38 protein-coding genes are annotated in these 43,173 nt (G+C 41.3%); 1 reads left to right on the top strand and 37 read right to left on the bottom strand.

Annotation, left to right across the window (positions count from 1 at the left end; translation table 11 throughout):
- The 3 genes from BLW54_RS09140 to solA form a co-directional block, all read right to left on the bottom strand.
- A partial coding sequence (locus BLW54_RS09140; RefSeq protein WP_244153498.1) for a transposase occupies positions 1-282 on the bottom strand: 282 nt, incomplete at its 3' end.
- 529 nt (positions 283-811) lie between these two features.
- Complete coding sequence (locus tag BLW54_RS09135) at positions 812-2,461, bottom strand: FMN-binding glutamate synthase family protein (protein WP_051744093.1); 1,650 nt, start codon at positions 2,459-2,461, stop codon at positions 812-814.
- A 714-nt stretch (positions 2,462-3,175) separates the two neighbouring features.
- Positions 3,176-4,315 carry an N-methyl-L-tryptophan oxidase gene (gene solA / locus BLW54_RS09130; protein ID WP_074734099.1) on the bottom strand — a complete coding sequence of 380 codons (1,140 nt, stop codon included), beginning with the start codon at positions 4,313-4,315 and terminating at the stop codon, positions 3,176-3,178.
- A 119-nt stretch (positions 4,316-4,434) separates the two neighbouring features.
- On the opposite strand from solA, the gene BLW54_RS09125 reads away from it, so the two are divergent.
- Positions 4,435-5,154 (top strand): site-specific integrase, encoded by a 720-nt coding sequence (locus BLW54_RS09125; RefSeq protein ID WP_083391496.1) that lies wholly within the window; start codon positions 4,435-4,437, stop codon positions 5,152-5,154.
- A 78-nt stretch (positions 5,155-5,232) separates the two neighbouring features.
- Here the strand turns inward: BLW54_RS09125 and mutL are convergent, their stop codons facing one another.
- The 34 genes from mutL to BLW54_RS08955 form a co-directional block, all read right to left on the bottom strand.
- Entirely contained in the window at positions 5,233-7,095 is a 1,863-nt protein-coding gene (gene mutL / locus BLW54_RS09120) for a DNA mismatch repair endonuclease MutL (protein ID WP_074734094.1), read from the bottom strand.
- 13 nt (positions 7,096-7,108) lie between these two features.
- Positions 7,109-9,685 carry a DNA mismatch repair protein MutS gene (gene mutS / locus BLW54_RS09115; RefSeq protein WP_074734092.1) on the bottom strand — a complete coding sequence of 859 codons (2,577 nt, stop codon included), beginning with the start codon at positions 9,683-9,685 and terminating at the stop codon, positions 7,109-7,111.
- Positions 9,686-9,850: 165 nt separating this feature from the next.
- The gene (locus tag BLW54_RS09110) at positions 9,851-10,423 is read right to left on the bottom strand and encodes an outer spore coat protein CotE (protein ID WP_035505209.1); all 573 of its coding nucleotides are present in this window, start codon (positions 10,421-10,423) and stop codon (positions 9,851-9,853) included.
- Positions 10,424-10,592: 169 nt separating this feature from the next.
- Positions 10,593-11,018 (bottom strand): YlbF/YmcA family competence regulator, encoded by a 426-nt coding sequence (locus tag BLW54_RS09105; protein WP_035505210.1) that lies wholly within the window; start codon positions 11,016-11,018, stop codon positions 10,593-10,595.
- Positions 11,019-12,590 carry a tRNA (N6-isopentenyl adenosine(37)-C2)-methylthiotransferase MiaB gene (miaB, locus tag BLW54_RS09100; protein ID WP_035505212.1) on the bottom strand — a complete coding sequence of 524 codons (1,572 nt, stop codon included), beginning with the start codon at positions 12,588-12,590 and terminating at the stop codon, positions 11,019-11,021. It abuts the gene before it with no gap.
- 282 nt (positions 12,591-12,872) lie between these two features.
- A complete protein-coding gene (locus BLW54_RS09095) occupies positions 12,873-14,048 on the bottom strand; it encodes a glycine C-acetyltransferase (RefSeq protein WP_035505214.1) in 1,176 nt (391 codons plus the stop codon).
- A 17-nt stretch (positions 14,049-14,065) separates the two neighbouring features.
- A complete protein-coding gene (tdh, locus tag BLW54_RS09090; protein WP_208598917.1) occupies positions 14,066-15,106 on the bottom strand; it encodes an L-threonine 3-dehydrogenase in 1,041 nt (346 codons plus the stop codon).
- A 291-nt stretch (positions 15,107-15,397) separates the two neighbouring features.
- Positions 15,398-15,658 carry a stage V sporulation protein S gene (locus BLW54_RS09085; protein WP_008640081.1) on the bottom strand — a complete coding sequence of 87 codons (261 nt, stop codon included), beginning with the start codon at positions 15,656-15,658 and terminating at the stop codon, positions 15,398-15,400.
- A 108-nt stretch (positions 15,659-15,766) separates the two neighbouring features.
- Entirely contained in the window at positions 15,767-16,564 is a 798-nt protein-coding gene (gene ymdB, locus BLW54_RS09080; protein ID WP_035505217.1) for a 2',3'-cyclic-nucleotide 2'-phosphodiesterase, read from the bottom strand.
- Positions 16,565-16,654: 90 nt separating this feature from the next.
- Positions 16,655-18,217 carry a ribonuclease Y gene (gene rny / locus BLW54_RS09075; RefSeq protein WP_035505220.1) on the bottom strand — a complete coding sequence of 521 codons (1,563 nt, stop codon included), beginning with the start codon at positions 18,215-18,217 and terminating at the stop codon, positions 16,655-16,657.
- 424 nt (positions 18,218-18,641) lie between these two features.
- Positions 18,642-19,685, bottom strand: coding sequence for a recombinase RecA (recA, locus tag BLW54_RS09070; protein ID WP_035505221.1), 1,044 nt, complete (start codon positions 19,683-19,685; stop codon positions 18,642-18,644).
- Between the two features lie 163 nt (positions 19,686-19,848).
- On the bottom strand, positions 19,849-21,087 hold the full coding sequence (locus BLW54_RS09065) for a competence/damage-inducible protein A (RefSeq protein ID WP_074734090.1): 1,239 nt from the start codon (positions 21,085-21,087) through the stop codon (positions 19,849-19,851).
- Positions 21,084-21,662 carry a CDP-diacylglycerol--glycerol-3-phosphate 3-phosphatidyltransferase gene (gene pgsA, locus BLW54_RS09060; RefSeq protein ID WP_035505227.1) on the bottom strand — a complete coding sequence of 193 codons (579 nt, stop codon included), beginning with the start codon at positions 21,660-21,662 and terminating at the stop codon, positions 21,084-21,086. The genes BLW54_RS09065 and pgsA overlap by 4 nt, the downstream gene beginning before the upstream one ends.
- Before the next feature lie 118 nt (positions 21,663-21,780).
- A complete protein-coding gene (locus tag BLW54_RS09055) occupies positions 21,781-22,683 on the bottom strand; it encodes a helix-turn-helix domain-containing protein (protein ID WP_074734088.1) in 903 nt (300 codons plus the stop codon).
- 18 nt (positions 22,684-22,701) lie between these two features.
- The gene (locus BLW54_RS09050; protein WP_035505231.1) at positions 22,702-23,493 is read right to left on the bottom strand and encodes a DUF3388 domain-containing protein; all 792 of its coding nucleotides are present in this window, start codon (positions 23,491-23,493) and stop codon (positions 22,702-22,704) included.
- A gap of 207 nt (positions 23,494-23,700) precedes the next feature.
- Positions 23,701-23,961: a DUF3243 domain-containing protein gene (locus BLW54_RS09045; protein ID WP_035505233.1), complete on the bottom strand. Its 261-nt coding sequence runs from the start codon at positions 23,959-23,961 to the stop codon at positions 23,701-23,703.
- A 67-nt stretch (positions 23,962-24,028) separates the two neighbouring features.
- Positions 24,029-24,733, bottom strand: a complete 705-nt coding sequence (gene ymfI, locus BLW54_RS09040) for an elongation factor P 5-aminopentanone reductase (RefSeq protein WP_316245379.1) — start codon at positions 24,731-24,733, stop codon at positions 24,029-24,031.
- Positions 24,734-24,740: 7 nt separating this feature from the next.
- Positions 24,741-26,033, bottom strand: coding sequence for an EF-P 5-aminopentanol modification-associated protein YfmH (gene yfmH, locus BLW54_RS09035; protein WP_035505235.1), 1,293 nt, complete (start codon positions 26,031-26,033; stop codon positions 24,741-24,743).
- 3 nt (positions 26,034-26,036) lie between these two features.
- Positions 26,037-27,320, bottom strand: coding sequence for an EF-P 5-aminopentanol modification-associated protein YfmF (gene yfmF / locus BLW54_RS09030; RefSeq protein WP_035505236.1), 1,284 nt, complete (start codon positions 27,318-27,320; stop codon positions 26,037-26,039).
- Positions 27,321-27,461: 141 nt separating this feature from the next.
- Complete coding sequence (locus BLW54_RS09025; protein WP_167358795.1) at positions 27,462-28,421, bottom strand: ABC transporter permease; 960 nt, start codon at positions 28,419-28,421, stop codon at positions 27,462-27,464.
- Positions 28,422-29,468 carry an ABC transporter permease gene (locus tag BLW54_RS09020; protein WP_074734086.1) on the bottom strand — a complete coding sequence of 349 codons (1,047 nt, stop codon included), beginning with the start codon at positions 29,466-29,468 and terminating at the stop codon, positions 28,422-28,424.
- On the bottom strand, positions 29,468-30,994 hold the full coding sequence (locus tag BLW54_RS09015; RefSeq protein ID WP_074734084.1) for an ABC transporter ATP-binding protein: 1,527 nt from the start codon (positions 30,992-30,994) through the stop codon (positions 29,468-29,470). Before BLW54_RS09015 ends, BLW54_RS09020 begins: the two co-directional genes overlap by 1 nt.
- Before the next feature lie 126 nt (positions 30,995-31,120).
- Positions 31,121-32,239, bottom strand: coding sequence for a BMP family lipoprotein (locus BLW54_RS09010; RefSeq protein WP_439330195.1), 1,119 nt, complete (start codon positions 32,237-32,239; stop codon positions 31,121-31,123).
- Between the two features lie 99 nt (positions 32,240-32,338).
- Positions 32,339-33,064, bottom strand: a complete 726-nt coding sequence (locus BLW54_RS09005) for a GntR family transcriptional regulator (protein WP_074734082.1) — start codon at positions 33,062-33,064, stop codon at positions 32,339-32,341.
- A gap of 350 nt (positions 33,065-33,414) precedes the next feature.
- On the bottom strand, positions 33,415-35,721 hold the full coding sequence (locus BLW54_RS09000; protein ID WP_035505243.1) for an FtsK/SpoIIIE family DNA translocase: 2,307 nt from the start codon (positions 35,719-35,721) through the stop codon (positions 33,415-33,417).
- A 129-nt stretch (positions 35,722-35,850) separates the two neighbouring features.
- Positions 35,851-36,057: a YlzJ-like family protein gene (locus BLW54_RS08995; protein ID WP_035505245.1), complete on the bottom strand. Its 207-nt coding sequence runs from the start codon at positions 36,055-36,057 to the stop codon at positions 35,851-35,853.
- Positions 36,054-36,776, bottom strand: coding sequence for a ClpP family protease (locus BLW54_RS08990; protein WP_035505247.1), 723 nt, complete (start codon positions 36,774-36,776; stop codon positions 36,054-36,056). The genes BLW54_RS08995 and BLW54_RS08990 overlap by 4 nt, the downstream gene beginning before the upstream one ends.
- Before the next feature lie 236 nt (positions 36,777-37,012).
- Positions 37,013-37,885, bottom strand: a complete 873-nt coding sequence (dapA, locus tag BLW54_RS08985) for a 4-hydroxy-tetrahydrodipicolinate synthase (RefSeq protein WP_035505248.1) — start codon at positions 37,883-37,885, stop codon at positions 37,013-37,015.
- A complete protein-coding gene (dapG, locus tag BLW54_RS08980) occupies positions 37,882-39,123 on the bottom strand; it encodes an aspartate kinase (RefSeq protein ID WP_035505250.1) in 1,242 nt (413 codons plus the stop codon). Before dapG ends, dapA begins: the two co-directional genes overlap by 4 nt.
- A gap of 25 nt (positions 39,124-39,148) precedes the next feature.
- Positions 39,149-40,195 (bottom strand): aspartate-semialdehyde dehydrogenase, encoded by a 1,047-nt coding sequence (asd, locus tag BLW54_RS08975; protein ID WP_035505251.1) that lies wholly within the window; start codon positions 40,193-40,195, stop codon positions 39,149-39,151.
- Positions 40,196-40,298: 103 nt separating this feature from the next.
- The gene (locus BLW54_RS08970) at positions 40,299-40,898 is read right to left on the bottom strand and encodes a dipicolinate synthase subunit B (RefSeq protein WP_081867022.1); all 600 of its coding nucleotides are present in this window, start codon (positions 40,896-40,898) and stop codon (positions 40,299-40,301) included.
- Entirely contained in the window at positions 40,895-41,788 is an 894-nt protein-coding gene (dpaA, locus tag BLW54_RS08965) for a dipicolinic acid synthetase subunit A (RefSeq protein ID WP_035505255.1), read from the bottom strand. The genes BLW54_RS08970 and dpaA overlap by 4 nt, the downstream gene beginning before the upstream one ends.
- Positions 41,789-41,898: 110 nt before the next feature.
- Positions 41,899-42,132 carry a YlmC/YmxH family sporulation protein gene (locus tag BLW54_RS08960; RefSeq protein ID WP_035505257.1) on the bottom strand — a complete coding sequence of 78 codons (234 nt, stop codon included), beginning with the start codon at positions 42,130-42,132 and terminating at the stop codon, positions 41,899-41,901.
- Positions 42,133-42,149: 17 nt separating this feature from the next.
- Positions 42,150-43,070 carry a polysaccharide deacetylase family protein gene (locus tag BLW54_RS08955; RefSeq protein ID WP_035505259.1) on the bottom strand — a complete coding sequence of 307 codons (921 nt, stop codon included), beginning with the start codon at positions 43,068-43,070 and terminating at the stop codon, positions 42,150-42,152.
- Positions 43,071-43,173 lie beyond the last annotated feature (103 nt).

The following is a 43,173-nucleotide window of genomic DNA, read 5'->3' as shown; positions in this document are numbered from 1 at the left end:
CTTTCGTCCCATGATCAGCGCTGCTTGCTTTAAAATGTCGTTTTCCATGTTTAGTCGCTGGTTCTCTTTACGTAACTTGATGAGTTCTTTTTGTTCAGGTGTGCGATTATCTTCTTCTTTAAATGAACCGGATTGCCGATACTGACTGATCCATCGATCAAAAGAAGAAGAAGTCAATTCATACTCTTTAATAATTTCTTTTCTAGATTTACCATTCTCATAAAGCTGAACAATCTGTTTCTTAAATTCCTCCGTAAACGTACGACGGTTTCTTTTGGTCATGGTCCGCTCTCCTCGACTGAAATATTTAGTAAAGTGTACCGGACCTTAACGAAACTGTCCAATCAAGTGTAGCCTATCCAGGAGCTATGGCATAAGAGGTAAAAATAGTTATGCACAAATAATGCTTAATATTACTGACCATTTACTGTATTTCAAATAATCACCCTTTCTACAAAAAATCTAGCAGAATCCCCCCTTTTGCTAGATTTAATTATTTATCTTTATTTTCCCTTATAAAAGTTAGAAGCAATCAATAAAATTACCTAATTATAATTAATGGCATTGAAATTGCGGAAAAAGGCTAAGGTGCATCTTTAGTAATTTCAAATACTATACCGAACGCCCTTAAAAATAATCCAATAAAGGTATAATACTCTGCCAACTTTAATAGAAAAAAGCATGGCTTTTTCTTGGTTATAATTTGCATTTTCCGATCGAGCATTAAAAAAGACATTCCTCAGTTATTTCCATGGTGGGAAGCAGGCGACATTCACCCAGCAGGTGCGCCGGGAAGTTATGAGTGACCCAGCTAATCTTCACTTTGACTGGCTTTCTTAAGCCTGACCTCTGATGGGTCCAGAAGTGTTTTACGTTCTTCTACAATGGAATCATAAATTTCATCGAGGGACCATACTTTGCCCCGGGCATCATTGTAGATAATATGTTCCCGTTTAAAATGGACGGGAGAATCAAGGCCTGCGGCCGCAGCGACGCGGAATAAACCTTTGCGCATGGTAATGACGTAATTCGCCGTACTCCATTTCTTTTCATCAATGACAAGCCCTTTTTGCTTTTCAGGATCCGTTGTTGCGACACCAGCCGGACAAGCATTGGAAGAACACTGGAGAGCTTGAATACAGCCGACCGTAATCATGAAGGCACGGGCAATGTTAATCAGGTCAGCCCCCATCGCAAGAGCAATAGCAATTCTGTCAGGGGAAATAAGCTTGCCAGCTGCAATAATTTTCAGCTGGTCCCTGACACCGTATTTTTTTAACGCGTTGTCGAGTAATGGCAGCGCAGAGCGGATCGGCAAGCCGACACTGTCTGCAAGCTCCTGATAGGAAGCCCCTGTGCCGCCTTCTCCACCATCAACTGTGATAAAGTCAGGATTTCTCCCGGTATCCCGGATGCTTTTTGCCAGTTCTTCTGCTTCCTGCTTACTGCCGATGACAACCTTCATCCCTACTGGCAGTCCGGAATGTTCACGGATTTTGTCCATAAATTCAAATAACGACGGGAAATCACTGAACTCCTTGAAGCGGTTTGGACTATCAATCGATTTGAACGGCTCCACCTTCCGAATGCGCGCGATTTCCTCTGTCACCTTCTCTGCGTCAATATGGCCGCCCCGTGTTTTTGCGCCCTGGGCCAGTTTGATCTCAAAGGCTTTCACTTCGGGTATTTCACTTTTTTCCTTTAATGCTTCCCAGCTGAAATTTCCTTCTTTATCTCGGACACCAAATAGACCAGGCCCAATTTGCATGATGATATCAACGCCTCCCTTTAAGTGGTAATCAGAAAGCCCTCCTTCCCCGGTGTTCATCCAGGTTCCTTTAGCGATGCCAAGCCCTTTTGAAATAGCAGTTATCGCATGGTCTCCCAGGGAACCATAACTCATTGCAGACATGCCTATCTGGCCCCTTACAACAAATGGATTCCTCGCCCTTTCTCCGATTACTTTTGCATCATTCTCATCCAACAGGTAGACTGGGGATTCATCCTGTTCCAATTTTTCTATTTTATCCCCAAATAAAGGCTCCTTCAACAGTAAATAGCGATCTGTAGTTACCTTAGTGTCCCGGTCCATTTTCAGCTCTTCTGTCAGCTTCGGGAACATGGAATTGCGGATGTAATAACCTTCCTTTTCAAAATCCCGCTGCGATCCAAATCCGAACACATCCCGCTTATATTTTGCCTTATTCTCGATATGCTCATATTCATTCCGAGAAAAGGGTTTCCCTTCTCGGTCATTATTAAATAGATAGGACCGCAACTCCGGTCCGATCGACTGCAAAAAGTATCTCATCCGGCCGATTACCGGATAATTTCGTAAGACTGGGTATTTTTTTTGCGCCTGATCCACCCTGAAGAGATATATCCCCATTATAAGCAATAGCACTATAATTACTGTACAAGTCACAAAGCCAATGACTATCATGAAGTCCGCTATATTCATGAATTTTCCCTCCTTATAAATCTCTTTTTAGGATTTCCAGAAGAAGCGAATATCATCCATTAATATTAAATTTCAAAAGCATAAAAAGACCAGAGAATAATTCTCTGATCTCTTCCTACTTTCCTCTCACAAAAATATGGGACAGCCAACACCCCTCTATAAGCTCGCAATCCATTAGGTTTGAGTTTGGACATTTTCGGATTGTTTCGGATTAAAAATAGTCGTTGTTGACGAGTTTGGTCAACAATTCGTCAACAAAAAAGACCAACAGCTTAGAAGGCTGTTGGAGTCCGTATGATTAAACTTTAAGAGGATGGTTGTAATACCAGCAAATTAACGTATTTGGGGATTAAATCTGATGGATCCAAATAGAAATGGGGCAATAATAATGAAATCCTGCCCCATTTCTGCCCCAAAGGAATGTACTGTTAATCACCGAGTTTCTTCATTATATATTACCTATTAAAGGAGTGTCGGGTATTCATAAAATGTTGTCAAAGCTTATCAACAATCGCCCTCGTTTGTTTAAGACTAGAAAGCAAGATATCTTGGTACAGATTTTAACTTACACAATAGGCAATTCAACAGGTTTTGTTATTTAGGATTAACTTTCAAGTCTTCTCCTATAGCTTTAGTTGTTTCATAAATCCCCCCTTATCATACAAAAAAGCCATCCTTCAATTCCGGATGGCCTTCGTGATCTAATATGGAGACTCAGGTTACGTTCTCAATATAGCGTTCGGGATCCAGGTGATCAATGGAATGTGATGTCTTTCCATCTACTAATAGTTCTGTAACAACCTTCCCTATAACTGGAGCCATTTTAAATCCATGGCCTGAAAACCCACTTGCGACTAATACATTTTCGCTCATATTAGGTAGGAAGCCAACGACCGAATGATCATCAGGAGTGTAAGCATCCATATATACACTTGCCCGTACAGGGTCGGGGTTCAGATCAGGAATAAGCTCCTTAACGGCTTCGCCCACTTCTCTAATTTCCTCGACTTTAACATTTCTATTTAATTGCTCTGGATCTTTCACTAGCTCAGGAGTTTTTGTATTTGATGCTTTGACCATTGTACCATCCAATGTAGGAGCTCCAGTCAATCTGAAGTCGTTACGCATACGAGCAAAAACTGGGAATTTTTCAGGATAAAACTGCGTGATATCTTTTGCTGCAAACCAGGTTAACACCAAACGTCTTGCTTTAAATTGCTTGTTCAATTTCGGTAAGAAAGCACCAGACCAGGGCCCGGTTGTCAGTAATACTTTCCCTACTCTATAGGTTCGTTCACCGGTATGAATAGTAACGCCCAGCGAGTCGGGTTGGATCTCCTTCACTTCCGTATATCTTAATATGGAAGCCCCCATATCTTCAGCTTGACCAGCGGCTGAAGTCACCGCTAACTCTGGGCGCAAGAATCCCGCATTCTTATCCAGAATCATAATATCTTCAGGGAACAATCGATGTTGAGGATATCGTTCTTCCGCTTCTTTTCCTCGTAAAATCTCATGATCTAAATTGAAAGTATCGACGCAGTGAATGACATTTTGTATAGCTTGATCACTCTCATGTCCAATCATCAATCCTCCGTTCAAAGTCAGGAGGCGGTTATTCGTTTCTTCCTCCAGTTGCCTCCATAAAAGACGAGCTTCCCGCAACAGGGGTACATATTCTTTTCCTTCCATATAAGCTGTTCGGAATAGACGCGATTCGCCACCTGCCGCTGATCTGTCATTTCCAATTCCGTATTTTTCAAAACCTAAAACAGATACTCCTCTTTTAGCAAGCTGCCACATTGCCATGCTACCCATGGTTCCTACTCCGATAACGGCTACATCTGCATCCATATGAGCACCCTTTCTACTAAATTATTTATATTAACTGAAGATTCAGTTAATTTGATTTAATTGGGTCTGTTCCTGATCTTTTTTTCCACCTTTGAATAGATAGTTGAATACAATAAAGTTTGAGCTTTGCAGTTAAATGGCAATATATTAAGCAAAACCCTATGACTAATGTATCTCCCCCTTCAAGAAAGAAAAAAAGAGTGAACACTTGGTCAATAGAAGAATGTCAAAGGTTCCTTAGTTTTCACAAAAATCAAAACAAAATACATCGGTATATGCTTTATTACCTTGCTATTTATACTGGCATGCGACGAGGAGAAATCCTTGGTCTCCAATGGTCCGATATTGATTTTGAAAACCATGTTATTTCTATTACCAAATCCTTATATTATATAAGCGGCCAAGGAATTACTCAACAACATCCTAAAACTGATTCAGGTACGAGAACCATAGCACTGTCTGAATCAGTCATTACAGCATTGAGTCAATACCAAAAGGAGAAAAAAGCGCAACTGTGCCACGCTGGGATGGAGCTTACGTCATCTTGTTATGTAATTTCTGATTATGGGAGCTCTCCTATTAATCCTCAAACGGTTCATAAATTCTTTTTATATGATATAAATCAATGTGAAGTACCTCGAATTAGATTCCATAATCTCCGTCATACTCATGCAACAATTATGCTTCAATTAGGAGAACACGCTAAGATTGTTTCTGAAAGGTTGGGCCACGCAGATGTACAGACTACGTTAAACTTATATAGTCATGTTACTCCTAACATGCAAAAAGATTCAGCAATAAGATTTGATGAGGCGTTCAAAAACATCCATTTGCAATAAATGTGGTCAAATTGTGGTCAGTTATAAAAGAAATAAGCGCTAACTCCTATTAAATAAGGGGTTAGCGCTTTAAGTTTCTTACATGACCCGTTTAAACATCTTTTCCATTTCATACTCAGAAAAGAAAACGATAATGGGTCGACCATGCGGACAGGTAAAAGGATCTGTCGATTTTCTTAAGTCCTCAAGCAACTGGAACATATCGGACTGATTCAAATAATGATTGGCTTTGATAGAACGTTTGCAAGACATCAAGATAGCTGCTTCTTCTCTCAGTTTTAGAATGTCAATTCGCTCTTCATGGATTAGTTGGTGAATCATTTCATCAATAACTTCCTCTTCAAACCCTTTCGGAAACCATTGGGGATGACTGCGGACAATATAAGTGGTATCACCGAATGGTTCAAAGAAAAGCCCGACTTTCTCCAACTCTTCCTTATAATCCTCGATACGTAACGCTTCCGCTTTAGAGAATTCAAAAGTCATCGGTACTAACAGCTCCTGAACTTCATGATCCACTTCTGCTAATTTATCTCGAAAGAATTCATATTTAATTCTTTCTTGAGCTGCATGCTGATCGACAATATACATCCCCTCTTCATTCTGAGCAAGGATATAGGTGCCGTGCAACTGTCCAATGGGGTACATAGCTGGCACTCTTTTCCCCTTTGAAGTAGCAAGTGGGTTGTCCTGATTTTCTTCTAAAGAGGCTTCCTTCTGTACTATTGATTGATTTGAGTCAAAGTTCGGGCTGATCTCTTTCAAAAGGTCGTCTTGTTCTTTTATGAATCCATCAAAAGAAGAGGATTCATTTTCGTTTTTAACTAAATGATCCACGGTTTCTTCTCGTTTTTGGTGGGCGTCTTCTTTTCTAGTTTCATAGAAATCGAATGTTCCTTGGGAGGTTTTCTCTTTTTCTTTTCTTGGTTTAGGTTCCTTCACATCAGGGATGAGCGTTTGTTTACGAAACGTTTGTCTCACTGTTTCTTCAACTAGATCATACAGTTCCTTTTCTTTACTAAAACGTACTTCCATTTTAGATGGATGCACGTTTACATCGACTAAAATCGGGTCCATATCTATATTCAATACTACAATCGGACTTTTACCGATCGGCAGCAGCGTATGGTAACCTTGCAAAATGGCTTTATTCAAGGGAATACTTCGGATAAAGCGACCATTGATAATCGTCGATATATAGTGCCTTGATGCTCGATAAACTTCAGGTTTAGCTATATACCCATCCACTTTGAAATCAGCTGTCTCCATGTGAATGGGGATCATTTTTTTAGCCACATTCATCCCATAGATGTTAGCAATTGCTTGCAATAAATCCCCGCGGCCATTGGTTTTGAAAATTTGTTTTTCATTGTGCGTACAAAGAATTTGAACATCCGGGTGAGCTAATGACATCCGGTTGAGTACATCAGTCACATGCCCCAATTCAGTGTGAATGGTTTTCATATATTTAAGACGGGCTGGTGTATTGAAGAAAAGTTCCTCGACAGTTATATCCGTTCCTTTTCTTGCATCACTTTTTCCCCTTGACAACAGGTGCCCACCTTCTAATTCCATTTTGGTCCCTGCTTTTTCCCCGGTTGATGTTTGAATAGTTAACCGACTTACAGCAGAGATACTAGCAAGGGCTTCTCCACGGAAACCAAGCGTGCGCACATGGAAAAGATCATTCTCATCGGTGATTTTACTGGTGGCATGACGATGAAAAGCTCTTTCACAATCTTCTTCGTCCATCCCTGCCCCATCATCGATGATCCGAATGCGCTGCAAGCCAGCTTCGACCAAATCTACTTTCACCCAACTTGCACCAGCATCGATACTATTTTCGACCAGTTCTTTAACGACAGAGGCTGGCCGTTCGACAACTTCTCCGGCAGCTATTTTATTGGCTAAGTGGTCAGGCATCAGTCGGATACGCGCCATCTCTGTTCCTCCTTTAGGATTTTATCCGTTTTTGCATTTGGTACAATTCATTCATTGCATCCATAGGAGTCATCTCCATAAGATTCAATGACCCTAAATATTTTTCTATATTTGAATCGTTTGATTTTTTCTGTTTTTCCGGTTTAGGTTCCTCCACAAAAAGCGTAAGTTGTTCCTCTTGCTCATTGCTTGCGGAAACTTCTCCATTGACATGGACATTTTCCAGCTGGTCCAAAAGAGCAGTAGCTCGATGAATGAGTTCCTCTGGAAGATGGGCTAACTTTGCAACATGAATTCCATAACTTTCATCCGCCGGTCCATCTTTAATTTGGTGAAGAAAAACGACGTTTCCTTCATATTCTTCCGCACGCACGTGAACATTTTTTAATCGATTTAACTGTTCATCCAATGAAGTCAGCTCATGGTAATGGGTAGAGAATAGTGTTTTGGCTTTTACCTCATTATGAATATACTCCACAATGGCCTGAGCCAGAGCCATTCCATCATAGGTGCTCGTCCCTCTGCCAATTTCATCAAGAAGAATAAGGCTATTCTCTGTCGCATGAGTTAACGCATGATTCGCTTCCAGCATTTCAACCATAAACGTACTATGCCCTGAAACGAGGTCATCCGCAGCACCGATTCTTGTAAAGATTTGATCGAAAACAGGTAAACTTGCTGATTGGCAAGGTACAAACGAGCCCATCTGTCCAAGGATCGCAGTCAAGGCAAGTTGACGCATGTACGTACTCTTCCCGGACATATTGGGGCCCGTAATGAGAAGCACATCCGTTTCCTCATTCATATAAATATCATTGGGAACAAACGTCCCCTCCTGCATCACTTTTTCAACTACAGGGTGACGGCCTTGCTTAATGTCAACTACTCGTTGCTCGCGATATTCCGGACGGACATATTGATAAGCTTCCGCTACTTGTGCAAATCCCTGAAGCACATCAATCTGACTAATCTGTTCAGCAAGCTCTTGAAGACGCTTGACATAAGTTTTTACTTTCTCTCTCACTTGTAAAAACAGATCATATTCTAGTTCGACGCTCTTCTCTTGTGCTTCTAAAATCATCGTTTCTTTTTCTTTTAATTCTGGTGTGATAAATCGTTCTGCATTCGTCAACGTTTGTTTTCGCTCATACCGACCTTCAGGGAGATGTCTTAAGTTAGCTTTAGTCACTTCGATATAATACCCAAACACACGGTTATACCCAACCTTCAAAGATTTGATCCCTGTTTCAGACCGTTCCTTTTGTTCAAGTTCAGCAATCCATTTTTTGCCGTTCTTAGAAGCATCGCGATAATGGTCTAATTGATCGTTAAAACCATCCCGTATTAACCCTCCTTCTTTGACAGAGACAGGGGGGTCATCCGCAATGCTTTCCTCCAGGAGATGTTTTAGATCTTGAAGTGGATCCATCCGCTCATAAAGCTTTTCAATCGAAGGGTGTTCAAATTTAGAGAGTGTGGATAATATTTCTGGGATACGACTTAATGAATTCTTTAATTGAATCATATCTCTCGCATTCACATTTCCAAATGCCACTCGTCCTGCTAAACGTTCCAAGTCATAGACATTCGTCAATTCTTCTCTCAACGTTTCTCTTTCAAAAAATTGTTCTAGGAAACCTTCCACCTGATCATGCCTAGTCGCAATGTGATCGGCTGATAACAGCGGACGTTCCATCCATTTTTTGAGCATACGGGCACCCATGGATGTAATGGTTTTATCAATAACCGAAAGGAGGCTCCCTGACTTCCCTTTCTTTCTAAGGGTTTCTAATAGTTCCAGGTTCCTTTTGGAATACAAATCCAGAGTCATATACTGCTTCAATTCGATCACTTTAACTGGCTGCAAATGGTCAAGGGAACGTTTTTGGGTATGCTGAATGTAATTGAGAAGACGTCCAAACCCGGTTCGTAATTTGTCTTGATGTACGTCTTTTACAAGAGAATGAAATTCCCTGGATATTTCTGTCTCATCCTGATGGGAAACGGTGTAATCCAAGCGATCCTTCAACATTTGTTCATGCTCAGCATTAAATTCGCTGGACACGACGACTTCCTTAACGGGACGGCTGTACAACTCGCTCATCGCCGCATCAAATCCGCCTGGAATCAAAGCCACACTGTTTTCTCCTGTGGTTAAATCATTATAGCTAACGACAAAAGAACCGTCATTAAAAGAACTTAAGGAAGCTAAATAATTGTTTTCTTTCTCATCCAGCATACTTCCTTCCATGACCGTTCCTGGTGTAATTAATTGAACAACTTCTCTTTTAACGACACCCTTGGTCGTTTTCGGATCTTCGACTTGCTCACAGATGGCCACTTTGTAGCCTTTTTCAATCAACTGTTTTATGTAATTTTCAGCCGAATGGTAAGGAACTCCACACATCGGGATTCTCCCACTCGTCCCTCCATCTCTGCTGGTTAAGGTGATTTCCAATTCTTGCGAAGCTTTTAACGCATCTTCAAAAAACAATTCATAAAAATCGCCCAAACGAAAAAATAAAAAGGCATCTTTTTGGTCTGCTTTTATTTTTAAATATTGCTGCATCATAGGTGTATAGTGTGCCATAAGGTTAAACCTCCAAAACGTACATAAGATTCTTCCCTCATTATATCATAGGAGGCAAATCCTCTTAAAAATTAAACTTTCCATTTGGCTGAAAGACATATAGGTATACAAAAAAGAAAATGTGCAAAAAAAAGAAACCCTCGCTGAAACAGCAAGGATTAAGTATTAGTCTTTTTTATGATGCTCTTTGTCTGATGATGGAAGGAAGTCCGTTTCAATCGCAGAAAAATCGTCGGATGATAAATCATAATCGTAATCATCATCGTTGTCACAACCATGAGGATCGACTTTTACACATAACTTCGTTTCCCCGATAACATCGACGATGAACTCTCTCTCTACTTCCACCACAATCTTCTGTCCGTTTCCAGAAATGTTCGCCTCTAAGCAGTTTGGTTGTTGAACCACTTTGGCAATTACCTCAAAGTCATCATGTACACAATTGTCATCTTTAACCGCCAATTTCACTTGATCACAATAGCTGACCCGCTCTGTAACGACTTCTGTCTTGGTATTATCATTATACGAGTACCAGACGTTGATATCGTAGCTTCCTGTTATTTCGACGTGATCTCCTTTCTTCTTGGCATTGTAGATGTGATTGATGACCCAACAACCTAGGATACTTGTCGGACGGTGCGAAGGGCTGATGGTGTGTGTGGATTCTGTAAACTTTTTACCTTTTCCGATTACAGCTTTCGTAATGATCTCTCTGTAATCTCGTTCAAAAAAAGACATAGGGTTTCACTCCTCCTTATTCTACCACCCATCCTATGCAGGGTTGGGCGAATGGTGACTAGCGGGATAAAGGCCTAAGGACGTGTTTAATTCATTCTATGCACTAGCCTATAAAATTGTACGAAAAAAATCCGCCAGAGGGGAAAACCCTCTGACGGAAGTGTATGCATCAACGCCCGCAACCATGACTCTGTTTATGAGAACCTGTTTCTCCCTGCAAAACATCCCCACCTGTAGAACGGATGACTTCGTTAGTAACTTCACGGGATATGGTATTCGAAACCATTTGAAGTATATCATTGATCACAGTCTGAGATTCTTTGAATTCCGCTACGACTGGAATCTCATCTAGTTCATCTTGAAGCCGGTCAATCTCTTTTTCAATCTTTTGTAGAGCTTCTGTTTTACCATAAGCTTGGAAATTGACTGCCTGTTTTTGTAAAGCTTTAATTTTTTTAATATGCGATTGAACTTTCTGGTTTTCATTCAACTTTTCTTCCAATTGCTTGAACCGATCAATCTCTTCAATTTCTGCCATCATTTTAGCCAATTTCTTTGCTTCAGCTACCACTTCTTGCCTCGTGTATTGTGCCATTTACTTCACCTCTGCATTCATTTCTACTAATTCTCCATCAAGCGACCATGTTTTTGCTTTTGTTACTCTAACAGGAACGATTTGTCCAATAACTGATCTAGGCGCACGGAAATTAACTAATTTGTTTCGTTTCGTATACCCTGCTAGCACATCCGGATTATTCTTGCTTTCCCCTTCAACGAGAACATCCACGATTTCGTTTTCGTATTGTTTCATAGCATCCGCTGATTGCTGATTCACTATTTTATTTAATCGCTGTAAACGATCCTTTTTCTCTTCCATAGAAACATTATCTTTCATTTTAGCCGCTGGGGTATTGTCTCTTGGTGAATAAATGAATGTATAAGCAGCCTCAAAACCAACTTCTTCCACTAAAGATAATGTGTCCTGGAATTGTTCTTCTGTCTCATTTGGGAAACCTACAATTATATCTGTTGTGAGCGTAGCTTCCGGCATAGCTTTACGAATCTTACGCACTAGTTCCAAGTATTCTTCCCTGGAATACTTGCGTCCCATGATTTTCAGTATGTCAGAATTCCCAGATTGAACAGGCAAGTGAATATGGTCAAGCATGTTGCCGCCTTTAGCAAGTACTTCAATCAAACGGTCGTCAAAATCTCTAGGGTGAGAGGTAGTAAAACGGACCCGCGGTATATCGATGCTTCTCAGTTCATCCATTAAATCACCAAGTCCATATTCGATATCCAAGTCTTTTCCATAAGCGTTTACATTCTGACCAAGGAGGGTGATTTCTTTATAACCTTGCGCTGCCAGATGCCGGACTTCTTGAATAATATCCTTAGGCAGGCGGCTTCGCTCTTTCCCCCTGGTATATGGAACGATACAGTACGTACAGAATTTGTCACACCCATACATAATGTTAACCCATGCTTTGATTTTACCTTTTCGAGAGCGTGGGAGGTTTTCAATGATATCGCCCTCTTTAGACCATACGTCGATCACCATTTCCTTCCCGAACATCGCTTCTTTTACAAGTTGCGGGATTCGATGAATATTGTGTGTTCCGAAAATAAGGTCAATGAATGGATGTTTTTTTAGGATACGGTTGACGACAGATTCTTCTTGAGACATACATCCACAAATCCCGATGATCAAATTCGGGTTTTCCATCTTCAATGGTTTCAAATGTCCAATTTCTCCAAACACCTTGTTCTCCGCATTTTCCCTGATCGCACAGGTGTTTAAGAGAATGATGTCTGCTTCTTTCGTATCCTTTGTAGCTTCATATCCCATTTCTTCAAAAATTCCTGCCATCACTTCTGTATCATGTTCATTCATCTGGCACCCGTATGTACGGATCAAATATTTTTTTCCTTTTCCTGCTTGATTCATATCCTCAGGAATATCAAAATCATAATGCACATCTGTTTCTTTCCGCTTCCTACGTTGCGCATCTCGCATGTTAGGGGGCTGATATGTGGTTTCAAAGTATTTAACAAAATCTTCACTCGTTTTTTGCTTTAATCGGTTTAAGTTCTCTGTCCCCGCTTTATCGTCTGCCGAAGATGGCTGACGGATTTGAGACATTTCTTTTCGCTGCTGTTCGTTCATAATGATCTCCTTTCAAGCCGAACCTTCTAACTGTATCATTATATCAAGTTTTACATGATAAATTAAGCCTAAACATGGATTCTGCTATTATCCACATGTTTTCACACTGTTTATGGGTCATTTTGCGCTGCATTACGACCAGCTATTTTATCATATCAGATGACCCGCTCTATTACCTAGTCATTCTATCTATGAAAGACATTTAATAATAAAAAACTTGTAGAGAAATAGTTTCTCTACAAGTTGGGTCTTTAAGAAAATGGATGGTAGCCTTTTAAATAGTTAGAGAATCCCTAGCTTTTTGCCAACTTTTTCGAATGCATTCAGCGCCTCTTGCAGCTCTTCTTTCGAATGTTCAGCTGTAACGATGGTACGAATTCTACCTTTCCCTCGCGGAACTGTCGGGAATACAATCCCTTGAGCAAAAACTCCTGCTTCAAAAAGTTCATCAGAGAACTTGTGAGTCAGAGCATCATCCCCCACCATAACAGGGGTCACAGGTGTTTCACTAATTCCAGTGTCAAATCCAAGAGCATTCAACCCATCCTTAAAGAACTTCGTGTTATCCCAAAGCTTTTCAATTAATTCTGGTTCTTCAAGTAACACGTCAATAGCTGCATCATTGGCTGCTGTTACAGCTGGTGGATGAGAGGTACTAAATAAGAACGGACGTCCTTTGTGAATTAAATAGTCACGAAGTGTTTTAGTACTTGCCACATAACCACCCAGGACTCCTATCGCCTTACTTAATGTTCCTACTTGGATATGTACGCGGCCATCAAGGTTAAAATGATTGACCGTTCCACGTCCGTTATCTCCGAGCACACCACTCGCATGCGCATCATCAACCATCACCAACGCGTTATATCTTTCTGCGAGTTCTACGATCTCTGGTAATGGAGCAATATTCCCGTCCATGGAGAAGACCCCATCGGTGACAATTAATTTTGTGCGGTAATTTTCACTCTCTTTTAACGCGGATTCCAACGATTCCATATCGACGTGCTTATAAATTTTACGATCTGCTTTAGTCAAACGTATGCCGTCAATAATTGAAGCGTGATTTAATTCATCAGAGATGACTACATCTTCTTTTCCCAGAATAGACGATAAAACCCCTTGATTTGTCGTAAACCCGGATTGAAAGACCAACGCAGCTTCTGTGTGCTTAAACTTGGCTAATTTTTCTTCAAAATCCTCGTGCATTTTTAGTGTACCCGCAATGGTCCGAACCGAACCTGTACCTACACCGTAATCGGCGTTAGCCTTGTCAGCTGCGTCTTTCATTTTCGGATGAGAAGTAAGACCAAGGTAGTTATTAGAGGAAAGCTGGATCACTTCTTTTCCTTTGATGGTTACTTTAGAACCCTGTGCCGATTCCAGTGGAATCAAATGACGAAATGTCCCCTGTTCCTGCATCTCATCCAATTCTTTTTGTAAATATTCGAATCCTTTCATCATACATCCTCCTTATTTTATGGGTGTAAAACAACTTTTCCACATTGGCCCTGATTCATCAACTCAAAACCTTTTTCGAATTCCTCAAGACTCAGATGATGCGTAATCAATGGAGCCACATCGACCTGTCCGGATTGAAGGAGTCGTGAAACCTGCTGCCAAGTCTCATACATTTTGCGTCCTGTTATCCCTTGGACTTCCACACCTTTAAATACAATATCATTGGTGACATCAAGACTGACTCTTTTTGTAGGTAGACTTAAGATGGATACGCGGCCCCCGTTCGTAATCATTTTAAAGCCTTGGTCCATGGCTACAGGGTGTCCACTCATTTCACAAACCACATCGACACCATGGCCATCTGTTACCTTCATTGCTTCTCTTACAGGGTCTATTTCTCCTGAATGAATGGTAGAAGTCGCCCCCATTTTTTCAGCAAGTTCCAAGCGATAAGGATTTAAATCAAAGGCCAAAACTTTCGAGGCGCCTGCGGCTTTAGCTACTCCAACAGCCATAAGTCCAATCGGCCCGCATCCAATAACAGCTACAGATTTACCTGCAACGTCACCATTCAGTACAGTATGTACGGCATTTCCCATGGGCTCTTGAATAGATGCAATATCCGTCGGCATATCCTCAGGGTTTTTCCAAAGGTTATCTGCGGGAAGAGCCACATACTCCGCAAAGCAACCTTGGGTGTCTACGCCAATAATTTTAGTGTTTTCACAAATATGGAATTTGCCCGTCAAACACTGTGGACAGTGGCCGCATACGAGATGGGTTTCAGCGCTTACAAAATCCCCTTTTTGAAAATTATAGACTTTCTCACCGACTTCGACAATTTCTCCTGAAAATTCATGACCAAAAACGTATGGTGGATTCACACGACTCTCTGACCATTCATCCCAATTATATATATGGACATCGGTACCACAAATGGATGTGGCTTTCACACGGATCAATACTTCATCATCACGAATTTCCGGGATCGCTACCTCTTTCAATTGCGCCCCAGCACCTCGGTGATGCTTAACGATAGCTTTCATTGTTCCATTCACAGTGAACACTCCCTACCTCTATATATTGTAATCAAACCAATTATATTAATAATATTAACATGGATATGAAATTACGCAAACTCCCCTGTCCACTGTATACGAACAATTGAACACTTGATATTCCTGTTAGATAGGGAGCGGATTTGCAGTAAATATAAAAAGGTCGTACTCCATTTTATTAGAGTACGACCCGACTTGTTCGATAGTTTCAGTTTTCATTCATAAGTTCAGATAATAGCTAGCATGACATAGAAAAAGGGTGTTTAACTAAAAAGCAGGTGGACCTATATGTCATCGAGGCTCTACAATCAGCTTGATGGCTGTTCGTTCCTCCTCATCGATCATAATATCTGTAAATGCCGGAATACAGATCAAGTCCATTCCACTGGGTGCGACAAACCCCCGTGCGATAGCAACGGCTTTCACAGCCTGGTTTAATGCCCCGGCACCGATCGCTTGAATTTCGGCCGTCCCACGCTCTCGTACTACATTGGCCAAGGCTCCTGCTACTGAATTAGGTACGGATTTGGCTGATACTTTTAAGACTTCCATTACTAGCTCCTCCTTCAATCACTATAGTTGTTCCATAACTACTATATTCTTGGAGATGTAGGATATTACCTTTTCATTATGAATGAATTTTTCGCAAAATTCAAATAATCAATTGAAGAAAGGGTGATCTTCATTAATTAAAAGGCGCTGTACTTTCTTAGATTTCCCTGTCTTTTCATCCACATCTACCAAAAAGGCACTTAGTTGAGCTCTTCCCTTTTTTGGGACTTCAAAACGTACAGGCAAGTTCGTGAGAAAACGCTTCAGTACCGCTTCCCTCTCCATACCGAGAATTCCGTCATAAGGTCCGGTCATTCCTACGTCAGAGATATAACCTGTTCCACCAGGCAGAATCCGTTCGTCTGCCGTCTGAATATGAGTATGGGTTCCAACATTTACGCTCACTCGTCCATCCACATACCAGCCCATTGCCTGTTTTTCACTCGTAGCTTCCGCATGAAAATCCAAAAAAATAATCGACGTTCTTTTTTTTGCAGTTTCTATCAATTCATCCACTTTTCTGAACGGATCATCGTTAGGAGATAAAAACGTACGTCCTTGTAGATTGATAACCGCCACTTCCCCTTTTGGGGTTTTAACAAATGTGATTCCTTTTCCAGGGGTTCCTTCTGGGAAGTTGGCTGGCCGTACGAGGTACTCCGCATCATCTATAAATTCGAATATTTCCCTCTTATCCCACGCATGATTACCAAGCGTAACGGCTTGTGCACCTTTTTCAAGAAAGCGGCGATAAATTTTCTCAGTAATGCCTTTTCCAGACGCCGCATTTTCACCATTTACGATAGTAACAGCAGGTTGATATTTCTGTTTTAATTTAGGTAAGTATTCGTCCACCATTTCACGCCCTGGTGACCCAACAACATCCCCAATGAATAAAATTCTCACACACAAAACCTTCCTTCTAACTAAAATTATTCTTTATTGTACCCGTCAAAACAGAAATGAAGCGGCCTGCTGAGGCCGCTTCATTATTTTTTATTTCGCATACTCCACGGAACGTGTTTCACGAATAACGGTAACTTTAATATGACCTGGATAATCGAGTTCTCCCTCGATACGGTTTCGAATATCTCGTGCTAATCTTGTTGCTTCAAGATCATCAATTTCATCAGGACGAACCATGATGCGAACTTCACGTCCAGCTTGGATCGCGAATGATTTCTCTACGCCTTCATATGATTCAGAAATTTCCTCTAGTTTCTCAAGACGTTTGATGTAATTTTCCAATGTTTCACTTCTAGCTCCTGGACGCGCTGCAGATAAAGCATCAGCAGCAGCGACAAGCACAGATATAATCGAAGTCGGCTCTTCGTCTCCATGGTGAGAAGCCACAGCGTTAATAACAGTTTCGTTTTCATTGTACTTCATGGCTAATTCTTTACCAATTTCCACGTGGCTGCCTTCCACTTCGTGGTCAATCGCTTTACCGATATCGTGAAGAAGACCAGCACGGCGGGCAAGTATTTCATCTTCTCCGAGTTCGGCTGCTAATAGACCGGAAAGGTAAGCAACTTCAGTGGAGTGTTTTAATACATTCTGCCCATAACTCGTGCGGTACTTAAGACGTCCAAGAATCTTAATAAGATCAGGGTGCAATCCATGTACGCCTACTTCAAACGTAGTTTGTTCACCTACTTCACGAATATAGTCATCAACTTCACGCCTAGACTTGTCCACCATTTCTTCAATTCGTGCTGGATGGATTCGACCGTCCTGAACCAACTTCTCTAGGGCCATTCTTGCTGTCTCACGACGAATTGGATCAAAGCCTGAGAGAATAACAGCTTCCGGCGTATCATCAATGATTAAGTCGATTCCTGTTAACGTTTCTAATGTACGGATGTTACGACCTTCACGTCCGATGATCCGGCCTTTCATTTCGTCATTAGGCAAATTGACAACAGAAACCGTCGTTTCGGCCACGTGATCAGCTGCGCAACGTTGCAAGGCCAATGAAAGTATACTCTTCGCTTTCTTATCCGCCTCTTCTTTCGCGCGGTTTTCTGCCTCTTTAATCATAAGGGCTGACTCATGCGATACATCTTGTTCGACTCGTTCTAAAATCATCTGCTTCGCCTGGTCTGATGTTAAGCTTGAAATGCGTTCAAGCTCTGTTTGCTGTTCTTGAAGCATAGCTTTCACTTTGCTTTCCATTTCTTCAATTTGTTGTTGTCTCTCGGCAAGAGTCCCTTCTTTCTTTTCGAGTGAAAGATCACGTTGGTCAAGCGTTCCACTCTTACGATCAAGATTCTCTTCTTTCTGAGTTAAACGATTTTCAGTTTTCTGCAGTTCCATGCGGCGTTCGCGAATTTCATTCTCCGCTTCCTGTCGAAATTTCTGATTCTCTTCCTTTGCTTCCAGAAGGGCTTCCTTTTTGGCTGATTCAGCATTGCGATGACCTTCATCAACAATCTGTTTCGCAAGGTCCTCAGCACTAGAAATTTTCGCCTCCGCAATCGATTTCCGAATAAGATAACCAACAACAGAACCGATGATAAGGGCAAGCAAAATGAAGATGAGCGAGGATATTAAATCCATTATTTCACCTCCTCTTGCTATGAACTTGGTCCGTTTGTCGGTAATACAAACGTTTCATTTTCAGTTTCATTTTGTTTAAAATAAGGGTATAAAGATGAAAATGATACACATTCATTTTATGCTTGACTATAAGGAATGTCAAGGAAACGCCCTATGTATCTGCTAACATATTCAAATATTTAAAAATGTCAGTCTATTGTTCATCTTTCACTAAACAAGTACTTGAAGAAAAAACGAGTGTAAAACTTTAGTAGTTTTACACTCGTTTTATTTTTTCAATCATGGTCGATTCTTGATTAGAAACATACGGCCCAGCCAGCAGCTCTAGAAGTCTTATCTTATAGTTATGAAAAATATCCTATGACTCATGACTTAAGTTTATAGGGGAAAGAACTCTTTCTTTTGTTCTCAAAAGCTATTACCTTTAAACGTCAAGTGTTTCCTGACCTTCTTTATTACCGGCTTCAGCAGATTCCTCATCTGCTTCCATCCCATAATGGTCACGAATTAGGCGTTTTACTTCATCATATACTTCCACATTTTCTTTCAAGAATTGTTTAGCATTTTCCCGTCCTTGACCGAGTCTTTCTTCATTGTAGGAATACCAGGAACCGCTCTTTTGAATAAGATCTAAATCTGTACCAATATCGAGAAGCTCGCCTTCACGTGAGATTCCTTCTCCATACATAATATCAACTTCTGCCTGCTTGAATGGAGGAGCAACCTTATTTTTAACAACCTTCAAACGAGTTTTGTTTCCAACCATTTCGTTTCCTTGTTTCAGGGTTTCCGCACGACGGACTTCCAGACGGACAGAGGAGTAGAACTTCAATGCACGCCCACCAGGAGTTGTTTCAGGGTTACCAAACATGACTCCGACTTTTTCACGAATTTGGTTAATAAAAATAGCCGTAGTTTTCGATTTATTAATAGCACCAGAAAGTTTACGAAGAGCCTGGGACATTAAACGGGCTTGTAAACCAACGTGGGAGTCTCCCATTTCTCCTTCAATTTCGGCTTTCGGTACCAACGCTGCTACAGAGTCGATGACTACCATGTCTACCGCACCACTACGAACAAGTGCTTCGGCAATTTCAAGAGCCTGCTCACCTGTGTCTGGTTGAGATAGTAGAAGCTCTTCAATGTCAACACCTAATGCTCTTGCGTACACTGGGTCAAGTGCATGTTCAGCATCAATAAATGCCGCTTGGCCACCTTTCCGTTGAGCTTCGGCAATTGCGTGAAGGGCTACGGTCGTTTTACCGGAAGATTCCGGACCATATATTTCTACAATCCTGCCTCGAGGGTATCCACCGACACCTAAAGCCACATCCAGAGCAAGGGAACCGCTTGGTACAGTATTAACCCTCTGCTCAGCGCTTTCCCCCAATTTCATAATGGACCCTTTTCCAAATTGTTTCTCTATTTGACGCAATGCCATATCTAATGCTTGTTTACGATCGCTCATTATATACCGCCTTTCAAAATTTCTATCCCTATCATAACTTGTTTTAACTTGTTTGCCAACTAAAAAGCGAATAAATGTTCCCTTTTTTTAATAGGAAAGAGGCGCGATTTTCGGCGTTCATCTAACATAACTTGCAAAACCGCACCTCTTTTTATCGAGAATTTCATTTTTTTAATCTGTGGAAAAGAATTTCATACGCTTTTTTCACGGCACGTATCCTAACTTGATCTCTTCCGCCATGAAAGTGATACTTATAAACTTCCGTTTTCTTCTCTCCTATCTGCAAACCAATAAAGACCGTCCCAGGAGGCTGTCCCTCACTTGAACTTGGACCAGCAACACCTGTAAAGCTCACCGCAATATCGACATTCAAAAGCTCTTTAGACTTCAATGCCATCACTTCTGCACATTCGTAACTAATGGTTCCGTATTCATTTATAAGGGACTTCGGCACATGAAGGATGTTTTCTTTCATTTCTGCAGTATAGACCATGCAACCTCCCTTGCATATCGAAGATGCACCTGGCAATGACACCATTCGCTCTAAAAACTTCCCTCCAGTAAAACTCTCCGCTGACCCTATCGTTAATTCTTTTTCCTTGAGAAGGTCACTTACCGTTTCCTCAATGGTAATAGAGTCACTGCCATAATAAAAATCACCAACGTACTCAAGGAGCTGATGTTTGAGGTCTTTGATTTTTTGTCGGGCTTCGTCAGTTGTATCCCCTGTAGCAGTCAACCTTAAACCAACTTCCCCTTCACTGGCTAACGGGGCAATGGTCGGGTTGGTTTGTGATGTAATGAATGAATGAAGCTTTGTCTCTAAATCAGATTCACCGATACCGATAAAATGCATCATTTCTGAGACAATTTGTGAACCCAATTGAAATTTGCTCCGAATATAGGGGATCACATGGTTGTTTACCAAGTGTTTCATTTCTGTAGGTACCCCAGGGAGAAAAACCCACAGCACACGATTATGGTGGTAGATCTGCCCTGGAGCCATACCTTCACTATTTTCTAACACATCGGCATCCTTAAAAACAAGTGCTTGCTTACGATTGTTCTCTGACATTCTTTTTTGATTCTGATCAAAATACCTTTGAATCTTCTCCATTGTTTCCTTATGTTCGACTAACTCTTGACCGAAAACGACCTTTCCCCCTTCACGTGTAAGGTCGTCCTCAGTCGGCCCAAGTCCTCCTGTTACAATGACCACATCAGACCTCTCCTGGGCTTGATTAAAGGTAGCAGACACCCTTTCCAGGTTATCTCCTACAACCGTGTGGTGGTAGACAGGAATTCCAAGATCAGCGAGACGACTGGAAATCCATTGTGCATTTGTATTGGAAATTTGCCCTAAAAGAAGTTCCGTACCTACAGCAATAATTTCTGATCTCATTTTGAATCTCTCATTACATGCCAGTTTTTCTTAAAGTAGTCATAACCAGAATAAACCGTGATGAATAAAGCTAAATAAAGTGCGATCATTCCAAGAGGGAATCCAATGAAAGCAAAAGGCCAATTGTGTAAAAGGAGAAGGGATATGGCTATAATTTGAATCCAGGTTTTAAGTTTCCCCATTTGGCTGGCAGCAAGCACGCTTCCTTCTCCTGCTGCCACCAAGCGTAATCCTGTTACAGCAAATTCACGGCTGATAATTAAAATAACAATCCACGCCGGTGCCAGCCCTATTTCAACTAACAAAATCAAAGCAGCACTAACCAAAAGCTTATCTGCTAAAGGATCCAAAAATTTCCCCAGATTCGTTACAAGATTATACTTTCTGGCTATATACCCATCGATCCAATCTGTGGTTGAAGCGATAATGAATAATAATGCACCGGCAAGATGGGCCACAGGTAATTCACGTTCCCCCATATCGAATGTGCCCCACTCAAATGGAACACTCATTAAAATAATGAAAATGGGAATGAGGAAAATCCTCGATAAAGTAATCTTATTTGGTAAATTCATACGTTCACTCTCCTAGTCGTCCATTTCGTACATGAAAGGCTGCCCGTTCACAAAGAGCGATTATGCACTCTTATAAATGTATCCATGGGGCAGCCTAGTGATGATTATATTCAGTTCCTTAGTTAAATTGCAACCATAACTTCTGGGTAGACAATTCTGGATTTGGGTAACTTACCTCTTGATCTCCAACCTTTACCGTGGTTCCCGGTGCATTTCCAGTTTTAATAAAAACCTCATCACTCTCACCTAAATCCAGCGAAATTGGCGAATCATCAGCTGTGTATTCTTTTGAAGTTATAAGGCTCTCTCCACCCTTAGGAGCTTGAACTTCCAAATAAGCTGTGCCAGTTAACTCAATCGTTACCTTAGGGTCGCTAGCACCGGTAATTTGGTACTCGTGCTCAGGAAAGGACCCTGACCCTTCTTGAGTAAGCTCCATTTTTACTTCTTCTGTAGTATCTTCCGTTGAATCTTCCTCACCCTCCGCTGGATCTGTTTCCTCTTCCGTTGTATCATTTGCGCTGTCCGCTTGTTCCTGATCATTAGAAGCTTCTTCTTCTGATTCAGCTGGAACATTTATTTCATCATTAGAGTTGTTGTCTGACTCACCACTTTCTTGATCCGTTCCACTCATATTCTGCCAAACAACCCAAATGACAAAAATTAATCCGATGATTAGTCCGACGGTTAAAATCGTTGGAAGAATGCGGGATGAACGGCTGCTCTTTTGAGTTGCTTCTTTCTTTGTCCTTTGGACACGGCTGTATTGTACCGTGTTTTCTTCATCAAACGTTGGAAGCTCCGCTTTATGTTCTTCCATCACCTGCTCAGGATCCAACCCTACAGCTGATGCATATTCTCGAATAAAAGCTCTTGTATAGAACTTCCCTGGCAGCACTTGAAATTCATTCTTTTCTATAGCCTGAAGGTAGCGTTTTTGTATTTTCGTTGTTTCTTGTAATGTTTCTAATGAAAGCCCCTTCGACTCCCTGGCTTCCTTCAGTCTAGCTCCAATCTCCATGTTAACACCATCCAATTTCTAAAAATCGAACATAGAAAAGCCTTCATTCATAGACATCTCAGACTTTTCCACAGGTTCATAAGTTATTTCTTCATCTTCATTATTCCGAAGCTCAATGATGTAATCAAAGTCTTCCATTGCATATTCTGTCTCCTGGACAAAAATATCAGGGTGTTCAATAACTTTCGTTGCAGGCAGTCTCATAATTTCACGAACAAGCTGCCAATGTTTTTCATTTGCTCTCTTAGCTGACACAATCCCATCAATAATATAAAGGTTATCTTCATTATACTCTTCATCAATGAGTTGATTCCTTACCGTCTGCTTTAAAAGCGTACTGGAGACAAACAACCATCGTTTGTTTGCACACACACTTGCAGCGACAACAGATTCCGTTTTTCCTACCCGAGGCATCCCACGAATGCCAATCAATTTATGGCCATCTTTCATAAACAGTTCAGCCATAAAATCAACAAGTAACCCTAAATCCTCACGATTAAAACGGAACGTTTTACGATCATCAACATCACTATGTATATATCGTCCATGCCTTACAGCCAAGCGGTCTCTCAGCTTTGGTCTGCGCAGTTTAGTCACTTTAATGGTATCCATTGTATTAAGTATTGATCTTAAACGCGTCATTTGCTCTTCATCTTTACATAGAAGCAGCATACCTCGGTGTGAATTCTCCACACCATTAATGGTGACGATATTGATCGCCATCATACCTAACAATGAGGAGATGTCCCCGAGCAATCCAGGGCGGTTATATTGAATTTCATACTCTAGGTACCACTCTTTTTTTTCCATAACACAGCTCCTCTGAGAAATTGTCGTTATTTATCAAAGTCGAGTGATTTATGGAATTTTTCACTCTCTATCTATCATAAAGGATTTTTTATAAATAGGAAAGGTGAGAAATGAGATAAACCTACAAAAAATGGTTCTACCAACAATATTTTGGTTTTTGTAAACAGAAAAATCCGCACAGTGTTCTGTGCGGATTTTGGGACGAGGTTAAGATTGGTTGCCTTCGTTTTGCACCAGCTTCACCATCATATTAGCAATGGCGTGTTGTTCTTTCTCATCTGCTACATTCCAAAGATCTCGCAAAACAGCCTCCTGGTCGTTTTGAGCATCCACGGAATTCGCTAAATATCCTCCGATTTCATAAGCAAGCTCTGAAACAGCTTGTTCCTGCATTCCCTGACCTTTAGCCTGATGTAAACGGTCGCCCAGGAAATCTTTCCAAGAATCGAAATTTTCGAGAACAGACATGATGTAACCTCCTCTGTATTTTTTCACCATTAGTATGAGAAGGAAACATGAATCTTATGCAATTGAATTACCGCCAACCTCCATTAACCTGGATCACCTGTCCTGTCACATAGCTTGATTTTTCATTTAATAGGAAAAGAACGGTATCCGCTACTTCTTCAGGTGTGCCGGCTCGGCCAAGAGGTATATCATCCTCAAGGGCTTCCCAGTCCTCTTTTTCCAAATGATCATTCATTTTGGTCTGTATCAATCCAGGAGCCACACCATTCACCCTGATTCCACTAGGAGCTACTTCTTTAGCCAATCCTTTAACGAAACTATTTTGTGCTCCTTTCACAGAACTATACACGACTTCCATACTGGCTCCTTCAATCCCAAAAATAGAACTAATCACAATAATATTGCCTTTTTTCCGGTGAATCATAGCTGGCAAAACTTTGTGAGTAATCATCCAAACAGATTTAATATGCACATAATACAATTCATCCATAATCCTTGATTCCAGGTCTTGAAACAGGCTGCTATGCATATGTCCGCCAGCAAAAATGATAGCATCCCATTCATCACTTATCTGTTCTAGAAACTTTTCAATCCCTTTCATTGTTGACAAATCTGCTTGATAGGTTTGAACCCTTTGTTCTTCAGGTATTTCCCTAATCAAATCCATAATGGCTTCTTTATTTTTGTAATATTGTAACCCTACGATATATCCCTCATCGACCGCCGCCCGGACAATGGCTTGGCCGATCCCCCCACTTGCTCCTAAGATCAAACACTTTTTAGGCATTGGTTTGAGGTTTAATTTGGAAAACAGAGATTGCGTCTTCCTTCAGCCAGTGTTGGAGATATTCCTCAGCATCGTCTGCTGTAAGGGACTCAATGATTGGGAGAACTTCAAATAAGTCTGTTCCGAGAGTATGGTAGTGAGTAAACTGATTGGCGATAAATTCCAAGGAATTCATGGCTCGCATAAATTGACCGATTTTCTTTCTCTTCATTCTTGTAAAGTCTTCATCGGATATTCTCTTGTCCTTTAATTCATGCAGCATTTCCTTAATACGGGCAGCCATCTCATCAGGTTTCCGGGAATCCCCGCCGAGAATTGTGAAACCGAATTCACGATCCAGTTCTGTTTCAAATTGAAAGCTGTCATCAATAAGGTCGTTTTTATACAATTCCTCATAAAAGACCCCGCTTCTTGAAAAGTAATAGTCAAGGATCATGCCAGAGAGTAACTCTCCCCGTACAAGCTCTTCTCCTGTTAAATCGTTCACATTCTCCTTAACGCCCACCATCGCTTTTGCTGTTGTGACTGGCATAGTAATCGTATGGTCCTTTTTCGCTACTGTTGTAGGTTCATCCGGATAAGAACGATTGATTTCCGGAGCATCCGGAAACTCTTTCTTGGATTGATTTTCACGGACCAACGCCATCATCGATTCAGGATCGAAATTGCCTGCAATAAATAATACCATGTTGGAAGGATGGTAAAATGTCTCATAACAAGTATATAAATCATCCTTCGTAATGTTTTGAATACTATCCACTGTACCCGCAATATCTACTTTTACCGGGTGATTATGGTAAAGGCTCTGGATGGTCCCAAAAAAAGAACGCCAATCCGGCTGATCATCATACATACGGATTTCTTGTGCGATAATTCCTTTTTCCTTCTCTACTGATTCCTCTGAGAAATATGGATCCTGAACAAAATCAAGCAATGTTTGAACGTTTTTTTCAATTTGACTAGTGGCTGAAAAGAGGTACGCTGTCTTCGTAAAAGAAGTAAACGCGTTTGCAGACGCCCCCAAACGTGTAAAGTCTTGAAAAACATCCCTGTCCTCTTTTTCAAATAGCTTATGTTCTAAAAAATGGGCGATGCCTTCGGGTACCGTCACTTTTTCATCTTTCCCTATTGGTGTGAAGGTCTGATCTATTGAACCGTAATTGGTAGTAAATATCCCAAATGTCTTTGCCATTTCCGGCTTGGAAAGAAGAAAAACTTTCAATCCGTTATCCATCGTTTCCTGATATACTGTTTCTTTCAATTGTGTATAAACCAGTTCTTCCATTGTTTATTCCCCTCCTTCATTGCTAGTCAAAAAGTAGATCGTATCCAACTCTATCTTTTTAGCCATTTGGACGACCTGTTCTTTTGTAACTGTCCGAATGTTTTCGATTAGTTCATTCGCAGGCATCTCAGCTCCTGAAAGCATTTGATGGTAAAGAACTTCGATCAAACCATTCGCGTTGTCCATGGTTTCTTGAAGCTGATTAATCACTTGTTCCTTCGTTTCCTCTACTTGTTTTTCCGTGAAATCCCCTTGTTTCATTGCGTCCATTTGTTCTAAGATAATGGATTTTGCCTGATCAAAGTCTTTAGGATCCACTCCACTAAAAACAAGGAGCAGCCCTTTATGACTTTCAAACCTTGAGGCAGCATAGTAGGCTAAACTATGTTTTTCACGGACGTTCATAAATAATTTAGAACTCGGAAATCCGCCAAAAATGCCATTAAAAATTTGCAAGGCATAATAATCGTCATCCCCGAATTTAGTATATGTCCGGTATCCAAGATGCAGCTTCCCTTGATTAACCTCTTCTCTTTCCATCACTTCATTTACTTGTTTTACTTCTTTAGTTACAGACAATTGGTCATTATCAACATTCGTGCTCTCTTTTCTTGAAAAATACTTATCTGTAAGTTTTTCAATCGTGTTCGTATCCATGTCTCCAATGACATAAACATCTAGCATATCTTTTCTAATCATATCCTTATAATAGGAATACAGTTTTTCTGGTGTGATATTAGCAAAATCATCCAAATACCCATGTACGTGCAAAGCATATGGTTCCTCTTCACACATGTGATCCATCAGCCTCATGTTGGCATAGCTCATTTTATCATCTTTAATACTGGTGATTTTTTGTTCCAGCGTCTGCTTTTCCCGTGCCACAATGGAAGCATCAAAACCTTCCCCTTCCATTTTTGGATCGAAAAGAACTTCATGGAATAATTGGAAGGCTTCCTCCAGAATAGGCTCTTGATCATTCAAATACGCTTCATTAACGACTTCCATTCGAAAACTGATGACATGATTTTCCCCTTTTTTAGAACCATCGCTTGAAAGCGCTGTTCCATATAGGTTTTCAAATGCCGACTGTAATGAACGGACATTCGGGTGATTATTCGTAGCTTTCTGCAGGACATGTGGCAATAAAGCCCTTTCAGTAATGCCTTCTCTCTTAAGCGGTGCTTTAAATTTTGCCACAATATTAATGGTTTTATATTTTTTACTAGGTAAAATATGTAGACGGTACCCTTCTTTTTCGAGTAACGTTTCTTCAGTCAATTTCATATTCATCCTCCTTATCAGTCTCTTATATTATAGACGTATATGTCCATATTCATCCATTCGAACTAAGTTCTATGCTAAGGTATATGTACCAAAAAGTAAAAAATTAAGCCCGGCACAAATATGTACCAGACTTTCTATCCTTTACCTGTTTCCTTTGACGTAAGCTTCTCCCAATGACTTTGGTGCCTCTGCCTTTCCGATAAACCCAGCCAAAGCAAGGATTGTCAATACATATGGGGCGATCAGCATAAAGACGGACGGAACATTTTTCAATAGTACAATGTCTGAAGAAACAATGCTTAAGCTTTGAGCAAAACCAAAAAATATAGCTGCTCCTAGCGCACCAAGCGGATGCCATTTCCCGAAAATGACCGCAGCGAGGGAAATAAACCCTTGTCCAACAATGGTACCATGAGAAAAATTATGAGTAACCGTCAGTGCATAAACAGCCCCGCCTAATCCACCTAAAGCACCTGAAAGCATAACCCCAATATATCTCATTTTGTAGACATTGATTCCATTGGTATCAGCAGCCATCGGATGTTCGCCCACAGATCGAAGCCTTAGCCCGAACGGCGTTTTATAAATAACAAACCATACGATGAAAGCGGCAACAACGGCTAAATAAGACGTCCAGTACCAACCGCTGAAAAACAGATCTCCGATAATAGGAATTTTGTTTAATAACGGTACATGGGAGGAATAGATCGGACTTTCAATGAAATCGGTTTGCCCTTTGTCATACCATTGTTTAGTCAGGAATAACCCAATTCCTAATGCAAGGAAATTAATAGCGACACCACTAACTACCTGATCTGCCCGAAATGTAATAGAAGCGACTGCATGGAAAAGGGCAAACAAGGCAGAAACCACCATGGCAATGATAAGCGACATCACGGGGGTAGCAGCACCAAACACATGATGGAAAGCCAGGTTGGAAACGATGGCTACGAACGCCCCCATAATCATTAACCCTTCTAATCCGATATTTATAACACCCGAACGCTCACTGAATACTCCTCCTAAAGCGGTAAAAATAAGAGGGGTTGCAAACACGACGGATGCACCGAGAATTCGGCTGATTAACTCAACGATCTCCATTTATTTCCCCTCCTTTTTAAAACGCAGGATGATCCAGCGAATCATATAACTTGAAGCAACAAAGAATATAATTAATGCAATGATAATCTCCACAAGTTCTGTAGGAACACCCGCTTCTGTCGGCATGTTCAGGGCACCGATTTTTAATACACCAAAAAGGAATGCAGCAAGAATAACACCTACGGCGGTGTTTGCTCCTAACAGGGCAACAGCAATTCCATCAAAGCCGATATTTGTAAAACCGGATTTGATCGACATGAACCCAAATGTGCCAAGCCCCTCCATTGCTCCCGCTAGGCCGGCAAAACTACCTGAAATCACCATAGCAAGGATAATATTTTTACTCACGTTCATTCCAGCATACTTGGAAGCATTCTGGTTAAAACCAACAGCTCTTAATTCAAAACCGGTGGTTGTACGATTAATAATAAACCACATAATAAAAGCCATAAATAAAGCGATAATAAATCCATAGTGAATCCTTGAATAAAAGGTCATTTCTGAAAGCCAACTTGATTGTAAAGAAGCCGTCGCTGCGACATTCTCCGTTCTGTCAGCTCCATCGGTTAAAAGGTTACGAACAATAGAATTACTCAGGTATAATGCGATATAGTTCATCATGATGGTCACAATGACTTCATGCACCCCTAATTTCGCTTTCAGAATACCTGGAATAAACCCCCAGAAAGCACCCGCAACTGCAGCAGCCAAAATGGCTAATGGCAAATGTAAAACCATCGGAAGGTCCAAGGATATCCCTATCCACACAGAGGCTAGCCAGCCCATGAAAACCTGACCTTCCACACCGATGTTTAATAATCCAGACCTTAAAGCGAAAGCTACAGCAAGACCTGAGAGAATATATGGAGTGACTTGTCTGACGGTTTCACCAATGAAATAGGAATCCCCAAACGCACCATTCCATAATGCTGCAAAGCCGGTAACCGGGTTGTATCCAAAGATAAGCATTATAATAGCGCCAAAGAGAAGACCGAGCAATACGGATATGATTGGAATTAATATATTGACGATGCGGTTAGAAAACATTATTGTTCACCTGCTTTCTCAGTCGAGTTCCCAGCCATGAGAAGGCCTAGTTCCTGTTCACTTGTCTCTTCTGGCTTTACATCGGCAATGATTTTGCCATCAAAAATGACTGAAATCCGGTCACTCAAGTTCATGATCTCATCGAGTTCAAATGACAAAAGAAGAACCGCTCGTCCTTTATCACGCTCTTCTATCAATTTTTGATGGATAAATTCGATAGCTCCTACGTCTAACCCTCGAGTGGGTTGGGCTGCAATGATTAGGTCAGGAGATCTATCCACTTCCCTGCCGATAATAGCTTTTTGCTGGTTCCCACCAGACAGAGATCGTGCAGGTGTTTCCGCACTAGGGGTGCGGACATCATATTCGGATATCAATGCTTTTGCTTTCTTGTAAATTTGTTTAAAATTCATAATCCCCTTTTTTGAATAAGGTTTCCCGTGATAACTTTGTAAAACCATATTTTCACCAATAGGAAAATCCAAAATAAGCCCAAATTTATGGCGATCTTGAGGGATATGGGAAACCCCTGATTGTGTAACTTTGCGTGGGGTTAAATTTGTTATTGGTTTATTATGGAGGTGAATCGATCCTGCTTCGCTCTTTCTCAATCCTGTAATAGCCTCTATTAACTCTGACTGTCCGTTGCCATCTACACCAGCGATCCCAACAATCTCTCCTGCCCGGACTTCCAAGTTAAGTCCCTTGACCATTTCCACTCCACGCACATCTTTTACCATCAAGTCCTTCACTGAAAGGAACACGTCTTCCGGATTTGCTTTTGTTTTTTCAGACGAAAAGCTGACTTCACGACCTACCATTAAAGAAGCAAGTTCTGTTGGATTCGTATCTGCAACATCGAGGGTACCAATCCCTCTCCCTTTTCTAATAACCGTACAGCGATCACATACTTCCATTATTTCTTTTAGTTTGTGAGTGATTAAAATAATCGATTTTCCTTCTTTAACCAGACTATTCATTATATCTATGAGCTCTTTGATTTCCTGGGGTGTCAAAACTGCTGTCGGTTCATCGAAAATTAAAATCTCCGCACCTCTATAAAGCGTTTTCAAAATTTCCACGCGTTGTTGCATTCCGACAGAAATATCTCGGATTTTAGCTTTAGGATCTACATTGAGCCCGTATCTTTCTGAAAGCTCCCTCACTTGTTCTTCTGCATGTTTCAAATTAACGGTTCCCGCTTTTTTAGGTTCGCTTCCAAGTACAATATTTTCAGTGACTGTAAACGTATCTACGAGCATGAAGTGCTGGTGAACCATCCCTATTCCTTGCTCATTCGCGACGTTAGGGTCGGTAATATTCACTTTCTTCCCCCGAACCTTTATTTCACCTTTTTCGGGCTGATAAAGCCCAAACAAGACATTCATCAATGTGGACTTCCCTGCTCCGTTCTCCCCTAAAAGAGCATGGATTTCCCCTTTCTTCACCTGTAAGTTAATGTTATTATTTGCAACTATGCCTGGGAATTCTTTTCTTATGTTCAACATTTCAATAACATAGTCCATTCGTCTCTCTCCCTCCCCCGTTCACCTTAAAATCATCAAAGGAAAAGGGCCAAACCAATCTTTTCATTTGATGATTTCACCTATACAGAAGAAAAAGGCCGGCTTTCACCAGCCTTCCTAATCAATTTATAGTGCGTCTTCAAAGGACTGAAGTTCCTCTCGTGTGCTCGGTACTTCAACTTCACCGTTTATAATTTTTTCCTTCCATTCTTCAACAGCAGAGATGATTTCCTCAGTCATCGCTTCTTCATTTGTACGTGCGATACTAACCGCATCATCTGCAAGTCCGAACTCAAGCACTTCTCCACCAGGGAACTCACCATCCATCGCTTGTTTAGATACATTTTGTACAGCGATATCTACTCGTTTAACCATGGAAGTAAGTGTTACATTTGAGTCACCGATTTGACCTTCCTCATGCTGGTCACGGTCCACACCAATCACCCATACATCTTCATCTGGATTGCTGTTTTTGATATCTTTTGCTTGAGCAAATACACCGTTACCCGTACCGCCAGAAGCATGATAAATCACATCGATATCCTTATTGTACATATTGGAAGCGATCGCTTGTCCCCTCTGGGAATCATTAAAGCTTTCGGCATATTCTACTTCCACCTCAATGTCCGGGTTCACAGATTTAACCCCTGCTACAAACCCCGCTTCGAATTTATTAATCAAACTTCCATCTACACCACCGATGAACCCAACTTTATCAGTTTTCGTTTTATTCGCAGCAGCCACTCCTGCCAAGAATGATCCTTGGTGTTCTTTAAATACGATACTTGCAATGTTATCGCCTTCTTGAACAGAGTCGACAAGAGCGAAATTTGTATCAGGATACTGGTTGGCCACTTCTGCAATGGCCGGCTGTAAGAGGTATCCAATGCCGTAGATCAAATCATAATCCTGGCGTACGAGACGGTTTAAGTTAGTGGCATAATCCGCATCACTTTCAGACTGTGCATAATCAAATCCTTCACCTTTACTCATCCCATTTTCTTCACCGAATGCTTGCAGACCTTCCCAAGCAGATTGGTTGAAGGATTTATCATCGACGCCCCCGACATCTGTTACCATCGCTACAGAGAAATCTCCATTTGCATCCCCTGAAGCTTCTTCATTACCCGATTCATCCCCACTACTATTTCCATTTGCTTCCTCTTCGGAAGAGCCGCAAGCAGCAAGAAACATTCCAAAAGTTAAAAGAAATACGAGAACCATAAGTAAACGACTTTTCACCAAAACAATTACCCCCTAATTTGTTTAGTTTTGACGTTTTTCCCAATCCAAAGTTTTACCCGATTTCGATAAACGGCCTCACCTCCCCAACTTTGTAAGCCCTTACACCCTTTTTCTTAAAACATGGAAGCTGAACTTATCTGGCCGGAAGTAATTAGAGGAAAGAAGCATCGGTACATCATCCTGGGAGTAATGCATCTGCCTTAATAGTAAAAGTGCTTGATCGGGTTCACAATTTAAAATAGGGGAAATTCTTTCATGGAAACCAATCGGCTCAATATGGGTGACGGCGTAACCAATCGTCTTCCCTGTGTACTTTTCTAATACATTAAATAAAGAGTCCGCTTCTCTCACCTGTTCAATCGGGAGTAACCCTTCTGGTATTTTATCGGTACAATACACGACGGGCTGATCATCTGCTGTCCGAACACGTTCTACTTTTGCAATATTATGTAAATCCAATGGAGAGAAACGCTTCCGATCTTCTTCTGTTGGCTCAATCAGCTCTGCAGAAAGATATTGGGAGCCTGCCTTCATCCCTGATTTTGTAATCATACCCGTTACACTATCCAGTTCTTCTATCCCTGAAGTGAACAGGGGTTTTGGATTAACAAATGTCCCAACCCCGTGTCTTCGCGTGACTACCCCTTCTTCCTCCAAAATACGAAGCGCTTCACGCAGGGTAGCCCTTGAAACACCAAGGGATTTAGAGAGTTGAAATTCTGATGGGAGTTTCTGCTTTTCTATAAAGATACCGTTCTCAATATCGCGTTTAATCTGCTCGATCACCTGTAAATAAAGATGTCGAGTATCTTGTCTAATGGACATTACTTTCACCCCAAGTCTATTGAACTATCTATAAAGAGATCTGACATCTGACGTTAGACACATCATATTTTGACAATAATATAACACTATTCGATAAATAAATAAATAGAATTAGGACATTTTTATGAATTTTGCTTCATTTTCAGGTCTCACCGTGATAAAACCTGAAGATATTACTCCTCCCTCTCTTTCTGGAGAGTTGCATATGATTCACATCCTCTCTTTGTTCAAAATCAACAAAGAAACCGCGTGACAGTATGAGATAAGCAGACAACAAAAAAGGACCTAAAAGGTGTAGCATACGGCCCTCTTTTGTTGTTCTATTTTTTTATTTCATTCATACATACATTTCATGACGTATGTTGTTCTTCTGTCGTTTGCGAAACAAGGACAGCCCTTGGTTTACTGCCTTCATAAGGACCAACTACGCCATTGTCTTCCATAGCATCTATTAATCTTGCTGCTCGCGTATAACCCACTCGAAAACGCCTTTGAATCATGGATACACTAGCACTCTGCATTTCTATGACCATTTGTACAGCCTCAGGGTAGAGATCATCATCTACTTCTTGCTTTACTTCACTTTCTTCTTCAGGAATCATTTCATCCTGATACTGCGCTTTTTGTTGTTCCACACAAAAGTCAACAATTCGTTCTACTTCATCATCGGAAAGGAAAGCTCCCTGCACCCTCGTCGGTTTATTTGACCCCACAGGGGTAAATAACATATCCCCTCTCCCAAGTAGTTTTTCCGCTCCACCTGAGTCAAGAATCGTTCGTGAATCCGTTTGGGAAGATACACTGAAGGCAATTCGTGACGGGATATTCGCTTTAATGACACCTGTGATAACATCCACAGAAGGTCTTTGTGTAGCGATGATTAAGTGAATTCCAGCCGCCCGTGCCATTTGTGCAAGTCTTGTAATGGCATCTTCTACTTCATTCGAAGCGACCATCATTAAGTCCGCCAACTCATCGACCAGCACTACAATGTACGGAAGTTGTGGCTGTTCTTCCTCATTTTCCTTATTAAATTTCTTGATGTATTCATTATAACTTTCAATATTTCTGGTTCCTGTATCTGAGAAAAGATCATACCGTCGCTCCATTTCAGATACAACTTTTTTAAGCGCACGTGAAGCTTTTTTTGGATCCGTAACGACCGGAGCTAACAGGTGTGGGATCCCGTTATAAACATTCAGCTCCACCTTTTTGGGGTCAATCATCATCATTTTCACTTCATGAGGCTTCGCTCTCATTAATATACTTGTAATAATGCCGTTAATACATACACTCTTACCACTCCCGGTGGCCCCCGCTACAAGCAGGTGAGGCATCTTATTCAATTCTGACATAACCGCCTCTCCCGAAATGTCTCTCCCAAGAGCAAAACTTAATTTTGAGTCCAAGTTGGATTTCCCGGTTTCCAATACTTCGCGTAATGAAACCATCGAAACTTCTTGGTTTGGTACTTCAATTCCGACCGCTGACTTACCAGGGATGGGGGCTTCAATCCGAATATCCTTAGCGGCCAGAGCCAGGGCGAGGTCATCATTCAAGTTGACAATTTTACTAACCTTTACCCCTACATCAGGATAAACTTCATATTTAGTAACGGCAGGACCCACATGGACCTTTGTTACTTTTGCTTTTACTCCAAAACTATGAAAGGTTTTTTCCAGTTTCCTTACAGTTGCTTGGATATGAGAACGCCCTTGACTTTGAGGGGTGGATGTCGGCTCATCTAAAAGTTCCAAACCCGGAAGGTGATAATCTAAGTTTTCCAATTCCGCTGTTGGCATAGATTTCTCAATATTTACTTCATCTGACTCGTGCTCTTTTTGTGCTTCATTTAAAGAAGGCACCGGGGCCGAAGTTGATTCAGCTGAATAGGCATGATCTGTGAAATCCTGAATAATTGGTTCTTGGCCGGGTGACTCATCCTCCGCCTCTCCTGATGTATCATTAATTTCATAAACAACTGCCTCTTCTTCCTTATCCTCCAAATTCTGTTTTTCTTCAAGCTTTCTCTCTCTTTGATCCTTTATCCGCTGCATTTGTTCTCTGCTCATATTTTTTATCTTTCCACCGACTTTAGCAAATAGCTCACCAATAGATTTTTCACTGACAAATATAATCCCTATCATGAATAAAAAGAAAGATAGGATCGCCGCGCCGGCTTTTGCAAAAAGGTAATATGTCGTTGAGAGAAGAATAGCTCCTGTTAATCCTCCGCCAATGCTGTAAAAAGGAAGATCCCCTCGCATCATGCCTGTAATCCTCTCCCATGTCATAGCGAAAATGGAACCTTCTCCTGTCCCAAGCTCTGCGGATAACGTTTCCAGATGAGTAAATAAGATCAAAGCGATGATAATGATATACACGCCTAAAAGACGCTTATGTAAGAAGGTCGGCCAATTTCTTTTTACCATTAAATACACTCCGACGATAAGAAAGAATAAGGAGGCAATAAAATACCATACCCCAAACAAGAACTGCCAGAACCTTTCCAAACCACCCGGAATAGCTCCATCACTAATAGCAGACGCACCGCTTCCAATAACGGCGATAAAAAGGAAGAAAAGTCCTAATAATTCAAATTTCATTTGGCTTTTTATTTTTGATTGTTTTTTCTTCTTTTTCCTTTTTCTGGCCATCTCGTTTCCACCTCCATATGTAAAACTAAAAAGAGAAAGATGCCGATGGTTCCTTCACTATTCCTGAAGAAATACAGCACCGACATCCAGTGTCTTAACTATTCTATTATATCACAGCATAACATAGAGTTACGAGTCCAACCATTGACCCGGTTGGAGGGCCGGATCCATATAATGAGCAGGGTCTGTAGAAAGGACTTGCATAATCTGTTTTTTCCCGTCACTACCCTCCCGGCACATCAAGGGACAATTTTTATGCTCAAACAATACGACCGACATTTCTTCTTCCTGTGGGAAAATATCATGCTCACTTAACGGTGTGTAAAGAATCGTCATTGAACCACCTGCTGCCCTGAGTCTTTATTTTGCTTGATCAGTTCATTCAATTTCAACATCGCTTCCTTGACCCCGCCTACAGCATCAATGAGACCATGATCAACCGCTTGCTGTCCAACCACATTCGTTCCTATATCACGTGTTAAATTACCTTTATCAAACATGAGCTCTTTGAATTTCTCTTCGACTACATTCGAATGTTTGGTAACGAAACTAATGACACGTTCCTGCATTTTATCCATATATTCAAACGTTTGAGGGACACCTATCACAAGGCCTGTCATACGGATCGGATGGATGGTCATTGTCGCTGTTTCTACGATATAGGAATAATCCGCAGACACAGCAATGGGGACACCAATCGAATGGCCGCCGCCAAGAACAATAGATACGGTCGGTTTCGAAAGAGAGGAAATCATTTCTGATATCGCAAGTCCTGCTTCCACATCTCCTCCGACTGTATTCAGCAAAACGACAAGCCCTTCAATTTTCGGATTCTGTTCGATAGCGATCAATTGAGGAATCAAATGTTCATATTTAGTTGTTTTATTTTGGGAAGGCAACTGAACATGCCCCTCCACTTGTCCTATAATAGGTAAAACATGAATATTGGAATCCGCTGGCTGAGGTACGTTACTTTGCCCCAGTTGCTGAATCTTATCCACAAGCGAGGATTGCGACTTGGACTGATCTTTTTCTTTGGATGAATCGTCTTTCATGGATCGATCTCCTTTCGCTCTTTTCCTGTAGTATGACACAAACCATACGAAACATACTCTAAAGTAAGGCGCTGAATCTTTATGACTCTTTGGTTAAAACTTATTTCTTAAACATAGGTACAAAATGCTCGGAACGTTTTCAATAAAAAAGTTCGGTTTGGATCCTTACCCATATAAAAAAGCTTGTAGTGGAACATATTCCTCTACAAGCTGACCAAAGATTTATCCCTTCATTTTTAATTTAAACGTTGCATGCATTCAGAAATCACCTGTTGCTCCGATTTAGTTAAAGGAACGAGAGGGAGCCTTACCCCGCCAGTATCCAGGCCTTTCATTCTTAAAGCTTCTTTCACAGGAGCTGGGGATGGTGCTGAAAACATTCCATTAAAAACTGAAAGAAGCTTTCTGTGGAGCTTTCCGGCTTCTTTCCCTTTCCCTTGATCAAAAAGGGTAAGCATTTCTTGCATTTCTTTCCCAATTACATGGGAGGAAACAGAAATAATACCGTCTGCTCCAATAGCGTAAGCGGGAAGCATTAGATTATCATCCCCACTATAGATCGTAAAGTCATCACCTGTACCCGATCTGATATGAGCCATCCCATCTAAGTCTCCGGTTGCTTCTTTTAAAGAAACAATATTTTCTATCTCAGATAGTTCCATGATCGTTTCAGGAAGAAGACGTACAACTGAACGACCAGGCACATTATAAATCATGACAGGAGAATTCACAGCCCCTGCGACGGTTTTGAAATGCTCAAAAAGGCCCTTTTGATTTGGCTTATTGTAATAAGGCGCAACTAACATAAGCGCATCCACGCCAGTCGATTCAGCCCTTTTAGAAAGTTTAATTGATGCTTCCGTGCTGTTGCTTCCAGTACCTGCAATGACAGGAACACGCCCGGCAACTACTTTTGTTACATGCTGCCATAATTCCACTTTTTCATCGGCAGTCAAGGTCGGCGATTCCCCTGTTGTCCCTGCTACCACAAGACCATCTGAGCCATTGGCCAATAAATATTCAATAAGCTCAGATGTTTTTTCAAAGTCAATTTCCCCATGGCGATCGAAAGGGGTCACCATGGCGGTCAAAACTTTTCCGAAATTCATGTTTGTCTTTCCCCTTTCTTAGATACCTTGCTCAATCGGAAAGTTTCATGTAACGCATTGACAGCTTTAATAAGATCATCCTCTTTGACCAACACCCATATGGTCGTATGAGAATCAGCAGATTGAAGGATTTGGATACCACGATCCGTAAGAGTTTGAACGATTTCAGCTGTTACACCGGGAATTCCTGTAATGCCGGCCCCTACTGTAGATACCTTGGCACACCCTTTCCGTACTTCAGGCTTATACCCAAGCCCTTGTAAGATTTGAACAGCTTTATCCGTATAAAAGTGGTTTATGGTGTATAACACACCACTTGGAGAAATGTTGATGAAGTCTACAGATATGTTTGCCGAAGCCATAGATTTGAATACATCGGATTGTAGTTTAGAGGGATCTTCTTTTGACTGAACCTTGATTTGGGTAAGACCATCCATATGAGCAATGCCTGTTACGGTTCGATCAGTAATGTCGCTTCCCGTTCGGTTTTCTTTTGTTCCTGTTACGAGGGTACCCGGAAGGTCAGAGTAAGTAGACCTTACACGGATCGGTACTTTAGCATACATGGCAATTTCTACAGCACGCGGGTGAATTACCTTCGCACCCTGATAAGCTAGGTTACAGATTTCACTATAGGTAATGGTGTTTAGTGGTCTAGCCTCCTGAACTAATCTTGGATCTGCTGTCATTATCCCTTCCACATCTGTGAAAATATCTATATAATCAGCCTGAAGAGCGGCACCAAGAGCAGCCGCAGTCGTGTCACTACCTCCACGTCCGATAGTCGTTACGTCTCCATTCACTGTCTGCCCTTGAAAACCGGCTACAACGACTACATCTTTTTCCTTTAACTCTTCTAAGATTCGCACCGGGTTTACCTGAGTAATCTTTGCTTTCGTATAATCGCCATTTGTGATGATTCCTGCTTGTGCCCCTGTTAAGGAAACAGAAGCTACACCAGCTCGGTTTAATTCATGGGCAAAAACAATGGAGGAAATGGTTTCACCGCAGGACATCATTAAATCCTGCTCTCTTAATGACACATCAGTTTCAGGAAAATCAATCATTCCGAGTAACGTATCCGTGGCGTACGGGCTTCCTTTCCTTCCCATAGCGGATACCGTCACGACCACCTTGTAACCTTCATTTAAACCATTTTTAACATGGTGGATAGCCCGGGATCGGCTTTCCTGATCCCGGACCGACGTTCCACCAAACTTTTGTACAAGTAGCTTCATTTGGCCACCTCAACTTAAGAAAAGTTTACAGCCACTCATTCGCAATCAAGCTTTCTGCGATCTGGACAGAATTCCACGCAGCACCCTTCAGTAAGTTATCCGATACGACCCACAGATGAAACCCTTTAGGGTCATCAAGGTCCTTACGGATTCGACCAACAAAAATATCCCTTTTCTCTGCTGCACTTAATGGGGTCGGATAGGTTTGTGTGGCTGGATCGTCCTCGAGAACGATTCCAGGTGCTTCCTCCAGAAGCTGTTTCATTTGTTCAACAGTAACTCCTTCTTTTTCAACTTCCACATAAACGCTCTCGGCATGAGAAGTGAAGAAAGGCAGACGCACACACGTTGCAGCAACGGATAGATCAGGCGCATGCATAATTTTTTTGGTTTCATTAATCATTTTCATTTCTTCGAATGTATAACCATTATCCTGAAAGACATCAATCTGCGGCAAAGCATTAAATGCGATTGGATAATGTTTCTTATCACCTTTGACAGGAAGAATATTAGCTTCCAATTCTTTTCCATTCAAGAATGATTGCGACTGTTCCCTAAGTTCCTCTGCTGCTTCATTTCCCGCACCAGAAACCGCCTGATACGTAGAAACAATCACACGACTCATCCCTAGCGCCTGACGAACGGGCTCGAGAGCAGCTACCATTTGAATGGTGGAGCAGTTCGGGTTGGCAATGATCCCCTGATGTTGTTTAATATCAGATTCATTGACTTCAGGAACTACAAGCGGTACGCCTTCTGACATTCGAAATGCGCTTGTGTTATCGATGACCACCGCTCCATGTTTAACAGCTTCAGGAGCTAACTGCTTTGATACAGATCCTCCTGCTGAAAATAATGCGATATCCACATTTTCAAAACTTTCCGGTGTGGCTTCTTCCAAGGTGTATTCTTTTCCATTAAAGGTCATTTTAGATCCCGCAGAACGACTGGAGGAGAGGAGTTTTAGCTCCCCCACAGGAAAATTACGATCTTCTAAAGTTTCCAGCATTTTCTGACCTACAGCGCCGGTCGCCCCGACAACAGCTACATGATATCTTTTTGTTTCACTCATATTCGGCATCCTCTCTTGTATATGTTTTGTAAGAATAGTAAGACATGTCGCTATTTTTGTTATTTTATCATATTTCCAAGAATACCTGGTATGAAAAATTGAATTAATCCGGATACCTTTCAATCAACACAGGTTGACGTTGTTTACCATCCAACGCGGCTTCGATCGTTTCAGGGATCAATGTCATATCTGCAACAAGCGAATTCGGTTTTTTGAATGGATGGTCCTGCCCTAAAGGTACAAAATAGATGTTCTTTGTAGCCATAAGACGCATAATATTCACACCATTTAGCCCTAAAGCATCGTTGGTGGATACAGCTAAAACCACTGGATTCTCATTCCTCAATGTCGCTTTCGCCGCCATAAGAACAGGAGAATCCGTCAGCGCATTAGCAAATTTGCTCGTTGAATTACCAGTAAGAGGAGCGATAAGCATACAGTCCAATGGGCGTTTAGGACCGAGGGGTTCGGCATCTGGGATCGTCATAATAGGCTCTTCCCCGGTGATCTCCTTAATTTTTTTTAAATGATCAGCCGCATCTCCGAACCTAGTATCTGTTTTTTGGACGGTATAAGATAAAACCGGGATAACGGTTGCTCCCATATCAACAAGCTCCTGCATCACAGGGAAAACTTCATGGTACGTACAATGCGATCCCGTTAGACCAAAGCCAATGATCTTACCTTTAAGTTTCGTCATCATCCATTCTCCTTTCGTGAACCTTCCTGAACTAATCTTGAAACAACATCCGCTATAATTCTTCCTGCGGTTTTCGGAGCCACAATTCCTGGAAGGCCTGGTGCCAGCAGAGCCTTGATTCCACGATTATCTGCATACTGAAAATCTGTTCCTCCTGGCTTCGAAGCCAGGTCCAAGATCATGGCATGTGAAGGTAGCTGTTTAATTATAGAGGCATCGACAACTGGGTGAGGGACCGTATTCAGTAAAATGTCACAAGCCATATCCACATTTTCTAAATGGTTCATGTCTATAGGAGTCAGTCCCATCTCAAATACTCTTGCTGCACTTTTCGAAGATCGAACTCCGACAAAAACCTTTGCTCCAAGATGATGAAATGTTCGAGCGAGAGTCATTCCTACTCTGCCTAATCCTAATACAATGACCTTTGAACCATGTATTGTGAAATCTGTATGCTGAATGACTAACATTAACGTTCCTTCTACGGTTGGAATCGAGTTGTAAGTGGCTACATCATCCCGGTCCATTAATGGGATGAGGCGCCGGTTCGCACCAGCCGCTAATTTTCTTAAATGGTCATTGGCAATCCCTGTTAACACCTGACAATGCTCTGGTGTTTTCTTGAGCCATTCTTCTGTAAGGTGTATGAGTTGATTTGAAAAAATCCCTTCAATCTTTCCTTCATGATCCGTCCCTGGCACAGGAAGAATAACCGCATCTAACTTTTCCACCTGGTGGCTGTCGAAGTCGAGATTAATCGCCTCTCTGAAGCTTTCATTCAATTGATCGAAACCAGCCAAGTAAACGGTGGCGCCCCACTCATTCAATCTGCGAATGAGCTCGATTTGCCGGGCATCGCCCCCTATGACTGCAACATGATATCCTGTTAACATCCCGGATGTCTCCTTTATCTAGTATCTTATCTCCTTGTATCCTATGCCGGAATGCAGAGTTAGTGATTTCGAACAGCAACAAAAAAACACTACAGCATCCGCTGCAGTGTTCAATGTTTCTTCAACAGGATCGTTTCCTCACCAATGGTTTCAATCTGACTCCAATCAATAACCATTTCTTTTTTTGACGAACCAAATCCAATCAAACCATTATTCATGATTACAAGGGATTTAATCAATCCAGACTCTGGGTCGATGATGAGATCCGCTCTTCCTAAAACTCCAAGCTTTTCTCCATTTTCTACATTAATAACTTCCTTTTTCGCTAATGATTTCATTCTCATGACCATACTCTCCTCCATTATCTTTCTTCACTTAACAATTTAGGTAGAGAAATCAATTTGTATCCCTGGTTTTTAACCTCTTCAATAAGCTCAGGTAGACTCTCAACCGTCACTTGAGTTGGATGCATGAGAACCGTTGCCCCATTATGAAGTTTTTTAGTGACTCTATTGATTAATACGTCAGAGGTAGGTTTCTGCCAGTCTATGGTATCCACCGTCCATAAGATCGTTTCCATTCCCATCTCATCAGCTGCCTCCACAGTAGCGGTGTTAAAACTCCCTGATGGCGGTGCAAAGTACTGAATCTTCTTTTTCGTTAACGCAAATAAAAGCTCATCTGCTTGTTCTAAATTATCTTTTGCCTGTTGTTTGGTCATTCGCCCCATATCTTGGTGTTTATATCCATGACTGCCTATGGTGTGACCTTCATCTTCAATCATTTGAACGAGGTGGGTAAAATCATTCGCAAAGGCGCCATCAATGAAAAACGTTGCTTTCACATTGTATTTATTGAAGATTTTCACCATTTCAGGCACATACTCTTCTCCCCATGAAACGTTAATGAGAAATGATACCGCCTCTTTTTCTGGATGCCCTCTATATATAGGAGAGGCAGGTAAGTCTTCAAGAGAAACCTTTGGTCTTTTTAATTGAAATACAAGTAATTCTGGATTATATTTCCCTTCTTTTTGCATTTTTTTATAGGAGGCTTCAACATCGACCTTTCTCCCTACAATCCCTGGTGTCTTTTTCCATACGGAATCAATTTTTGCATCCTCTGCTTCCCATTCGTACTTATGTTTTTCTGCCTCGATCTTTTGATAAATGGTATCTTCTTTATTCACAGGCACGACATCATTTACAGTAAAAAAAGCTAGTCCAAAGCCAATAAAAAAAGAGAGATTGACACACAAAAGTGCGATTAATCTAAAGCTCATCGACACTCACCCCTGACTCCATTGTATGGGGCATGTCCTACTTCTAGACCAAGTTTTCTTATGTACACAGCATTTTTAGGCTTTAAGCCAGAATATGCCGTCA

This window comes from Halobacillus karajensis (genome assembly GCF_900108515.1).
GTDB classification, from domain to species: Bacteria; Bacillota; Bacilli; order Bacillales; family Halobacillaceae; genus Halobacillus; species Halobacillus karajensis.
Note: the sequence above shows the minus strand (reverse complement) of the source record. Positions and strands in the feature narration are given on the sequence as shown.

Coding starts and splice junctions, on each gene's coding strand:
- BLW54_RS09135 (WP_051744093.1), bottom strand. CDS start 2,461: ATGAATATAGCGGACTTCATGATAGTCATTGGCTTTGTGACTTGTACA.
- solA (WP_074734099.1), bottom strand. CDS start 4,315: ATGGATGCAGATGTAGCCGTTATCGGAGTAGGAACCATGGGTAGCATG.
- mutL (WP_074734094.1), bottom strand. CDS start 7,095: ATGGCGCGTATCCGACTGATGCCTGACCACTTAGCCAATAAAATAGCT.
- mutS (WP_074734092.1), bottom strand. CDS start 9,685: ATGGCACACTATACACCTATGATGCAGCAATATTTAAAAATAAAAGCA.
- BLW54_RS09110 (WP_035505209.1), bottom strand. CDS start 10,423: ATGTCTTTTTTTGAACGAGATTACAGAGAGATCATTACGAAAGCTGTA.
- BLW54_RS09105 (WP_035505210.1), bottom strand. CDS start 11,018: ATGGCACAATACACGAGGCAAGAAGTGGTAGCTGAAGCAAAGAAATTG.
- miaB (WP_035505212.1), bottom strand. CDS start 12,590: ATGAACGAACAGCAGCGAAAAGAAATGTCTCAAATCCGTCAGCCATCT.
- BLW54_RS09095 (WP_035505214.1), bottom strand. CDS start 14,048: ATGAAAGGATTCGAATATTTACAAAAAGAATTGGATGAGATGCAGGAA.
- BLW54_RS09085 (WP_008640081.1), bottom strand. CDS start 15,658: ATGGAAGTCTTAAAAGTATCAGCCAAATCCGTACCTAATTCAGTAGCA.
- rny (WP_035505220.1), bottom strand. CDS start 18,217: ATGGATTTAATATCCTCGCTCATCTTCATTTTGCTTGCCCTTATCATC.
- recA (WP_035505221.1), bottom strand. CDS start 19,685: ATGAGCGATCGTAAACAAGCATTAGATATGGCATTGCGTCAAATAGAG.
- BLW54_RS09065 (WP_074734090.1), bottom strand. CDS start 21,087: ATGAGATCAGAAATTATTGCTGTAGGTACGGAACTTCTTTTAGGGCAA.
- pgsA (WP_035505227.1), bottom strand. CDS start 21,662: ATGAATTTACCAAATAAGATTACTTTATCGAGGATTTTCCTCATTCCC.
- BLW54_RS09055 (WP_074734088.1), bottom strand. CDS start 22,683: ATGGAGATTGGAGCTAGACTGAAGGAAGCCAGGGAGTCGAAGGGGCTT.
- BLW54_RS09050 (WP_035505231.1), bottom strand. CDS start 23,493: ATGGAAAAAAAAGAGTGGTACCTAGAGTATGAAATTCAATATAACCGC.
- BLW54_RS09045 (WP_035505233.1), bottom strand. CDS start 23,961: ATGTCTGTTCTCGAAAATTTCGATTCTTGGAAAGATTTCCTGGGCGAC.
- yfmH (WP_035505235.1), bottom strand. CDS start 26,033: ATGGAAGAACTGGTTTATACACAATTGAAAGAAACAGTATATCAGGAA.
- yfmF (WP_035505236.1), bottom strand. CDS start 27,320: ATGAAATTGACTGAAGAAACGTTACTCGAAAAAGAAGGGTACCGTCTA.
- BLW54_RS09025 (WP_167358795.1), bottom strand. CDS start 28,421: ATGGAGATCGTTGAGTTAATCAGCCGAATTCTCGGTGCATCCGTCGTG.
- BLW54_RS09020 (WP_074734086.1), bottom strand. CDS start 29,468: ATGTTTTCTAACCGCATCGTCAATATATTAATTCCAATCATATCCGTA.
- BLW54_RS09015 (WP_074734084.1), bottom strand. CDS start 30,994: ATGGACTATGTTATTGAAATGTTGAACATAAGAAAAGAATTCCCAGGC.
- BLW54_RS09005 (WP_074734082.1), bottom strand. CDS start 33,064: ATGTCCATTAGACAAGATACTCGACATCTTTATTTACAGGTGATCGAG.
- BLW54_RS09000 (WP_035505243.1), bottom strand. CDS start 35,721: ATGGCCAGAAAAAGGAAAAAGAAGAAAAAACAATCAAAAATAAAAAGC.
- BLW54_RS08995 (WP_035505245.1), bottom strand. CDS start 36,057: ATGACGATTCTTTACACACCGTTAAGTGAGCATGATATTTTCCCACAG.
- BLW54_RS08990 (WP_035505247.1), bottom strand. CDS start 36,776: ATGAAAGACGATTCATCCAAAGAAAAAGATCAGTCCAAGTCGCAATCC.
- dapA (WP_035505248.1), bottom strand. CDS start 37,885: ATGAATTTCGGAAAAGTTTTGACCGCCATGGTGACCCCTTTCGATCGC.
- dapG (WP_035505250.1), bottom strand. CDS start 39,123: ATGAAGCTACTTGTACAAAAGTTTGGTGGAACGTCGGTCCGGGATCAG.
- asd (WP_035505251.1), bottom strand. CDS start 40,195: ATGAGTGAAACAAAAAGATATCATGTAGCTGTTGTCGGGGCGACCGGC.
- BLW54_RS08970 (WP_081867022.1), bottom strand. CDS start 40,898: ATGATGACGAAACTTAAAGGTAAGATCATTGGCTTTGGTCTAACGGGA.
- dpaA (WP_035505255.1), bottom strand. CDS start 41,788: ATGTTAACAGGATATCATGTTGCAGTCATAGGGGGCGATGCCCGGCAA.
- BLW54_RS08960 (WP_035505257.1), bottom strand. CDS start 42,132: ATGAGAATGAAATCATTAGCGAAAAAGGAAGTTATTAATGTAGAAAAT.
- BLW54_RS08955 (WP_035505259.1), bottom strand. CDS start 43,070: ATGAGCTTTAGATTAATCGCACTTTTGTGTGTCAATCTCTCTTTTTTT.